We start from the raw sequence: 57,111 nt of genomic DNA on the forward strand, positions 1-57,111 counted from the left end.
ACTTTTTAAATACTTTTCAAGAAGTTTCATTAAAAATTCTACTTCTAAACGGGGACGTTTCCAATTCTCGGTTGAGAAGGCATATAGAGTTAAGCGTTCGATATCTTTATGAACTGCACAAAATTCCGTGATTTCACGTACGACTTCTGCACCTGCTTCATGACCTTTAACTCTTTTTTTGCCTTTGAGCTCAGCCCATCTGCCGTTCCCGTCCATAATAATAGCTATATGTTTTGCTTGATTCATTTTTGTATTATATCTTTTTTATATATCTTTTGCGTGTTCAAGAATTTCGTAAGCTACACTTAGTTTGTCTGCATCTGCTATGGACTCAATCTTATCGGCTTTTATAAATTCGACTTTGTTTGTATCGCTTCCGAAACTGCTGCTGTCTTTTAAGATATTTAAACATACTGCATCAAGTTCTTTCTTGTCAAGCATATTTGTTGCATTTTTATGTGCATTTTGTGCATCCATCTCGGCTTTAAAACCGATTGTAGTTATATCTGTTTTATCTATTAAATCAAGCACGTCAACGTTTTGTGTTAATTTCAGATCCCACTCTTCGCCAAGTGTAGCTTTTTTGAGTTTTCCTTCTTGCGCAAACTTAGGTATATAGTCACTAATTGCAGCTGCCATAAAAAGATAGGGTTTTTTTTGTATTAGTTGAATCTGCTCTGAATTCATAAGTGAAGGTTTAGATAGTTTTCCTTTTTTGGCAATTCTTATAGAATCGGTTAGATATTCCAACATTTCATGCGTGTCATCAACGTCTATTGTATGTATATCTAAAGGTAAGTCATTTTCTCTTCTAGTAGATATAAGGTTTACGTCCGCACCTTTACAGTAAAGTGCAATCGCAAGTGCCGAAGCCATCTTGCCGCTTGAGAAATTTGAAATATATCTAACATCGTCAATTTTCTCAACTGTACCGCCACCGGTAACTATGACACGTCTGTCACTCCAAAATTCATCACTCATAAGCGCTTTTGCTATTTGCCAAAATATCTCTAAAGGCTCAGCCATAGCGCCATTTCCTTCAGTTTTACAAGCTAACTCTTTTGTTTGTGTATCTATCAGTTCATAATTTGCCAGTGCTAACATTTTTAGATTAGCTTGTGTTATAGGGTTATATAACATATTTGTATTTGCAGAAGGAGCTAAAAGTTTTTTATCTTCATAGGCAAGGGCACATTGAAGTAGCATATTATCCGCTATTGCATTCGCAAGTTTTGCAATCGTATTTGCGGATGCAGGAGCTATAACAAATAAGTCTGCCCATTCTCCGATTTTTATATGGTTGAAGTCATTGCTCCAATCTTCATTAGTATCGTCCAGAACTTTATTTGATGTTAATGTTTCAAAAGTTAGCGGCGTTATGAATTTTTTCGCACTCTGAGTCATAACAACTCTAACTTCGGCACCTGCTTTTGTTAGTAGTCTTATAAGCTCAAGTGATTTGTAGATTGCGATAGAGCCTGTTACACCTAAAAGTATTTTTTTGTCTTTAAGTAAATTTGTTGGTATTAGCATTTTAAAACCTTATTTTTTGCCGAAAAATGTATAGTAAAAATCTTTTACAATTCTCAGTTTTGTTCTACTTATTGCTAGAACACCTTTTTCTATTTTCTGGCTTGTAACAGTTGTCCCCGCCGCTATCATTACGTCATCTTCTATTGTTACAGGTGCTACAAGTTGGCTGTCACTCCCTATAAATACATTTTTACCAATTATAGTTTTGTATTTGTTTATACCGTCGTAGTTACATGTAATTGTCCCTGCACCTATGTTTGTACCTTCATCTATCTCTGCATCTCCAAGATAACTCAAATGTCCGGCTTTTACACCTCTTAGTGTACTTTTTTTAACTTCTACAAAGTTACCTATATGTGTATCCTCTATATTCGAAGCAGGACGAAGGTGTGCAAGTGGTCCTACATCTGAATTTTTAACAATAGAATCTTCTATGACTGAGCCTGATTTTATATGCGAATTTTGTATAAGTGTGTCACCTGTGATACGACATCCGTTTTCAATTATACATTCACCAATAAATTTGACACTTTCTTCTATATAAGTTGTTGATGGAAGTTGCATAATTACACCTTCTCTCATCCAGTGTAATTTTATTCTATCTTGCATAATAACTTCTGAATCACTTAAGTCTTTTTTTGAATTGACACCTTTAAAGTATTCTTCATCAACAAGTAAAGGTTTAATGTCAAGATTGTCATCTTTAGCCATTGATATAACATCAGTCAGGTAGTATTCTTTTTGTGCATTGTCGTTACTCAAAAGTGGAATGTATTTTTCAATAACAGCTTTAGAAAAAGCATAAACACCTGCATTTACGGTTGAGATTTTTAATTCATCTTCGGATGCGTCTTTTTGTTCGACTATATATTGAACTTGGTTGTTTTGAATTTTAACACGTCCGTAACCATCAGGATTTTGCAGATCAAAAATAGACATGATGATATCTGCATCCGTATCTATAAAACCTTGTAATGAAGAGGCATCTATTAGTGGCATATCACCGTTTAATACTAAAACTCTTTCATACTTTGGTTTTATGTTTTTCATTGCACCGCCGGTTCCCGGAAAGTTATCTGCATCTTGAATAACAAAATTTATGTCATCAAAGTAGTTCTGCATCTCTTCTTGAACCTTTTCTTTTTGATGTGCTATAACAACAGATATATCATCGCTTAGTTCTTTTGAAGCCTTTATAATATGATAAAGCATTGGCTTACCGCAAATACTGTGTAAAACCTTTGCTTTATTAGACTTCATGCGACTACCTTGACCTGCTGCAAGGATTACTATACTTATGTTGTTTTTATTCATTTAAAACTTCTTTATATCTTTTTTGTTGATAGAATTTTATCATTTAAGAGATAATTTTAAAGTAAAGTGGTATTATAAGACAATTATTTTTCATAGAGGCTATTATATGGATTTAGGTACGGTCATTGGTTTAGTGTTAATTCTCGCACTTCTTGCAGGTGCGATGGCGATGGGTGTCGGTATCGGTGCATATATCGATATTCCGTCTGTATTAATCGTTATTGGTGGTTCAATGGGTGCCTTGATGATTGCTTTTAAACCTATACAAATGAAGAAGTTTATCAAAGTATTTATGATTGCTATAAAGCCACCTGAAGAGGATGTTTCTGAACTTATAAAAAAACTTGTAGCATATTCTTCAAAGGCAAGAAAAGACGGTCTCTTGGCATTAGAGGGTGATGCAAACAATGAAGAAAACGAATTCCTTAGAAAGGGTCTCTCAATGGCAATTGACGGGAGTGAGCCTGATACTATCCGCAATCTTTTAGAGATAGATATGGAACAAACAAGTACCCGTCATAAATCTCATTCTTCAATTTTTTCGACTTGGGCAGGTATTGCAGGAGCTTTTGGTATGATAGGTACACTTATCGGTCTGGTTGCCATGCTTTTAAATATGGCTGACCCATCGGCAATCGGGCCTTCTATGGCAGTTGCCTTACTTACAACTATGTACGGTGCTATAATCGGGAACGTTCTTGGAGCACCCGTGGCAAATATTTTAAATATTAGAAATGATGATGAAATGCTAATAAAAGAGATAGTACTGACGGGAATTATGTCTATACAAGACGGAGATGCACCAAGAGATCTTGAAGCAAAACTACTTGCATATCTTCCGCCTGAACACAGAGAGAGCAGTATCTAATAATGGCTAGAAAAAAATGTCCGGAATGTGAAACATGTTTACCGGCTTGGTTAGCCGCATTTGGAGATTTAATGTCTCTGTTATTATGTTTCTTTGTACTTCTCTTGTCTATGTCTAGTATGGATGCGAAGAAAATATCAGAAGCCATAGGTTCACTCTCGGGAGCGATGAGTGTTTTAGAAGGTGGAATTAAAACAGAAATTTCAAGAGAACGTATCCAAGAATCTACACCTATTGAAACTCAAGAAGAGACTACTCAACAAGTAAATAAAGTTACACAAGCAGTCATTGATGCAAACGAAATGATGGAAAAAGGGCACGGTCCTACCATATCTATGGAAGAAGCTCAAGAAGGCTTTAAAATTGAACTGCCTTCATCACTGCTTTTTAAACCGGGAACTGCTACGATTTATAATGAAGATGCCCTGTTGTTTTTAAAACGTATAGCATTGATAATAGGAGAGATGCCAAATAGTATTAAGGTTAGTGTGCAAGGGCATACAGACAATGTACCACCAAGTAAAAACTCTCCTTTTAAAGATAACTGGGAACTCTCATCTGCAAGAGGAATATCCGTACTTCAAGAGTTGATATTAGACGGTGTGGATCCAAAACGTATAAGTGCAGCAGGTTTCGCGGAGTTTACCCCAAAAGCTACAAATGCAACAAAGAACGGTAGGGCAAAAAACCGCCGTGTAGAGATACATTTCTTTGGTTCAAACGCTGAGAACGAAGGAAAAATTAAAAAATCAGTTCTTGATAAGGCTGCAGCTCAGTAATGATTAGAATATTATTATTTTTAGTGGCTTTGGCTTCATTTTTAGGAGCTGAGGCTATAACCGTTCCTACGATGAATTTTAACCTATCTTCTCCGGATACACCGCAGCAGTTGGTTAGCTCGTTAAATGTACTTGTAGTACTGACTTTATTATTTTTAGCACCGTCAATGGTGCTTGTAATGACAACCTTTACAAGGTTTGTTATAGTATTTGGTTTTTTACGTCAAGCTCTCGGTACTCAACAAGTCCCACCTACGCAGCTTTTAGTTATGCTTGCAATGATACTTACTTTTTTTGTAATGGAGCCAATAGGTACAAAAGCGTATGAAGATGGAATAAAGCCTTATGTAGAAGAAAAGATAGGTTATGAAGAAGCATTTGATAAAACAGCATTACCATTTAAAAACTTTATGATTAGAAATACAAGAGAAAAAGATTTAGCTCTTTTTTTTAGAATTAGAGAGATGGAAAACCCAAAAAGCGTTGCAGATGTGCCACTCTCGGTTGTAATTCCTGCATTTGTTATAAGTGAGCTTAAAACTGCGTTTGAAATAGGTTTTTTACTTTTTTTACCGTTTTTGGTTATTGATATGGTTGTAGCATCTATACTTATGTCTATGGGTATGATGATGCTCCCACCGGTAATGATATCCCTACCTTTTAAAATACTCGTATTTGTTCTTATTGACGGATGGAACCTGCTTATCGGTAATCTTATAGCATCTATAAAGTAGGAGAAAAATATTGGAATGTAAACACTTCGGTGAATGTGGTGCGTGTAAGGTATATGAAAATGGATATGAAGCACAACTAAATCAAAAATTAAAAATAAATTATGATAGATTTAAAAACTTTTATAACGGAGATATTAAGGTATTTAAATCTCCAATTCAAAACTACCGCTCACGTGCCGAATTTAAAGTATGGCATGTTGAAGATGATATTTTTTATGCCATGAATCATATAGAACATAAAGGCGTAGTGCTTATAGATGAATGTCCACAAGTAAATATACATATTGAAATACTTATGCCAAAGCTTTTAAAAAAAATACAAGAAAAAAATATCGGTTTTAAACTCTTTGGAGCAGATTTTTTAAGTTCGCAAAGCGGTGAAATAGTAGTATCTCTTCTTTATCATAGAAAACTTGATGATGAGTGGCAAAGTTTAGTTAAAGAGATAGCTGATGAGCTTGGCATCTATATTATAGGAAGAAGCAGAAAACAAAAGTTGATTGTTGGTCAAGACTACATAACAGAGAGTTTAAATATAAACAATGAGACATATAAGTTTAACTATATAGAAAACAGTTTCACACAACCAAATGCAAAAGTGAATGAGCAGATGATTGAGTGGGCAATATCGTCCTTAGAAGATACCGATAAAGATCTGCTGGAACTATATTGCGGTGCAGGAAACTTTACAATACCTTTTGCAAAAAAATTTAATAAAGTTTTAGCTACCGAAATTTCAAAGTCTTCAATAAATGCAGCTAAGAGCAATATGAAACTTAATGATATAGAAAATATTGAATTTGTCCGTATGAGTGTAGAAGAGTTTGTCGGGGCACTTGATGGTGTAAGAGAATTTAGAAGGATGCAACATATAGATATAAATACCTATGATATTGATACTATATTTGTAGATCCACCTAGAAGTGGAATGGATTTGGCTTCTTGTAATTTTAGTACAAGGATGGATAATATTATTTATATATCGTGTAATCCTGAAACGCTGGTACGAGATTTAGAGATTTTGTCTAAGACGCACAAAGTTGTTGATATGGCACTCTTTGATCAGTTTCCATATACAAACCATGTAGAGATGGGTGTTAAGTTAAAAAGGTATTAGCATGAAATATATATTTTTATTTATCATATTTACGATGTTTTTGTATTCCGATGAAATAAAAAGAATGGAATTGATTGTTGATGACATTACTAAACTGAGAACGGAACTTGAGAACTGTAGAAAAAATTCTTTACAAATTAAAAACCTTGAAAAACAATTAGAAAAATATAAAAAACTTTTAATATCCAAAGATAAAGAAATAAAAAGTAAAAAATATATTGTACGCTATAAAGAAAAAATAAAAGTTAAGGAATGTAAAGTAAATACTATGGATAAACCAAATAAATTTCCAAAATTAATATTAAAAGACAAATATAAAAACTAAAATAATCTATTTATTTGTATAGTTATTTTAATGTGTTTATATTAAATGAAATAAAGATGATATAATACATCAAAAAATAAGTGCCTAAGTGAAAAAAATATTAATTATAAGTGACGGTAGCACCGGAAAACATTTTGTTGACAGGGTTATCCAAACATATACGTCGGAAAATATATATTATGTTGTAGAAACTAAAGCTGTTGAACACGAAGAATATAATCCTGCACGTTTTAAATTTTACGAATTTGATCCGACAAGCCTTCACAAATTGGCAAATCTGCTAAAGATGGATTTTGTTCAAGTAATTATTTTGATGAATGATGAAAATGAAGCAAAATATACGCTTAAAAATATACGCTCTTTAAAAAATAAAGTAAGAATAATACTACTTGATAATTGGGGTATAGAAAATACCGATCCAGATACGGTATTGGTCAATTCTAACGAGATTGTTGCTTCAAGATTAATTGATTATCTTCCAAATGTTCCTGTAATTGCACAAAATGTCGGTATAGGTGAGGGTGAAATAATGGAAGTATTAGTTCCGTTTGGAAGCTCTTTTGTATATAGACACATCGGTGTTATTGAGCAAAAAGATTGGCGAATAGTAGCTATATACAGAAATAGAAAGCTTATTATGCCTTCTCGCAGACGTATGATACAGCCAAATGATTTACTTTTACTTGTTGGGCAACCATCGGTTTTAAAATCAGTATATCGTGCTATTAAACGTGAGCTTGGGCAATTTCCGGAGCCTTTTGGTTCAAATATATATTTATACATAGATATGGATATTATATGCAAAGATACAATAAAAGAATTGGTTCGCCGTTCTATATTTATACATCAAAAATTTAATCATAATCTTATCATAAGGGTTATAAATCCAAATGATATAGATACTTTGCAATATATAAAAGAACAAGCCGACTTAAATGTAATAGTAGATATAAAATATGACAATATACCTTTTGATATAAGTTTTTTCGATGATATTCAAAACTATCATGTAGGTCTCGTTATTGTCTCAAAAGAGACATTTAAACATACCAAAACTAGAAATATGCTTTATGAATCGCATGTACCGGTTTTAAAAATGGCGAACAAATCTTTTTCATCCGTAAAGGATGCCGCATTAATATTAAGCGATAATAGAGATTTAGAAAAAATATCGACTACGATATATGATATTTCCGAACAAATGGGATTTAATATAGATCTGTATGATTATCAAAATGAACATGAAGCTTACAAAGAACAGGTTATAGAGCATTATTATAATCTTTCAACTATATTTTCAAAAAATATAAAAGTATTAAAAGAGAATGAGAATCCTATAAAAATATTAAGTCAAAAAGATGATTTTATACATATTTTACCTTTTACGTTTAAACTGACAAAAAAGCGTTTATATTCTCTTTTTTCTACAGATAGTGAAAAACTTTATTTTAAACTGGATGATTATCATCAGATTTTCATACCCGTGCAGTTGTGATTTAGCAAAATATTAGTAAAAATTAAGTATTATCTACCAAATATTAAATTTTACGTTTGGACAGATGATGCAGGTAAACATTCCCCTTAAAAAAACAATAGACAATTCATATGATATAACAATAGACTCTTTGCCTAAGTTACACTTTGATAAAAAAGTAGCAATTATAACCAATACTACCGTATCCGACTTGCATTTAGATTATTTAAAAGAAAGAATAACCGCAAAAGAATTAATAGTCGTAACATTACCAGATGGAGAACAGTATAAAAATCAAGAAAGTATAAATAAGATTTTAAATGCATTATTTGAGAACAGATTTAACAGAAAGTCTTTACTTATAGCTTTTGGCGGCGGTGTAATAGGCGATATGACAGGCTTTGCAGCAAGTATCTATCAGAGAGGAATTGATTTTATACAAATTCCTACTACTCTTTTATCCCAGGTAGATGCAAGTGTCGGCGGTAAAACAGGTATGAACAATGAATACGGAAAAAATTTAGTTGGTGCATTTCATCAGCCAAAAGCAGTATATATTGATCCATACTTTTTAAAAACACTGCCTTTGCGTGAATTTGGTGCTGGCTTTGCAGAGATTGTAAAAATGGCAGTTACTTTTAATAAAGATTTTTTTGAATTTTTACAAGATGCGGATATGCGAGATGAACAAACTTTAATTGAAGCTATTACAAGAGCGGTAAAAACCAAAGCCGAAGTAGTTGCAAAAGATGAAAAAGAACACGGTATTCGAGCGGCACTAAATTATGGACATACTTTTGGTCATGTCATAGAAAATGAGACAAAGTATGAGAAGTACTTACACGGTGAAGCTGTAGCTATTGGTATGGTTATGGCAAATGAACTCGCTTGCAGTATGGGGTTGATAAGCAATGATGAGGCTGTAGCCGTCAAGTTTTTGTTAGAAAAATATAGTTTACCGGTGGACTATGAGATTAAAGATATTCAGAAATTTTATGATGCTTTCTTTTTAGATAAAAAAAGTTCTGACAGCAAAATAACCTTTATTATTCCAAAAGGCATCGGAGATGTAGTCATAAGTGATGAGTGTTCAAAAGAATTGCTTATTTCAGTCTTGGAAAAATTTGGAGTAGATAATGGTTAAAAAACTTTTTATTATCTTCTTTGTTTTTTTGATTAGTTTTTCCAATCTTAGTGCAGAAAATAAAAAAGTAAACTCAACAGAACAACGTTCTAAGAGTGCAGATTTGGAAGATAAAAAAAAGACTGAAGAGTCCAACAATATAAAAATCGGACAGTATTTTACCCTCTTGAATGAACTCGAATCAGAGATATCCAAAGAAAAGGTATGGACAAAAAGTTATGAAACATACTTAACTGCACTTGAAGTACGTTCGAGTTTAAATGAAATTAGAGAAAGAATAAAATATTTAAAGAAAAGACAGCGTAAACAGTCGGTAAAAGAAGAATTAAGAGCACTAGAGGCTAAAGAAAAGATTATTGCCACACAAGTTGCACAACTTAAAGATAACTATTCGGCTCCGTTTTCAGAACTAATAACTCCTCCCAAAATTGATGAAGCTCCAAAAATATCTAATCCGTTTGATATTTTTGCAGGTATATCTTTTATCAAAAAAGTAAATACCGATTTTGAAGCATATATGAAAAACAAAGAAGAACTTACCAAGCTAATAGCACTGTTAGAGCGTGAAAACAAGATATACAATTCCATTAGAGAGATAGACTCAAAAAACAACTACCTAGAACAAGCTGCGACAAAGCAAAAACAGCTTGACAGATTTAAAAATGCATTAGGTACAATTTCCGCAGCGGCAGAGGTGTACGAGAGACGTTTAGAGGTCTTAGATGTAAATATAAACAAAGAGATACAAGATCAAGTTTATAAACTTGCTAAGATAGGTATTTTAGTAGTTGTTGTGTTTTTTATCTTTTTCTTATTAAAACTTGCGGTTAAAAAATATTTTACCGATAATGAACGTTTTTATATGGCGAACAAGGCTATTAACTTTAGTAACTTTACCCTTATAATTTTAATAGTCTTTTTTAACTATATAGAAAATGCAAGTTATCTTGTTACAATACTCGGTTTTGCATCTGCAGGTATAGCGATTGCCATGAAAGACTGGTTTATGTCTATACTTGGTTGGTTAGTCATAGTCTTTGGAGGAAGCATCCATGTCGGAGATAGAATCAGGGTAGATATGGACGGGATGAAATATGTCGGTGACGTAATGGATATATCGCCTATGCGTATGACTATTTTAGAAGATATAACACTAACATCAATTAGAGCAAATAGACGTGCAGGTAGGATTATATTTGTACCGAACAACTATATATTTACCAGAATGGTAGCAAACTATACGCACTCATCACTAAAAACCGTTTGGGACGGAATAAAGATAACCATTACTTTTGAATCAAATCATAAAAAAGCAATGAGCATAGCTAAAGAGATTACCAAAAAGTATTCCAAGGGCTATACAGATATAACTAGAAAACAGTTAAACAAATTAAGACATCATTATAGTCTTAAAAATACGAGTGTTGAACCTAGAATTTTTTCTTTTATTGAGAGTAACGGTGTTGATATTGAAGCTTGGTATCTAACAAATGCTTATGCTACATTGACACTTAGAAGTGTTATCAGTACGGAGATTGTGGATGCTTTTAAAGATGAACCTGATATAACCATAGCATATCCTACTCAAATGATTCATATGGAAGCTTCTGCAAAAAATAAACCTACAACACCAATAGAACAAGACGATGCGACGGTGACTTTATAGATGAAAAAAGTTTATTTTAAAACATTTGGCTGTCGTACAAATCTTTATGACTCACAAGTTATGATTGGTGCACTTAAAGACTATGAAGTAACACAAAATGAAAATGAAGCTGATGCAATAGTGATAAATTCTTGTACGGTTACAAACGGAGCTGATTCGCACGTTCGCACATATATCTCCCATATAGAAAAGACATCAAAAGCAAAGATATTTTTAACAGGTTGTGGAGCTCATACCAAAGGTGAGAGTTTACTCTCTGCAGGTAGAGTACATGGAGTATTCGGTCAGAGTGAAAAATTAAAGATAGATTCACTTTTAAGTGAAGAAAAGCCGTATTATAATCCAGGTGATTTAAACCATATAGATAATGCTATAGTAGATGATTTTGTAGGTAAGAGCAGGGCGTTTATCAAAGTCCAAGAGGGCTGTGATTTCCGTTGTTCCTACTGTATTATCCCGTATGTTCGCGGAGATGCAAGAAGTATGAATGAAGAAAAAATACTCGAACAAATTTCACGCCTCGCATTAAACGGTTTTGGAGAATTTATTTTAACAGGTACAAATGTCGGAAGTTACGGAAAAGGTAATAACTCGTCTATGGCAAATCTGATGAAAAAAATATCTCAAATAAGAGGTGTTAGACGTATTCGTTTAGGAAGTATTGAACCTATCCAAATTACGGATGAGTTTAAGGAGGTACTAGACGAGCCTTGGCTTGAAAAGCATCTGCATATTGCTCTTCAGCATACATCTCCTAAAATGCTAAAACTTATGAATAGAAGAAATGTATATAAGCAAGACAGAGAACTTTTTGAATTTTTATCAAACAAAGGTTTTGCAATTGGGACTGATTTTATTACCGGACATCCGGGTGAAAGTGAAGAGATATGGAAAGAAGCCATAAAAAATTTAAATGAACTTCCACTTACGCATCTACACGCTTTTACATACTCAAAACGTGATGGAACACCATCTGCAAATATGAAACCTGAAGTAAACGGTAAACTAGCAAAAGAGAGACTTCATCAAGTTGAATCAATTATAAAAGAAAAAAACTATAGCTTTAGAAAAAATAACAATTTGCCACTTGATGTTTTGATAGAAAGTCAAAGAGAGGATGGTCTTTATCAGGGCTTTGATCAGTTTTTTAATAAACTTCTTTTAAAATCAGATGAAGATATGCTTGGAAACTGGATAAGTGTTGATAAGTATGAAATCAAGAGGGAGAATAACTATGCTGAACTTTAAAACTAATAGACTTTTAATTTACATATCGTCATTTTTTATTATTATCTTGGTTCTTTTTGCAGTGTTTAGAGATAACTCTGAATCTATAACACTTCTTGAGGCAAAAAAAATCTTAAATGAAAAAAGTGTAGAAAACGTAGTCGTAACAAAAGAGTATGTATTTTTAAAAACTCAAAATGGCTTATACAAAATAGCTTCTTCACAAGTAAATCCAAGTATGTTTGAAGGTTATAAAGTTGAAGTGGGAAATGAAAGTAATATAATCCTTTATCTTTTTCTTCTTGTTTTTATATTGGGTCTTGGTTCTTTAGGAATTAAACTACTTTTAAATCATTTAAATAAAGATCTTCCAAGCCTAAGGCAGTCTTCTAGACCGATTATGGGAGAGAGTGTTAGAATAGAATCTATAAAGAGTGATGTGGGTTTTGATGATATAGGCGGAATAAGTGATGTTAAGGTTGAACTTGAAGAGATAATTGACTTTATGAAAAATCCAAAGCGTTATAAAAGTTTTGGAGCTCGTCTTCCTCGTGGCGTATTATTAGTAGGTCCTCCGGGTGTGGGTAAGACTATGATAGCAAAAGCTGTTGCAAGTGAGGCGGATGCTCCGTTTTTTTACCAAAGCGGTGCTTCTTTTGTTCAAATATATGTAGGTATGGGTGCAAAAAGGGTTCATGAGCTTTTTAATGCTGCAAAGAAAAATGCGCCGTCAATTATATTTATCGATGAGATAGATGCAGTAGGTAAAAAAAGAGACGGTCAAAGAAATGATGAACGTGAAGCTACTCTAAATCAACTTCTTACTGAGATGGACGGTTTTGAAGCATCCAGCGGTGTTATAGTAGTGGCTGCTACAAATAAAATAGATGTTTTAGATGATGCATTGCTTCGTGCAGGGCGTTTTGATAGACGTATATTTGTTGAATTACCTACAAAAATAGAGCGTGCATCTATACTTGCAAAATATTTGGATAAAGTTCCACATTCGCTTGATGTATCTGTTGTAGCGAATATGACTGTAGGATTTAACGGTGCATCTTTAGCTGCACTTGTAAATGAAGCTGCTCTTTTATCACTTCGTCAAAATGATATGCAAGTAACACTTGAACACTTTGAACAGGTAAAAGACAAAGTGATGTTTGGTAAGAAAAAACTTCAAATATTATCTGATAAGCAAAAACAGTATCGTATAACATATCAAGCTGCTAAAGTTATAATAGCAACATATTTTGATATACCTTTTGAGAAGTTGATTTTAAGTAATGAAAGGTTGACTCCTGCTACGGATGAGCCGTTTATAAAACATGAACTTGAAAATAGGGTTAAAATGCTTCTAGCGGGTACTGTAGCTTGTTCTATGAGATATAGCGAACATTCAAGCAGTGCAAAACAAGACTTGGATGAAGCCAAAGAGTTGGTTGAAAAGATGATTAACGAGTATTGCATGGGTGAAAATATTTATGCTTCTGATAATGAAAAAGAAACTACTATGAATAAACTTTATGAAAATGTATCAAAGTTGTTATCATCATTGTCTTCTGTAATGCAAAGAGTTGAAGGTGATTTAAACGAGTTTGAAAGTATTTCAAAAAGAAAAGTAAAAGAGTATCTTGATGAAATTCTTTAGTGGTTTTTCTCTGCAAAATGAATCGTATCTGTTTAATGAATATATAAAAGATAGCGAGTACACCGTATGCGGTTTTTCATATGGTGCAATTAAAGCATATGAGTATGCATTAAAAGAAATTCAAAACGGAAGAAGGATAGATACGCTTCAACTTCTCTCACCCGCTTTTTTTCAGAGTAAAGATACAAAATTTAAGCGTTTACAGCTTATGGCTTATAGAAAAAATGAAGAAGTTTATTTAAACCAGTTTCTGAATTCTTGTTTTTATCCGTATGAAAAAAAGATAGTTGAACGCTCAACTACTGTAATAAGCGAACTAGAAGAGTTGTTAAATTATGAATGGGATATGGAAGTACTAGATGATTTGAATTCAAAAGGTATAAATATAGAGGTATATTTAGGTGGAGTAGATGCCATAGTAGATGCAGAAGCTGCAAAAGATTTTTTTAAAAATGTAGCTACGGTTACATATATAAAAGAAGCAAACCATTTTTTACAATTATCGTAATAACTATTAAAATATAAAGGAAAAAATATGAGCGAAATTAAAATTGGCGTAATAACTGCAAGTGATAGGGCTAGTAAAGGTATATACGATGATATAAGCGGTGTAGCTATACAAGATACTATGAAAGATTACTTAAAAAGCGAGTTTGAGATAGTATATAGATGCATTCCCGATGAACAAGACCAAATTGAAAGCACTATGAAAGAGTTGTGCGATGATGAAAAATGTTGTCTTGTAGTAACTACAGGCGGAACAGGACCTGCACTTCGCGACGTAACACCTGAAGCTACCCAAAATGTATGTCAAAAGATGATGCCGGGCTTTGGTGAGCTTATGCGCCAAGTAAGCCTTCAATACGTACCTACAGCTATTTTATCTCGTCAAACTGCAGGGATTAGAGGAAACTCTTTGATTATAAATTTACCGGGAAAACCAAAATCTATTCGTGAGTGTTTAGATGCAGTTTTTCCTGCAGTTCCGTATTGTATTGATTTAATTGAAGGACCTTTTATTGAAACAGATGAGGATGTAATAAAAGCTTTTAGACCAAAGCAGAAGTAAATTTTTTTAATTAAAGCTCTTATAATGTCAAAATTAAGTTCAAAGCTGGAAGTTTTAAAGTTAACATATCAAAAACCATTAGAGTGGTTTAGAAGGTTTAGATGTTTTGTAGGTAGTATAGTAGTATCTATACTTTTTATAATAGGTATAGTTTTTAGTATATTTATATATAATTTACCGGATATAGAAAATACATCATTTGAAAAGTTAAAAGAACTGACAGAAAAAAAAGTTAAATCTAAACTTGTAAATAAAAATAACTATTTTCGATGGACACCTTTACGAAAAGTAAACAGGGATTATCTTTATGCCATAGTTATGGCAGAAGATGCTAAATTCTTTACGCATAAGGGTATTAACTATGATGCCTTAGTAGATGCTATGGCAAAAAACTATAAATCCGATACTTACAGTTACGGTGCGAGTACTATAACACAGCAGGTTGCAAAAAATATCTATCTATCAAACAATAAGACAATATATAGAAAACTCCAAGAGTTTTTTATCACTAAAAGACTAGAAAAAAAGTTTACTAAAAATCAAATTTTAGAAATATATTTTAACTTGGCTGAATTTGGTCCGGATATATATGGGATAAGAGCTGCTTCATATAGAATTTTTAAGAAAAGCCCTATGAAAATCAATGCTGCCGAAGGTGCTTTTTTGTCATTGTTATTACCTAGTCCAAGAAGATATTACTACTCAATAGTACAAAATCACAATATAACAAATAAACAAAAGAAAAAAATAAAAAGAGTTTTAAACGATATGCGTTTTATGGAATTTATCAGTTATAAACAGTACGAAAAATACCTTAACTACAATTATTTTTAAAATGCTATATAAATGCTATTTTTTAAGTGTACAATATAGTGAAGCAGTATTAAAGGATTTAAATGACACTTGTTGAATTATTTACAGACTATATAGTAAACAGAAAAGATTTAAGAGATTATGTACAAGAGAGAAAAACTCGAAATGAAAGAGGGGAGTTTAACGATACAAAACTTATAACGGCTCAGGAAAACCTTGATAAACTAAAAAAGGAAGACTTAAAGACTTATGAGCAGATGTATATGATTTTAGATAAGATTATGAAAGCAGATAGAGGTCATTATGTTGAATACTCTATAAATTTTACTAAAGCTATCTTAAAAATGTACAGGGGTCATTCTACACCCGAGGATGTTTGTAAAGAATATGCAAAAGAGTTGACACACCGTTATAATGACGCATAAGTTTAAATTACGATTTAAATGATAAAATACTTCAATTTGAAATTTAGGAAATTAAAATGAATAATAAATTGAATATTGAAGTTTATAAATTTAACCATGAACAAGATTATCTTCCATATTACAAATATTACAGTATAGACTATAGTTTGAATGATACGCTTGATGATATATTAACCAATATAAATTCAGTAGAAAAGCTAAGCTATGAAAAAGGATGTAACGTAGTTATTAATAATTTGTTCGTAAATACATCTGAAACTATCGAAAATATTATTAAAAAAACAGGGAACAATCTAACTATAGAGCCTATTAGTAAGTATCGTTGTAAAAATGATTTAATAATCAATAAAGATGATTATTTAAACAAATTAAATAGATTTAATCAGTTTTTGAATGATGAAGAATTGAATAAATACAAAAAATCCCTTGAATTAATGTATTACTCTTCAAATACTATTAATTATAATAGAGATTATATCGGCGATCACTCATTAGTAATAGCTTATGATATTATTAATACAAAGCCGGAATTTAAAGAATCTATTTTAAATATATTGTCCGAAGCTAATACAGGTATTTATCACTACACTTCATCAAAAAATCGTTTATTTTCTTATGATGCTAATATAGAAGAAAAAGTTGAATTTTTATTTGAACTAGTTACTGAATATACAAAACCATCTTTAACTCAAAATAAATATATATCAAAATTATATGAAAAGTTTAAAAAACAAGAGATAGAAACAAAAACTGTAATTTCTCAAAATAATGTAGAGATTAAGCAAAGTTTTGAAGGTTTTAATATAGCGTATTATAGTGTTGATAGAGATTTAGATATAGAAAGCTTTATAGAAAAATCAAAAGCTTCTTTAGTTAAGACAAATATGCAACACGCAAATCTTCCAAAAAGAGTTTATAAACAAAATACTAGGCTTATTTATATGATTGCTGCAGATATACTTTTAGAAGCTAAAGATAACAATGCCGATTTTATTATTATTAAAGACGAAACTTTAGTCGATGTTTTTGATAAAGAACAAGATAAACTAGCTTCACTTAGCGGTAGAGAGATTGATCTAAGTATCATAACTTACAATCAGTTTTTAATGCTATTAAACGGTGAAAAAGATAAAGCCGTTTTAGGGCTTGATAAAAATAAAGTTAAAATTGAATTTTTGGCTTCGGCTTAGAATTAAATAGAAATTCTAATACCTACAGGGCAGTGATCTGAACCGGCTATATCATCTAAGATAAATGCGTCTTCAAGATTCTCTGCCAAATCTTCAGATATAAAAAAGTAATCAATTCTCCAGCCAACGTTTTTTACCCTTGCATTTGCACGATATGACCACCATGAGTATCTATCTAACTCATCACCGTTTACATATCTAAATGTATCTATATAGCCGTATTCAAGAAGTTTATCTATCCATTCTCTTTCAATCGGTAAAAAACCTGATGTTTTAGAATTGGCTTTTGGATTTTTTAAATCAATCTCTTTATGTGCTGTATTTACGTCACCACAAATTATTATAGATTTTCCCTCTTCTTTTAGTTTTTCACAATGAATTAAAAAATCATCATAAAATTTCATTTTATAATTTAGTCTTTCTTCATCTTTTTGCCCATTTGGAAAATATACGTTAAAAAGTACTGTATCTCCAAAGTGATTCTCAATGATTCTTCCCTCGTTTAATATATCTATATGATTTGCATTAGAAGTATTGTTTGATTTTATTGATGAAAACGTTGCCGTACCGCTATAACCTTTTTTTTCTGCCGAGTTTACATCCAATTCTAAGAATTCTTTGTCAAAAAGATTATCAGGAATTTGTTCTTTAAGAGCTTTTATCTCTTGTAGGCATAATATGTCCGGTTGACGTTCATCTATCCATTTAAGCGCTTCTTTGTTAGCTACGGCACGTATTCCATTTACATTCCAAGATATTATCTCTATTGAATCAGACATTTATTGTTCCATATGTATTAAATTTATTTGGGAAATTATATCAAAAGAAAAAAAGAAGATTCTTGGAGAAACCAAGAATCTAAAAAAGTTAAAGTTTTTTAAACAAAGTTAACTTTAGCAACGTGATGTTTAAGACCAAGCTCTTCTGCAGAACAACCTAGTGCTAAACCGACCATTTGTTGCATGTGTAAAACAGGAAGTTCAACTTCACGCCCTATAGCTTCAGATGCATGGTGAGTTTGAGTATCTAGTTTTAGATGACAAAGTGGACACGGAGTTACCATCCAGTCCGCATTGTTATCCATAGCTCCGGCAATTGCATTACCTGTTAAAGTTGCAGCTGTTTTTGGAGCTTGAAGCTCAACATGAAAACCACAACATTTGTTTTTTTCGTTATAGTCAACATTTTGACCGCCACAAGCTATAATCAAGTCATCTAACGAAGTAGGGTTGTATGCACTCTCTGCAGTTTTATGAGTTTGATTTTGAAGTTCGGACGGACGTATATTATGACATCCGTAAAACGGTGCAATATTAAATTGACTAAGTGGAGTTTTTACCATTTGTGCAATTTTATCAAGACCGATATCATCGATAATAGCATATAAGAAGTGAGTAACTTCAGATGTGCCTTTATATTCTAGTCCTACTTCTGCAAGTTTTTCGTTAACTTCTGCTTTTAGTTTAGGATTTGAATCTAAACGGTGTTTAGTCATAGCAGTATTTAGTTGACATGTATTACATATAGTTACCATAGTAAGACCATGTTTCTCTGCATATGCGATATTTCTAGCATTTAGTACTAATGATAAAAAATCATCATAATCCTGAAGGTGTGAAGCTCCACAACATGAAGCTTCAGTTAGTTCTATAAGCTCAATTCCAAGCTTATCGGCAACTGCCATAGTTGACATCATTTGTTCAGGAGTACTTTGCTTAGCTGTACAGCCGGTAAAAAGTGCGTATTTTAATTTTCCCATTGTTATCTCCTAAAACTTAACTGTTGATGATGATTTAACAAGTTTTTTAATCTCATCAAGGTTCTCTGATTTTGTAATTGCCCATGGTGGAACAATTTTACCTTTTCTGAACATTTTAAGTGCAACAGGTATATGTTTAACAATAGCCGGTCCTTCAGAATATAAAACAAGTCCACCCTCATCAAGGATACCGTTTTTAGCAATAGAATGTTTAAATCCTACAGCGTGACGAGTAGCTACATTACTTGTTGCAACACCCTCTTTAAATAGCATCTGGTGAAGTTTCGTAATCTTATCGATAGGATTAACTTCTTTTGGACATACTTCTGCACATTCAAAACATTTAACACAGTCCCAAACACCTTGGCTTTCAGAATGAAGCTCAGTAAGTCTTTCTTTATGAGCTTGGTCACGTACATCAGCTTCAAAACGATAAGCTTTTGCAAATGCCGCAGGACCCATAAAATTCTCGTTTATTTCAACGACAGGACATGCATAGTGACAAGCTCCACATTGGATACAAATGTCAGCATCTAAAAGTGCTTCGGCTTCATCCTGAGTTACAATATGCTCATGTTCTGGGTTTTCATCAACATCTGAGATTAGGAATGGGTGAATTGCATCGTGTTTTTGCCAGAAATCACCTTTATCTATAATCATATCTTTGACTGATCGTTTAATACTTAACGGCTCAATTGTAAGTTCGTTACCAAATAACTCAATCATTGAAGTCATACTTTCTTTACACGCCAGTGTACTTCTACCGTTTACTTTTATAGCACATGCTCCACATATGCCGTGACGACAGCTTCTTCTATAAGAAAAACTTCCGTCGTGATCCCATTTAATTCTGTTTAGTATATCTAATACAACTTCTTCAGAAGTTACATCCATTTCATAATCTTCATAGTATGGAAGATAATCATCATCAGCGTTAAAACGAAATACTTTAAAGTTTACTTTTTGTGTTGTAATACCATCTGTACTCATAACTCTACCTCCCTTACCTAGTATGTTCTTGCTTTAAGTTCATGTTTGCCAAGAACGACATCCATGTAATCGAGTGAAATATCACCGTTTTCATCCATATAAGCCATCGTGTGCTTTAAAAAGTTCTCATCATCTCTTTGCTCAAAGTCTTCTCTATAGTGTGCACCACGACTCTCATTACGAGCTATTGCACTCTCTACGATAAATGCAGAGTAATCAATCATATGACCAAGCTCGATAGCTTCTTGAAGTTCTGTGTTAAATACTTTAGATTTGTCTTTAATACGGATGTTTTTAAATCTAGCTCTTATCTCTTTTACTTTTGCGACAGCTTTTTCAAGAGTCTCTTTTGTTCTGAATGCACCTGCATTTTCAGTCATAGTATCTTGAAGTTCAACACGAAGACCAGGTACAGTTTCGTCACCATTGTTATTTAGTATAAAATCGATTTCTGCCAATGCAGTAGAAGCATCTGATTCGGTTGCCTCACGCAACTCGATATCATCAACTTCTGCAACCATCGTTTTACCGACATAACGACCGAATAAAAGCGCTTCAAGAACTGAGTTTGCACCAAGACGGTTTGCTCCGTGAACAGATACACATGAACACTCACCTGCTGCATAAAAACCTTCTACAAACTCATTATTATTTTTGCGTACATTACCTGCGATATTTACAGGTATTCCACCCATAGAATAGTGTGCCGTAGCTGAGATTAGGATTGGTTCTTTAATCATATCAAGACCTAAGAAAGTGATAGCTAAATCACGAAGTTCAGGAAGTCTTTCCATGATTAAGTCTTTTCCTAAGTGAGTAACATCAATATAAACAGCATCTTTTCTTGGACCGACACCGCGACCTTCGCGAATCTCATTTAAAATTGCACGAGACACAACATCACGAGAAGCCAATTCCATAGCGTTTGGAGCATATTTTTCCATAAAACGCTCACCTTCTGAGTTAAAAAGACGCCCACCTTCACCACGGGCAGCTTCAGAGATTAAAACACCGTTTCCTGAGAGACCTGACGGGTGGAATTGAACAAATTCCATATCTTCAAGCGGTAAACCGTGACGAGCAACAATAGAAAGACCGTCACCGGTATTTGCGTGAGCGTTAGAATTGATTTTATATGAGCGAGCATATCCACCTGTTGCAAACATAACTTGTTTACAGTTGAAAATAGCCATTTGCATATCACGAATGTTAAAAGCTATAACACCTGATACTTTCCCGTCTTTATAGATGATATCAGCAGCATACCACTCATCCCAAAATTTTACACCTACACGATGGGCTTGCTCATAAATTGTTTGTAATAATGTAAGTCCTGTTCTGTCTTTTGCATAACAAGCACGAGGTGAGCTTTGTCCACCAAAAGGGCGTTGTGCGATTTTTCCATCTTTGTTACGGCTGAATGCCGCACCCATTCTCTCTGCCCAGCGAATAGTTTCCGGTGCATTTTTACACATAAACTCAACCGCATCTTGATCGGCTAGATAATCAGCCCCTTTAACAGTGTCAAATTCATGAAGTTCAACAGAATCTTCATCACTAAAAGCTGCGTTTACGCCACCTTGAGCTGCACCTGAGTGACTTCTTAAAGGGTGGAGTTTTGTAATAACCGCGACTTTTTTTCCTGCATTTTGCAACTCTCTTGCTGCTGCACATCCCGCAAGACCTGCACCAACAATAATTGCATCGTAAGTATAAATAGGAATACTCATTAGCTTTCCTTAAAAATTAGAATATAATATAAAGTGATTTTACCGAAATTAGTCTTGTTGTAGATTAAAATAAGACAAACCGAATATGAACTACAACAGTGTTACAAAATAACACATTTGAGGTCAAAATATGGTGTGTTAAATATTCACACCTTCCATATCTCTTTTTTGTGAAATTCTATTTTTACCACCTGATTTTGCGAATGCTAAAATTTGTTTAGCTTCTGCTATGGCATTATTTAATACTACATTGTTTGGTTTTATGTAGAAACCTCCGGATACGGTTATTTGAACAGGTACTTTTGTCTGAGTTACAAATTTTAATTCCGAGATAGCTTCACGAACAGCTTCCATATCTTTGTAAGCTTTTTCTTTTGAGTCTCTGGATAATATTACGGTAAATTGATTATAGTCCGTTCTTGCTATAACATCTGTAGGTTGTTCAAATAAAGATATTGTATATGCTATTTTTTTAAGAGCGGCTTGAGAAAATTCTTGATTAAAAGCTCTATTTGTTTTTGAAAAATTATCTACTTCTAAAATAGTAACAGATGTAAAATTATTCTCTTTAAAATTTTTCTTTAGAGCATATTCGGAAACCAAACCTTTATTATTGTTGATTTTAGTTATTGGGTCTATGTTGTTTGGATTGTCTTTTACATCAGGTTTTTTTCTCATTCTAATAGAGATAGAATCTGCTTCTAAAGTACTTATTTGATAGTCTTTTTTACTTTTAGAAGGTGCTTGTAGGTATGCAATGTCATTATATATTTTTTTAAGTCTGGAGTAATACCATAGGAAACTAAAAGTTACCAGAACAAAAGCAACTATAGCTATTTTCATCATAAATTGAAGTTTTTGTTTGTTATAGCCTACATTTTTAAATATTATTGAGTTTATTTGTTTTTCTAAAGTTATATAAGCTTTGTCAAAATCAGATTTAACGTCATGTGATTGATTCGGGGATTTATAGTATGTATAAGCTTTTTCATTAAAAATCTCAATTAGATTAGACAACTTTTCTAAATCATTGTTATACTCATTTGAATTATTTAAAAAGTATTTTCCCGTAATATCGTATTCGTAGAGTTCTCTTAATTTATTGATTTGGTATTGTAACTCTGTGCTTTTACCGTTATACTGAATTAGAGCAAGTTCTAAATCTTTTTTATCTATTTGTTTTAATGTTTTAATTATTTGTTTTTGTTGATTTAATATGTCAGTCTTAACAAAAGAGTTATTTTGTTCAAACGTAAATAATACGGCTGAAGCAGAAATTAATGTAAATATACTAAAAAATACCAATATGTTTTTAAATACATTTTTTATAGATATTTTCATAAATGTTTCTCCAATTAATGCTATAATTTTGATATTATAACATATATTAATTATATCTGGTTATATCGGTATAATTTCAGTAATTATTTAAAAGAAAAATATTTGAATTTAGAAGACTATTTTATTTCACGTTTTAATAATGTTAGTATTGGAGATGATGGGGCATGTATAGAGAACTTTGTATATTCTAAGGATGCTTTTTTTGAAAATGTTCATTTTAAAACAGAATGGATGAGTTATTATCAAATAGCTAAAAAAGCCATGTTTGTAAATATTTCCGATGCAATAGCTATGAATGCAAAGCCGATGTACGCACTTTTAGCTGTTGCAATGCCAAAAACAATAACAAAGCATCAGATGTCTGAACTTGTACGTGGGTTTGAAGATATTGCAAAAAAATATTCCGTAGAGATTATCGGCGGCGATACCATTGCTAACACTAAACTTGATATTACCGTTACGATTATTTCAAAAACTAACAAACCGCTTTACAGAAAAGGTGTTAGGAAAAATGATGTTTTTGCTTACACGGGCGAACTTGGAAAAAGTAAAAAAGATTTAACCAAACTTCTAAGAGGCGGAAAGATAAATGAAAAGTCAAAATTTATAGATATAAAGCTAAGAGATAAGTTTATATCCCAAAATATGAGATTTTTGAATGCCGGAATGGATATTTCAGATGGACTTTTTACTGATTTGGATAAAATGATGCATGTAAATAACATAGGTATAAAATTTTATAAAAATATAGATAAGAAAATCGGCTGCAGCGGTGAAGAGTATGAGATGTTGATCTCCTTTGATAAACGGCACAAAAAAGCTATGATTAGGCGTTCTAAATTATCTAGAACAAAACTGACTATTTTTGCAAAAGTAAAAAGAGTTAAAAATATTTTTAAATGTAAGGCAAATCATTTTTAGGAAAGTAATGGACAGATTTTATTCTTTAAACCACGCAAGTATAGATTTTCATTTTAAACAAAGTGCTCGTGATTTTGTTGTTGATGAAATTCCGCTTTATGAGTTTAGCGGTGAAGGTGAGCATCTTATTTTGCATGTAAGAAAGAAAAACCTCTCTACGATGGAACTTGTTGGCATCCTAGCAAAATATCTTGGAATTAAAAACAAAGAGATAGGATATGCGGGCTTAAAAGATAAACATGCAATGACAAAGCAATATATCTCCCTTCATAAGAAATATGAAGAGAAACTAGATAAATTTGAGCATGAAGGTATTAAAATACTTTCAAAAACATATCATAACAATAAAATCAGAATAGGGCATCTTAGTTCAAATAGGTTTTACATAAGACTTAAAAAAGTAAATCCTACGGATGCAAAAAAAATTGATGAAGCATTAAACATTATATCTAAGCAGGGAATGCCCAACTTTTTTGGTTATCAACGATTCGGTAATGATGGAAACAATCATATAGACGGTGAAAAAATTGCAAAAGGTGAAAAAAAAGAGCGTAACGTAAAGGTAAGAAAACTTTTAATCAGCGCGTACCAAAGTCATCTTTTTAATCTTTGGTTAAGCAGAAGATTGGAGATAAACTCTTTAGTATCAAGTTTTAATATTAAAGAGTTAGAAAATTTATTGAATATGCCAAAAACGGAAATCAAAAAGCTAAAAATACAGGAACATCCATTTAAACTTATAGAGGGTGATATAATGGAACATTATCCTTATGGAAGACTTTTTGAATTTGATCAAAGTGAAGATGATTTTAAAAGATTTTACAAAAGAGATATAAGCGTTACCGGTCTGTTGTGCGGAAAGAAAACCAGAATTGCCACAGGGTTGGCCAGAGATATAGAAAAAGATTTTGATGACGATATAAACGCAGACGGTGCAAGAAGATACGCTTGGGTTTATCCAACGGATATAGAAGGTAGGTTTAATAACCAAGAAGCCCAATATGAACTAAATTTTACACTTCCAAAAGGCTCTTACGCAACGGTTCTTATAGAAGAAATAGCTAAACGTAGGCTTATTTAAAAAGATAATTAAGGGAAATATTATATGAAAAGACACATAACATCGATTATTTCACAAACTTTTGGAAAGTTTGCCAAAAAAGAATTTTTACCATCTATTCAAACAATGATAAACAAAACATATATCTCTATGATGGGTTTAGATATGACAGAGTTTAATCCTGCAAGCTCATACTCATCTTTAAATAAGCTTTTTACAAGAAAGTTAGAAAAACCTAGAGAATTTTCTTTAGACGCAGATGATTTTATATCTCCGTGTGATTCGTGGATATCCGCTTGTGGGGAGATTAAAGAAGACACAGCCTTACAAATTAAAGGGATGCAATACAATTGTAGCGATTTTTTAGGTAAAGAGTTTTTTGCAGAGGAGAAAGAGATAATAAAAAACGGAGTATTTATAAACTTTTATCTATCTCCAAAAGATTATCATAGATATCATATGCCAATAAACACTAAGGTTTTAAAGGTTGTACACATACCGGGGAAATTTTATCCGGTTAACTTGCCTTCACTAAAAAAAAGGTTTAATCTTTTTATTGAAAATGAACGTGTAGTTTTAAAATGTCAAGCACAAAATAATAAGATTTTTTATATGGTTTTAGTTAGCGCACTTAATGTAGGTGTGATGAATATTAGTTTTGAACCAAAAATTAAAACAAATGCAGATATAATTAATAGTCGTGTATATGAATATAAAAGTCAAAACTTGGATAAAGGTCAAGATTTTGGATGTTTTGAAATGGGTTCGACTATAGTCATCCTGGCTGAAAAAGATATGTTGGATTTAAGTATAAAAACTAATGACAATGTAAAATACGGACAAACAATAGCAAAGGTAATATAAAAGAATTATGTTTGATACAAAAGAGCAATTAGAAGAGTATATTGAAAAAATTTTTAATAATTTAGAATTGTTCGAATGGGATGTATTGCATGTATCTACAAATACGGATAGAGCCGAAGTGATAGAAATTTTAGCTAAAAAATTTGTACATGAGAGTTTAAAAAACGATATTAACTTTTTATACATAACAGATATAGAAAATATAAAATACAATAAAATTAAGCAGGCTATGTTTAAAGAGATAGTCGGTGAATGGGTATTTTTCTGTGATGATGTTTTATCTTACTCAAAAGATGATGCTTTAAATGCAGTGAAAAAAGAAGGTAGAGTTAATTTTATAAATAAAATCGTAAGTAGTTATTTTCAAAAGTTTCATAGTATAATTTTTACTGAAATGTTTGACTCGTTTTTAGAGTTATTTAACAATATGCCTATTACAAAAAATAAACAGATATTTATAGATAAAATATTGCAAAGTAGTTTAAATAGAGATGCAAAATCGATTACTATTCGTAAATTTAGTCAATTATACGGCAGAGTAAGAATAGCACAAGACTTAAAAAATAAAGAAATAACTAAATTAAATTTAAGAATAAAAGAATTAATGAGTAAATTGCATAGTACTCAAGATATCAATTATGATGAAGATAATGAACTTTTATATGATATAGAAGATTTACAAGAAGATTTGGAAGACCTGGAAGAAAAAGGCTTATACGAGTTTGATGAATTAATAGCAAAACTCAGAGAAAATATGTTGGAATCTATGCGTATAGCCAGCTTAGGTGTTTAAGCTTCTATACATTAAATCTAAAGTGCATTACATCACCGTCTTGCACAATATATTCTTTACCTTCAAGTCTCATTTTACCCGCTTCTTTTGACTTTTGTTCACCGCCACAAGATATAAAATCATCATAAGATATAACTTCTGCACGGATAAAACCTTTTTCAAAATCGTTATGAATAGCAGCTGCAGCACGCGGTGCAGTTGAGTTTTGTCTTATTGTCCATGCACGTACCTCTTTTACACCTGCGGTAAAATAACTCATAAGACCAAGTTTATCAAAACCTTTATGGATAATCTGTTCAAGTCCGGATTCTTCAACGCCAAGCTCGTCTAAAAACTCTTTAGCTTCTTCATCATCCAAACCTACTAGTTCTTCTTCAACTTTGGCACAAAGTTTTATAAGCTCACAGTTATTCTTATGGGCATGTTCTTTTAGAACTTTTACGTATTCATTATCTTCTAAAAGACCGTCTTCATCAGTATTTGCACCATACATTATCTCTTTGTTTGTTAAAAACCTAACTTCTTGGTTTAGTTGTTTGTACTCATCAGTATCGGCTTTAGAGAAATTCCTTGCAAGGTTTCCTTCACCTAAGAACTCCAACAGCTCTTCTGCTACATCTAAGATGGCTTTCGCGCTTTTATCGGCTTTAGCTTGTCTTTTAAGTCTATCGATACGATTTGATAACACCTCTATATCTGCTAAGATAAGTTCACCTTCGATTATCTCAACATCACGAAGTGGGTCTATACTTCCTTCGTTATGAACAATGTTTTCATCATCAAAACATCTGACTATTTGTAAGATAACTTCTGTTTCGCGTATGTTTGACAAGAATTTATTTCCAAGCCCTTCACCTTTACTGGCACCCTTTACAAGTCCTGCAATATCTACAAAGTCAAGTGTGGAGTATTGGATGCGTTCAGGATTTACTATTTTTGCAAGTTCTGCAAGTCTTGAATCAGGTACCGGAACGATTGCTTTATTTGGCTCTATAGTACAAAAAGGGTAGTTTGCAGCTTCTGCATTTTGTGCTTTTGTCAGTGCGTTGAAAGTTGTTGATTTACCTACGTTTGGAAGTCCTACTAGACCTATGCTTAATCCCATTAGTTACCTTTTAATAAGTATATTATATAGCTTAAATTATTTTTGAAATTATATCAAGTTTTTTCTTTTAGTGCCTTGAGTCGAGATAGATATACATCAAAGCTCAAAAATATATAGAAGAAGCTAAGCAAGTCGCAGTTGTAACAATGCAATTATTTGAGAATATAATGCCCCTATTTGAGCTTGAATAGCTGATTTACTCTCATTATTCGCATGCACTAACTTGCTTTCTAGAGCGCTTATCTTTGCTCGTAATTTTGATATTTTATCATCGGAACTATCTTCGCTTTTATTTGTTGTTTTTGCATAAACGCTATCGAGTTTTAATATAGATAGATTTTTTTGTAATGTATCTACAGTTTTTAGTTCATTTTTTATCTCAGGACTAACTGCTAAGTCCACTTGTGAAATAACACCGATTTTATCATTATTAAAAAGTACAAAACCGCTTTTTTTTATTTCTCCTAGAAGTTCGTTTGAATTTGATTTTAGACTAAACGGAGTTGAAGTGTTTCCTAGAAATATAGCACCGATGCCAACTTCGCCTAGAGCTATTAGTTTATCTTTGCCTTCACTTTTTTGCCAGACTCTTAATTTATCAAATATAGCATCGTTTTCATCTATCCAACCATTTTTATCTTCGTCGTATTTACTTAAGTCTTTAAATCCATCACCGCTTTTAGTACCAAATAGTTCATTTCCGTCATCAATGATACCGTTTGAGTTTTTATCAAGTGCTAAAAAGCCGTTGCCTGAACTAAGTTGAGATATTTGATCGCTTTTACCGTCACTGTCGATGTCAAAAGAAAATGTCTTAGAGCTAAGTGATGGCATAGAGCCGTTTAATGATATAACAAGAGGATCTTTTAAAACTTTATTTATTTCTATCGTTCTTGTTGTTTTTTGCACAAAACTTCGAGATAGAGAAATATCAAGAGAGAGTTCTATTTCTCTTCCGTCAGCTTGTACGAAAGCTTTTACTTGGAAGTTCAAAGCTTCTGCTTCTGTATATACACTGTTAATCTCTACTTTATCTCTTATAAATTTTCTAGATTCAGAGTTTATATTTTTTAAGATAGCTTCTGAGAGTTCTTTAGATAGTTGATTGTTGGCATCATCTATTTTTGATTGATTGATTTGTATTTTTTCGATTTGAGATGATTTGTCACTGTTGAAATCTTGAGTCGATGTTGATACGCTTGTTTGCGTTGATTGCATTTGAAGGTTGAAGAACTGGGCATTCATAGCAACTTTGTAGCCTTGTACTCTCATAGTATCCTCCTTGATACAATAATGAGTGAAAATCGGCTAAAAGTTGTTAATTGTTTAATGTGTTAATTTTACTGATATTTTTAATTATTTTATATTTTTCAAAAAGCTGCTTATTAATCTAACACCGGCACCGGTACCGCCGTAAACGTTACAATCCCATGGAGATTCTGTATAAGCACTTCCTGCTATATCAAAATGCAGCCACTTATCTTTGTTTTCGTCTTTTATAAAATTATCTAAGAATAATCCTGCCGTTATAGCTCCTCCATAAGGCTTTGAAGATACATTTGAAATATCTGCTATATCACTTTTTAAAAGTTTTTTAAGATGTCTGTTAAAAGGAAGGTGTCCTGTTAGTTCTCCGGAATCTGCCGATGCTCTCATCATAATATCATGTTTGATTTTTGTTGAGTGTCCCATTACCCCTGTTGTGTATTGACCAAGGGCAATCATACATGCACCCGTTAATGTCGCAAAATCAAATATATAATCAGCTTTAACTTTCTCTTGTGCATAATCAAGAACGTCACAAAGAACCAAACGACCTTCGGCATCGGTGTTTCTAACCTCTACTGTTTTACCGCTTCTTGTAACTAGTATATCATCAGGCTTATAAGCATCACCGCCGATCATATTTTCCACTGCACCTATAAATGCATGAACTTCTATATCCAGTTTTAATTCACTTACGGCTTTTATCATACCAAGTACGGCACAGGCTCCGGCTTTGTCCATCTTCATAGTAACCATACTGGTTGATGGCTTTAGGCTTAGTCCACCACTGTCATATGTCAAACCTTTCCCGACTAAAGTTATAACTTTTTTAGCTTTTTTCTTTGGTTTGTATGTTAGGTGTATTAACTGGCTTTCATGTCTTGAAGCACGTCCTACTGCAAGCATAGCCGCACATTTTTCTTTTTTAAGTGCTTTTTCATCTAAAATATTACATTCCAAGTCATTTTCTTTAGCTAGTTTAAGTGAGAGTTTTGCAAGAGTTTCCGGATGCATATCTTCAGGGATTGTGTTTACAATATCACGAGTAAAACATGTAGCTTCTGCAATTATAACAGCTTCTTCAAAATCGCTTTGGAGTTCTTTTATATCATCACAAACTAAATAGATGTTTTTTAATGTATCTTTTTTTGGTTTAGATTTGTATTTAGTATATTCATAACCGCCAAGAATAATTCCTTCAACAACGGCCTTAATATTTTTCTTGGTTACCTGAAAACTTGCAGATTTATATTTTGCAGATTTTAAAGTTTTTATAGCAATACTACAAACACTTCTTGTATCATCGCTAGATTCACTATCAATTCCACAAGCCAAAAGCGATTTTTCATGTAAAAAGCATATTGTGTCTTGTTCGCCACAAAATCCTGCCAAGTCAAGAAGCTTATTTTCTTTTTGTTTTTTAAGTTTATCTTTTGTGATAAACTCAACCGTTACATCTGTAGTGTTTTTATTGTTTCTCGAAGAGTGTGAAGTAAGTTTGATATCCATAATAATCCATTTAATTTTTTTGTATCATAGCAAAAAAACTTAAAATTAATATATTATTATAATTTTAGATATAATTTCTTTATGGTAAAAAAAAGGGTTTTAATATTAGAAGTAAATGAAAAAAATTTTACTTCTTTGGCAACGGTTTTAAAGCGAAAAGGCTATGAATCTGTATCTTACAACGAGATAAATAATCTAGATAAAGAAATAGAAAATATTGATATCGTACTGGTTAATACGCATATCACATATATAGACATAAGTAAAATATATGAGCTTGTAAATACAGAATTTATAGTTAAGATTCCAATAATTTTTTTGGATAACTCAAAAGAATCAAATAAAGAACTAATTGAGAAGTGTTTTTCAAACGGGGCAAGTGATTTTATCAAAAGACCGTTTAGCTCCAGTGAAATTTTAGCACGTGTTGATTATCATTACGATCAGTTTTATAAATTACGTGAGTATAAATTAAGGGTTGATAAACTTGCAAACTTAGCAACGGTCGATCAACTCTCAAAGCTAACTTCAAAAATGCATATGCAAGCTATATTAAAGCATCAGTTAAATAATTATAACAGATATAAAACACCCACTTCAGTGTTATATATCGGATTAATAAATGTAGATAAAATAGTAAGTATATGTGGTTTTGAATATGGTGAAAAGTTAATACAATCTTTTTCTAAAAAACTTAAAGCGCTTATAAGAGAATCAGATGTCGTCTCACGCTGGAAAGGTTCAAACTTTATGGTACTGCTTAGCAATACGGATGCAAAAAATGCCGAAAATTTAGCAAAAAAACTAAATAAAACTCTCTCAGGGATTGAAGTTATGAAAGATACAAAGCCTGTTCTTGCATTTGGTATTACTGAGTTTATTGAAGAGGACTGGATAGAGGAGATTGAACAAAGAGCAGTATATGCTCTTAAACAAGCTAAAAAGCAAGAATACGGAAGGATTTATACCTGTTAGTCAAAATGTAGTATATCCTTAGCTTGAATCATATCTTTATCTCCACGACCCGATAGATTTACAATGATTAGCTTGTCTTTTATATCTTTTATTTTTTTTAAGTATGCTACTGCATGAGAGCTTTCAAATGCAGGAATAATTCCTTCTTTGCGACTAAGCCATACAAATGCATCAAGTGCTTCTTGATCGGTTGCAAAATCATACGATACTGAATTATTATCTTTATGAAAAGCGTGTTCAGGTCCTATTCCCGGATAATCAAGTCCCGCACTGATTGAGTGAGCTTCTAAAATTTGCCCGTCTTCATCTTGAAGTAGATAACTCATCTGACCGTGTAAAACGCCTGGGCGTCCTTTGTTTAAAGAGCATCCGTGTTTATTGGTATCTATTCCAAGCCCTCCTGCTTCAATACCTATGCATTCAACTTCCTCATCTTCTAAAAAGTGTTGAAACATACCTATAGCGTTACTACCACCGCCTATACATGCTATAACATGGTCGGGTAATCTGTTTTCTTTTTCAAGTATCTGTTTTCTTGCTTCATAGCCGATTATAGCTTGGAAATCACGTACCATTAAAGGATATGGATGCGGACCTGCAACAGTACCGATTATATAAAAAGTATCCCTAGCGTTTGTAACCCAATGACGGATTGCATCGTTCATAGCATCTTTTAATGTGCGGCTACCGCTTATAACTGAATTAACCTTTGCTCCAAGTAGTTTCATGCGAAATACATTTAATTCCTGACGATGGACATCTTTTTCACCCATAAATATTTCACATTCGAGTCCAAGCAGGGCACATATCGTTGCAGTTGCAACACCGTGTTGTCCTGCACCTGTTTCGGCGATTATTTTTTTATAGCCAAGTCTTTTTGCCATAATACCTTGAGCTATTACATTGTTTACTTTGTGTGCACCTGTATGGTTTAAATCTTCACGTTTGAAGTAAACTTTAGCACCGAGTTCATCTGAAATGTTTTTAGCAAAGTAAAGTGGGCTGGGGCGACCTACATAGTCTTTTAGATAGTAGTGAACTTCCTCCCAAAATTCTTTATCAAATCGTATAGAATTGTATTCTTTTTCTAGGTTTAATAAAGCAGGCATCAATGTCTCAGGGACATATCTCCCGCCATGAATATCAAAATGCCCGTTTAAATCAGGATCATATTTTGAAGCTTTTGGAATATACATTAATCTACCTCTAACACTGTATATACATCAGTTTTTTCTTTTAAAGTTTTTATTCCGTCTAAAAAAGTAAGACCTAGTATAAAACAAGCCTCAATACATTTAGCACCCGTTTGGTTTATAAGTGTAGCTGCTGCGTTTGCTGTACCGCCTGTAGCTATCAAATCATCTATTAAAAGTACGCGTGCATTATTGACTCCGCTAAATGCATCCAAGTGCACCTCTATTTCATCTATACCGTATTCAAGTGCATATTTTTCACCTATTGTCGTATAAGGCAATTTTCCTTTTTTTCTAATAGGTACAAAACCTATTCCCAGCATCTGAGCCAGTGCTGCTCCAAATATAAAACCGCGTGCATCTATACCTGCAATATAGTCAAGGTTATAGTCTTTATATCTGCTATGTAGGTGATTCATTAAAGTAGCATATGCTTCTTTATTATTTAAAAGAGTTGTTATGTCTTTAAAAACTATTCCCTCTTTAGGGAAATCTTTTATATCTCTTATCGAATTTTCTATTATTTGTTTTTCGTTAGTTGTTAGTTCCATTTTTATCCCTTAAAGTAGTGCATCTATTCTATTTTCAAGTGCTTTAATTTTGCCATTTAATCTGTCAGTTTCTTGTCTATGTTTTGAGTTTCTTGATTTTAAAACTTTTAACTCGTTTCTTAGTTTAGTAAGCTCTTCACTTAAAATATCAACATTTCCAAGTGCACGTTGAAGTTGAATTTGATATTTACGGATTAAGATTTCAGCTTCTTGAAGAGTCAGCTTCATCAAATCGTTACTTCTTTTTTCCTTACTGGTAATGCTTTTAAAATAAAACATTTTCACAAAAAGATATATTGATAGTACTGATAGTACTGATAATAATGACCATTCCCAAAACATTTTAGACCTTTAGTTGATTTCTATTTTTTCTACACGCCCGCAGTGTCTTCCACCTTCAAAACTGCCTGCAATCCACGCATCAAGTATTGACTCTGCTACACCTTTTCCGACAATACGCTCTCCAAAACAAAGAACATTTGCATCGTTGTGTCCACGTGCAACCGTAGCTGTATATGCATCATGACAAAGTGCCGCACGAATACCCTCGTGACGGTTGGCAGCCATACTCATACCGATGCCGCTTCCACAGATCAAGATACCTTGTGCATCCGAGTCTTCAAGGATACTAAGGCATAGTTTATGTGCATAATCCGGATAATCGACTCTGTCTTTGTTAAACGGACCTAAGTCAATTACTTCATGTCCTTTTTCTTTTAATAATTCTACCGTATAGTCTTTTAGTTCAATTCCGGCATGATCCGTTGCTATATAAAATTTCATAATATCCCTTCTCTAACTTAATAGCATTTCTAGTATAGTTTGTACCGGCAAAAGCAGTACATAGTCTTTAATAGGCGTCATAAGTACAATCAGTACTATTATGATACCATAACGCTCATTTTTGTAAAAAAACTCCGCTACGCTTCTAATTTTGTGTTTTAACGATAAATGCATTAAAAAGTGTGCACCGTCAAACTGAGGTATAGGCAGTAGATTAAATACTGCTAAAACAATATTTATCAATAGTAAATTCCAAATAAACAAATATGTAAATATATATATTAAACCATCTGCAGTAGTAGGTTTAGACATAGCTAAAAGGGCTACAGAAGCAATAACCCCCAGTGTGAAGTTGTACACTATTCCAGCCAAGTCAACTTGCATTGCACCGTTGTATCCTGCATTTCTAATTACGGTAGCCGTGTTTATCGGGACAGGTTTTGCCCATCCAAACAAAAAGCCTCCTTCACCACCTAAGAGTATAGGTAAAAAGTACATTGTCGCAGGTACCAAAATAGTACCCACCAAATCTACGTGGACAATAGGGTTTATACTAAGTCTGCCTGCATTTTTTGCGGTCAAGTCGCCATATTTGTATGCCACCCAGCCATGCATTATCTCATGTCCTATTATGGCAATAGCAAGTGCGAGTACCGCCGATATGATTTTTAGTAAATCAATAGATTCCATAATCGTCTTTATCGTGAATTTTACGCTCAGTTATAGCTTTGTCAAGATAAAACGGCTGTTCAAGATCAGTTGGAGTTTTACCGATTCTATCCCATCTGATTTCCCAATTTTTATCTATTGAAAAATATATAAACCAAGGTGTGCCTTCTATATTCTCATATGGTACTGTGCCCCAGAAACGGCTATCGTTAGAGTGGTCACGGTTATCACCCATCATAAAGTATTCACCTTCTGGAACTCTTATGGGACTTAGGTTAAAAATTGGTTCAAGTCTAGGATTTCCGTTGTTTATTACTTTTTCGTCATGATGGATACCGGGATGTTTTTTCATATATGGATTTTTAACCCATAATTTACCGGCTAATTGTGCTATTTCATAACCATTATAGTTATTTTTAATCCATTCATCACCTTCATTAAAGTGTATAAAAAGGTTTTTTTCTAAAACAAAAAGTTCATCTCCGGGAAGTGCTACACATCTTTTTACAAAGTGTGTTTTTGTATTGTGCGGGTATCTAAAGATTACCACATCCCCACGTTTTGGTTTATCTCCATCTACAAGTTTTAAGTCATCACTCCAAGGCATTATAGACATCTCTATAAATGGGATATGAGGCATAGGGATACCGTATGCAAATTTTTTACCAAAGAGATGATCGCCGATTAAAAGAGAATCTTTCATACTTCCGCTTGGGATACGAAAAGCTTGAGCAATAAAAAATATTATAAAAAGAACAATTATAATCGTTCCGGTCCAAGAGTTTGAAAATCTGTAAGCTTTACCTAAAACCTCTTTCATTAACACTCTTTTTGTTCAGATAATTTTGCGGCATTTATTTTAGCAGCTTTAAGCGTGTTGCTAAGTAGCATCGCTATTGTCATAGGTCCTACACCGCCCGGGCTTGGAGTGATGTATGAGCTTTTTTTACTTACGTTTTCAAAATCAACGTCACCAACAAGTTTTCCTTCATTTGTTCTGCTGACACCGATATCAATAATAATTACATCATCTTTAACCATATCTTCTGTAATTAGATTTATAACACCTACTCCGCATAAAACAATGTCTGCATTTAAAGTGTGTTTTTTTAAATCATCCGTAAATATATGACATATCTCTACCGTAGCATCTGCATTTAAAAGTAGGGCTGCCATAGGTTTTCCAACTATGTTTGAAGCACCTACTACTACACAGTTTTTACCTTTAACATCTATGTCGTACTCTTTTAATAGTTCCATTACGCCAAGCGGAGTACAAGGAACAAAACCATCAAGATTCGTTACTAAACGACCGACATTGTAAGGATGGAAACCATCCACGTCTTTGGAAGGATCAACTAGTTCTAGTAGCTTTGTCGTATCTATATGTGAAGGCAAAGGAAGTTGAATTAAGATTCCGTCAACATTTGTATCGTTATTAAGTTGTACTATGGTTTTTTCAATAGCTTCTTGTGAGATGCTTTCTGGCATCTCGTGTGTGATTGAGTAAAAACCTACTCTGTCACACGCTTTTTTCTTCATGTTTACATATGCAGCACTGGCTGGGTCTTGACCGACAAGTACAACTGCTAAACCAGGTGTACATCCGCAGGTAGATTTTAATTCTTTTACTTCATCACCAACATTTTGTTCTATTTTCTTTGAGAGCTTTCTACCATCAAGGATTTTGCCGTCTAATAGTTGCATTTAAACCTCATAAATAATTTTTTAGATATTATATCGTTTTAAAATTAATTGGAGTTTTTATGAGGTCTGTAGTTGTTTTGTTCTTACCTTTTGTTTTATTTGCAAAAAGCTCATTCATAACGCCTTTGGAGTATTCTTCTTCTCTATATAAAAACCCTAGAGGAATAGGATGCTATCATTGTCACGGTGAAAAAGGCGAGGGTAAACTTGTAGCTAAATATATGCATAAAAAAGAGAAAAAAAGTTTTATTGGACCTGCTATAAACTCTTTGTCGTACGATAAATTTAAAAAAGCCCTAAATACTCCAAAACAAGGTATGCCTCGTTATTATTTAACTAAAGATGAGATAAAAGCTTTATATTTTTATTTACAGCAGATGAAGATTGATGATGAAAAATGATTTTTTTGATGCTTTAATGCTCTCGACACATAATGAAAAACACCTGCAGAAAATACCTGATTTAGATGCAGAATGTATTATGCTCAATCTTGAAGATGGCGTAAGCATTGAACAAAAACCGGAAGCTCTAAGGTTGTGCGGGGCATATTTAGAAAAATATAAAAACTTAAATAAGATGTTTGTAGTACGTGTAAATGCATTAGATGACGGTGGTATAGAAGAGATTAAATATATTAATTCTCTCAAGCCTGATGCTATAAGAGTCCCAAAGATCAAAACATCTGATGATGTAAATAAAGCACTTGGCTTAATAGATGAAGATATTGAACTGCATCTATCCATAGAAACTGCACAAGCTTGGAAAAATCTATCTGATTTACGTATAGATGAGCGTGTTAGTACATTTTATCTTGGCGTATTGGATTTATTTGCAGACTTAGGTTTAAGTCATTCAATCATAGATAGAAGCAACCCTACTATGACATATCTATTAAGTCATTTTTTAATTACGTGTAAAAGTATTGGTGTTAAACCTGTTTCTTTTGTATATCAAGATTATAAAAATACGGATGAGTTTTCAAAATGGCTTGAACTTGAAAAAAGTATGGGCTTTAAGGCAAAAGGTTGCATCTCCCCTAAACAATCACAAATGGTTCAAAGTATTTTTGGATATGACGAATTAGAAGTAAAAAAAGCAAAAAGAATAATAAAACTGTTTGAAGCAAATGAAGCAAATGGTATAACAGGTTTTTCAGATGAAGAGTTTGGTTTCATTGACGAACCGATATACAAAGGTGCTAAAGTTATCCTTGAAAAACATCAGAAAAGGTAGGTTGTAATAAATCTAAGATAATGTGCATCTTTGTCGTTATCTTTAAAATCTTGATATTCATAACGCAGGTAAAAAGTCGTAAAGTTATTTGTGTTATGTCTGAAATGTGTATAGTATGATTTATATTCACTCGATTTTGAGTCTATGTCTGCAAGCCAAAAAGAAAGTTCGGAACTTTGTTTTTTTATGAGTTCTAGTTCTATATTTGCTTTTAACATGACAGCTTCTGCTTTATTTTCGCCTCTGCCGTTTGAAATCATAGAAGCTGTATAGATTTTTGATAAACCGCCGTATCCGTCGGCTTTATCAATTCCGTCGTTTTTTGTATAGTTAAGTGTTATGTCCAGATTGTCGGTAAATATACCTGTTCTTAAACCGATTAAATCTACATCCATCTCATCATATGTTTTTATATTTTGAAAACCGACACAAAAAAGAAGTTTGTCGTTTATAAAGTTGTCTTTATAGTCAATTTGAAAAAAAGAACTGTCATAAAGTGACGGAGCTCTGTAATAGTACAAATGTACATCCAAAGGCTCGATAGGATGATGCTTAAATCCTATCATAGCTATACCGTCATTAATCCCTCCTGTAAGACTTTGTTTTGTATATTTGTCTGATGCGAAATTACGTATTTTATTTACGAAGCTTAACTGAATTGATGATTTAAATATGTTTTTTATAACTAAACTAGCACCTTGATAGCTCCAAGGGACTATTCTAGCTGAGCTTTTATTCATAAGCGGAGTATTTAATAAAAAATTTCCCACTTTTAAAATTGTATTTTTAGTTTTGTATGCTAAAAAAGATTCAGATATAACAGTTAGTGCATCTGCATCTTTTTCCTTATTAAAAAGAGATGTTAAGTTTTTGTTTTTATTTTCAAGTATCGGTGTAGAATTGTGAAAAGCAACAGATGCAAAAAGATTGTTAAAGCTGTCGGTTGTATATTTTAGCGAACCTCCTAGTGCAGTGGAGTAAGCATCTTTAGAGGAATCTTTTTTATTTATATCGTAATGAAAAAAGCTAATAGAACCTGTAGCATCTGCATAGAGTATATTTGATAGAAATATTAAAAATAAATACTTGATTTTAATTCCCATAATTTAAAGTATTAGTAGCATCCATACTGTACCGACTGTTAAAAAAACAAAAGTATTTATAAAGGTTATTATACCGCCTATTTTATATATCTCCGCAGCTTCAATATATCCGCTTCCCAAGTAAATTACATTTGCGGATGAGCCTTGAGGTGTAATGATAGCATTAAAGTTTGTTGCAAAAAGCAGCATCAGTGCCATCATCTCTGCAGGAACTCCGGCATTTACTCCTACCCCTAAAAAAACTGAAAATAGTGCTAACATTTGAGCTGTTTGAGATACAAAGAAATAATGTATAAGTACATAACCTATAGTTAATCCTGTATATACAACAGGCCATGAAAAACCATCTACAATCGAAGATATATTCTCACCGACCCAGCCCATAAAACCAAACTTGTCCAAATGTACACTCATTGCAAAAAGGATAGCAAACCATATAAGCGTACCGAGGGCATTTCCTTCGTTACGTAAATCATCTAAAGTAAAAATATTACTAAGCATAAGTATAGCCAGACCGAAAAAAGCCACGGCTGTTTTATCTAGTTCCAAAGAACCGGACATAATCCATAAAGAAACCATACCTATAAATGTAGCAGCCATAATCCATTCGTTTTTGCTGACTTTTCCCATAGTGTCTAATGCATCTTGGGCTATTTTTGGTGCATCTGGTGTTTTTTTAATCTCAGGCGGGTATATTTTAAACAAAACCCAAGGTACAAGAAAAAAAAGAACTATAACAGGCACAGATGCAGCTAAAGCCCACAAGCCGTAAGAGATTTCCACACCGTACTCTCCTGCCATTTTTGCACCCGCAGGATTTGCTGCCATTGCTGTTAGCCATAATGTCGAAGAGAGCGTGAGTCCGGCCATTGAAGACATCATCAAAAAAGCACCTAATTTTTTTCTCGTACCGTCTGCTACTTTTGAGCCGCTATCAGCTGAGAGAGCATTTACTATAGGAAATAATACGCCTGAACGGGCAGTATTACTTGGAAAAGCAGGAGATATAAACATATCTGCGGCAATAACCGAATAGGCAAGCCCCAAAGAACTTTTTCCAAATTTTCTAATTATTAAAAAAGCAATCCTTTTACCAAGACCGGACTTGATTACCCCTCTGGCTATTAAAAAAGCGACTATTATCAGTAAGATAAAACCTTCGCCAAAGCCGCTATATGCTTGTTTTGAGCTCATCGTCCCTGTTAATACTGCTATTGAGACGGCTAAAATAGAAGATGTCAGTATAGCCATTGCATTTAATATAACTGCAAAAATCGCACTTATAAATATGGCAAAAAGATGCCAAGCTTGAGTTTCTAACCCTTGTGGAGTAGGTGAAAACCAAATAGCAAAACCTATAAAAAAGACTAAAACCTGCATAAAATGTTGCTGCTTAGTCTCTTGAGGATGATGTGACATCTAGTTTCCTTTTTTAGTATCTCGCCAGATTATAAAAGACATTATATCTTATTAATGTTTTTTCACTCGGTCTTGGATATCTGCTGTATGCATACTCTATAGTCTCTTTTGTCGTATCGTCCAAAATATAGTAACCGCTTTTTTTCAAAAATTTGAAATCACTTATATCACCGTTTGGATGCAAGTAAAACTCTATTACGTTTGTTCTATTGACGTTAAGATCGTTTGGTAAGTTTACTCTTGCCACACGGTTTAAGACTTGTTGTGTAATACGCCTCATAATCTCCTGGTTATCAAGTATATACTTTTGTTGACCTGGACTTAACTTTCCAAATTCTTCACCGTAAAGCTCTTTAATATTATTTGCAATACTACTGCTGTTTTTGATTTTTTTCTTTTTATCTTCTTTTTCGTTGGCAGAATTGTCTTGTGATAACATATCGTAAAGTGATTTTGTTTCTTTTTTCTTTTTATCTTCTTTTTTTAAAATCTTAGTCGTATTTGTTTCACTAAGCAGAGGGATATAGGGTTTTTCAGGCGGAAGAGGTTCTATTTTTTTTACTATAGGTTTAGGTTTTTTTTCCTGTGGTTTTTTAATAGTCGGCTTATTTAGTTTTGGCTTTTTAGGTTTTTGTTTTGGTTTAAACTTTACAGGAGGTTCTTTAAGTAGTTTTTTTAATTGTGAACCCTTTGGCATCGGCGGTGCTATTTTTGGTTCGGGGATTTTTTCTTTTGTAAGTCCTGACTTTTTATATTTTTTAGGTAATTCTTTAAGTGAGATTTTTATTTTTTTCTCTTGTTCTTTTTGAGGTTTTTTTTCAAACTCTATCGTTCCAAGCAGCCAAAATAATAGTAAAAAAATAAAATGAATTAGCAAGGCTACAAAAAGTGCAAAGTTTGAACGGCTCAATAGGTTTCCAATTTTTTAGAGTTTAGCGGATTATATCAAATGAAAATTAATACTACTTCGCTATAATCATAAAAAATTTTCCAAGGTTAAAATATGAGTAAAGATAAATCATTAGAGGCTTTTAAAGAGGCACAAGAATTAATTCCGGGAGGTGTTAATTCACCTGTTCGTGCATTTGCGAGTGTCGGTGGAAGTCCTGTGTTTGTTTCAGAAGGTGAGGGTGGATACCTTAAAGATATAGACGGTAATAAATATGTAGATTTTGTTCAAAGTTGGGGACCTTTAATTTTTGGTCATCGTGATGAAAGTATAGAGAGTGCCGTAATAGAAGCTGTAAAACATGGTTTAAGTTTCGGTGCACCTACTTTAGCGGAAACTGAGCTTGCTAAACTTGTTATATCAATGTTTGATAGCATCGATAAGGTAAGATTTGTAAGTAGCGGTACTGAAGCTGTTATGAGTGCTATCCGTTTGGCTCGCGGTTTTACAGGACGTGATGATATTGTAAAGTTTACAGGATGTTACCATGGTCACAGTGATTCATTGTTAGTTCAAGCAGGAAGCGGTGCTGCGACTTTTGGAAATCCATCAAGCCCTGGTGTTCCGGCTGATTTTACAAAACACACACTTTTAGCTCAGTACAACAATATTGAGAGTGTAAAAAAATGTTTTGCAGACTCTAGTGATATAGCTTGTGTTATTATTGAACCTATTGCCGGAAATATGGGTCTTGTACCAGCTGATAAAGTATTTTTAAAAGAACTTCGTGATTTATGTGATGCAAACGGTGCATTGCTTATTTTTGATGAAGTTATGAGCGGCTTCCGTGCAAGTATAAACGGTGCAGAATCTATAACAGGAACTAAACCTGATATTGTAACTCTTGGAAAAGTTATAGGCGGCGGTATGCCTGTAGGTGCATTTGGTGCAAGGCGTGAGATTATGGCAAAACTTTCACCTGAGGGTCCTGTTTATCAAGCGGGTACGCTAAGCGGAAACCCTGTAGCCATGGCAGCGGGATTCGCGGCACTTAGCAAACTAAAGAAAAATGCCCCTGTTTTAGACGTGTTAAATAAACGTGCAGTACGTTTGGTTGAAGGCATGAAAACAGAAGCCGCTAAGTTTGGTATAACAATGCAGATAGATACTCGCGGAAGTATGTTTGGCTTTTTCTTTAATGAAAATGAAATTAAAAACTTTGAAGATGCATGTACTTGTGATGCTTCGTTTTTTGCAAAATTTCACCAAGGTATGTTAAATGAAGGTTTTTATTTTGCATGTTCACTGTTTGAAGCTGGTTTTATTTCAACTGCGACTACCGATGAAATGGTAGAAGAGTGTATAAAAGCAAGTGCAAAAGTATTTAAAGAGATTGCATAATGGAAGAGAAAGAACCTGCTGTAGAAGAAAAAACAAATGAAAAACCAAAGGTAAGACAAGTCGTAGAGGCTGTAGATAGTCTCTCTCTTGGAATATCAATGGTAGTAGCCGTAGCCATGGGTGTTGGTATAGGTTTGGTTTTAAAAAGTTTTACAGGTGTTTTTTGGACACTTTGGATAGGTGTTTTTATAGGTATTGCGGCTGCTATACTAAATGTATATAAAGCTTACGAGAAACAAAAAGAGGGTTATGAAGAGTTAGCAAAAGAACCTCGTTATGCTATTAAAAAACAACTTGAAGATGAAGATGATGAGGACTATGGTGATAAAAGCTATTAAATTAATTGCCATAACTCAGCTACTTGTATTTTTAACATATTTTATATCTGTAGGTTTTTATGCAAACCTGCAAGTAGCATTTTTAAGTAGCTTTATTATAATGCTTGGGTCTTTTTATGCCCATAAAAAGATGGTTGATTCTAAAGTAAAAACTGAGTCTTTCGAGAGTGAAAGAGACGCACTAGATGTGATTGATGATCCACATGAACTATATGATGAAACACCTTTAAACGATTCGGAAGAATTAGATTTAAAACAGATAGTCAAAGAAGAAAAGAAAAAAATAAAAACTTTTAATCTTAAAAGTATAAAAGAGGGCGGAAGTGCTTCTTTTTCGTTATTTAGACTTGGCGGTTATCTGTTTTTGGTTTTAGGCTTTATAGCACTTAAGAACAATGAAATTTTAGATATAAGCGTATATTTACCGTCTTTACTTGTAGGAATTATTGTCGGTTATATAGCTTCAAAAGAGATATTTGCTTAAATATCTTCTTTTTAAAATTTAAATCTACTCGGTAATCATTGGTAGATTTATAGTTATCTTTTTTTGAATATCTACGTGTATATTGCTTGCATCCACAAGGTTTTGAAGTTCTGAGATTTTATTTTTATCTTGATTTTGAGACGATATCTCTATACTAAAAAGTGAGTATTTTTTACTGTCAAAAATAATATGCTCACCGATTCTGTAGTATATCTTTGTGTTAATACTTTCATTTTCAATAAAACATGAATATATTTTATTTAGTATCTTTATAAAAGAATTTGAGTCTATTATGATTTCAGGAATAGTCGGGTCAAATTCTTTTGAAAATGTAGCATCAGAGTTAATAGAGTTTGTTGAAATACATAAGTCAACAAGAGTATATATATTTGTTAATTCACCTGTCGGTTTTTTATTATTTAATTTAAATGAAGGTTTTTGGTATAGTTTTATCCCAATCTCATCCTCATTTTCATAACCTACTGTTAGACCGAAGAATTTCTGTTGAGAAAACTCTACATCAACAAAAGTAGTTTTAAATCCGAATGTAACATTTGCATATGTCGTTGCTAATTCAAATAGCTCTTTTGAGTTAAAAGGATTGACGATAAACTGTGCTTGTTCGTTAAGAGATAATATTTTACCGTCTGAACTAAAAAGCACGAATGGATTAAAGTCGTGTTCTAGTAATCTTTGCTCAAAACTCATAAAATTTATTATTCTTCTATGTAATTTTTAAGCTTACGACCCACTTTAGGGTGTTTAAGCTTTTTAATAGCACTAGATTCTATTTGACGAACACGTTCACGTGTAACGGTTAACTCTTTCCCTATCTCTTCTAAAGTTCTGTCACTCTCATCATCCATAATTCCAAAACGAAGTTTAATAACTGCTTTTTCACGCTCGTTTAATTGTTCAAGAACTTGTTCTATTTGAACTTTTAAATCATCTTTTAATATTGCATCTGAAGGACTAAGAGATGTTTTGTCTTCGATAAAGTCACCAAAGCGACCATCTTCTTCACTACCGATAGGTGCTTCAAGAGAGATTGGCTCTTTAGTGATTTTAATAACGTTTTTAACTTTCTCTACTGAAAGCCCTACATCCTCTGCAATTGTTTCAACATCCGGCTCTTTACCGTGTTCTTGAAGATGTTTACGCATAATTTTATTTATACGATTGATAGTCTCGATCATATGTATAGGGATACGGATAGTTCTTGCCTGATCAGCAATGGCACGGCTAATCGCCTGACGAATCCACCATGTGGCATATGTAGAGAACTTGTAACCTTTTTGATATTCGAACTTATCAACTGCTTTCATTAGACCAATATTTCCTTCTTGAATTAAATCAAGAAAAGGAAGGCCGCGATTTGTATAACGTTTAGCAATCGATACAACAAGTCTTAGGTTAGATTTTGCCATTTTGGTTTTAGATATCTCAGATATATTTTTACCACGCTTAATCTGCTCTAATATGTCGGCTAACTTTTCAGGTTCCATGTCAAAAGAGTTTTTAGAAGCTTCTTTGGTTTGAACAAGCTTTTTAATCTCCATATATGTAGAAACCATTGTAGCTTCCGGAACCATATTTAATATATCTTCTTTTGAAAGCGAACATATTTTATCTACAAGAATTTTATGGTTTGCTCTTAGAGTGGCATTAAAAAGAGGCAGTTTGTATTCAAGACGTTTAAGCTCTTTATCATAACCTTCATCACTTTTAAGTGCCGTCTCCATCGAACGTACAAGTTCATTAATAAGTTTAGAAGTTGGACCTAGTTCAAGTAGGTTTTCTTTTAAGATTTGCTTTTTAAAAGTTGAACCTAAAAAGTATGTAACTATCTCTTCGTCCATCTCTCTTGAATCTAAATCTTCGGGAGCTTTTGAGTTAAACTTAACCCAGTCTTTTTTAGCTTTTTCAAGTGCTTTAAAGCTTGTTGTAACTTTTTCTACACGTGATTTATCTTTAGCACTTAAAGTTTTTTCTCCATCTTCATTTGATTCATCGTCGTTTGAATCCGAATCATCATCATCGTTGTTGTTATCATCCTCAAAACTTCTAAAAAGCTCTTTGACGCGTCTCTCACGATTTATTAAAGGCTCTTTATAGTCAAGTATAAAATCTATCAAATACGGTACGGAACATATTGCATCTATTATAATGCTCTCACCGTTTTCTATTTTTTTAGATATTTCTATCTCTTCTTCTTTTGTTAGAAGAGGGATTTGTCCCATTTCTCTAAGATACATACGAACGGGAGAATCTGAACGAGACCATTCAAGAAGTTCATGCTCTTTTAAAATATCAAACTTATCCGTTTCGTTGTTTTCAAGCATTTTTCTTTGTGCATCGCGTCTAGCTTCAGCTTCTTTGTCGTTTAGCTGTTTTGCATGTTCGCTTGCAGTATAAAGACATACTTTATGTTTTGTTGCTAATTTAAATATATTTTTTGCTTGTGCAGCTGTGGGCTGTTTTTCAAAAAGTTCAATTAGGGACTCATAAGTTGCACAATCTTTTGATTTATGTTCACTAAAGAATGTGTCTATCGCTTTGTTGAGTTCTTTTGCTGTCATTAAAGGTAACCCTTGTAGATGTTTAAGTTTTTTTAAAGAGTGGATTATACCGAAATTTTATTAAAATTATCTTCAAATCGATAAAATTTATAAATTTATTTTTGGAACGGCTATTGCTATAGTTATCAAACAACGTATTATAAAGGGATGTGATGCAAACAGGTTACTATGGTGCTGCAGCAGGAATGGTTGTCCAGTTTAATCGTTTGGATAATATTGCCAATAATTTGGCAAATGTTAATACAAACGGTTTTAAAGAGGATAATGTAGTTGTCGGTGATTTTATGCGTTTATATAAAGAAGCTAGGGATGAGCTTCCAAACGAAAATCAAACAAAAGAAGCTGCACAGTTTATAAACAGAACAATGGCAAAAACACCGCATATTGTAGATGAATACACAAATCACAATGTCGGCAGTATGCAAAAAACTCAAAATGATTTGGACATGGCATTATCACGTGAAGGTTTGTTTTTTTTAGTAAAGACTCCTGAAGGAATCAGATTGACGCGTGACGGTTCATTTATAAAAGATGATGAAGGAAAACTTACTACCAAGCAAGGATATGAAGTTTTGCCGAATGATTATTTTAATTCAAAAACGGGTATATCGTTTGATGAAAGCGATGCTATGGTTGAGATAGATAAAAACGGTCAAATGTACACAAATGTTCCCGGAGGTTTTACTCAAGTTCAAAAACAAAAGCTTTTTGTTGCCAACCCAGATAACTTAGATATGTTAAAAAAAGTCGGAGATAATCTTTATGAGTATAAAGGTACGGAACAACTTAAGCCTTTGGAAGAAAGTGGGGCAGTTTTTCAGGGTTTTGTTGAAAAAAGCAATGTAAATCCCGTGAAGATGATGACACAGATGATTGAAGCGAATCGTTTGGTGGGAATGTATCAAAAGGTAATGGATTCACAGATGAATGATATGAACCGCGATGCAATTGAAAAAATAGCTAAAAAAGCTTAATTAAGGGATAAATTATGATGCAATCACTTTATACTGCTTCTACGGGGATGCTCGGGATGCAGACACAAATCGATACTACGGCAAATAATATTGCCAACGTAAACACTATAGGATTTAAAAAATCTCGTGCCGAGTTTGCAGACTTGATGTACAGTGTTATGGAGTATGCAGGAACCGCTACAAGTGATACTACCAAAAGTCCTACGGGTATAGAAGTGGGACTTGGGGTTAGACCTACTGCCGTAAATAAGATATTTTCAGAAGGTTCATTAAAACAAACCGACAATCAATTGGATATGGCTATTACCGGTCGAGGATTTTTCAAACTTGAACTGCCGGACGGAACTGAAGTATATTCCAGAAACGGTGCGTTTAAAATGGATGATAACGGAGCTATCGTAAATAGTGACGGTTATAAGTTAACACCTGAAATAGTTGTCCCTGAAGATTCTACGAATATAAGTGTCGGTACTGACGGTATTGTTACTGTTGTTTTACCTGGTACAACGGAAGCTACGCAGATTGGTCAAGTAACTCTTACAAACTTTATAAATCCTGCAGGTTTACACTCTATGGGCGATAATCTTTTTGTTCAAACAGACAGTTCAGGTCAACCTGTTGAAGGTGTTCCGGGAATTGATGGTTTAGGGACTATTAGACAAGGTTTTGTAGAATTAAGTAATGTAGAGTTAGTTGTTGAGTTGACGGATTTGATTACCGGTCAGCGTGCATATGACTCAAACTCTAAAGTTATTACGACAAGTGATGAGATGCTTCAAACCACAAACAATCTAAAAAGGTAACTTTTAGTAGTTTATGATAAAATAATCTCATTTATCTTTTTGCAGCAAAGGTTTGTAATGGAGTATATAAGTTTAGAATATATATTTTTCGTAACGTTCACTCTTTTTATTATTAGTTTTTTATTTAATTTAAAACAAAGAAATATAATAAAAGATTATCAAAATAACGAATCGAGTATTGTTCAAAATATTTTCTTTGACTCTATTACGGATTTGCCTAATAAAAATAACATAGAGATTATTATTACCGAGCATATAAATTCAGCTACAAGACATAATAAGTCTTTTTACGTACTTGCAATAAAAGCTTTAGATTACTACAACTTAAAAAAAGACTCAAATGAAAAATCCGACAAATTATCGGTTGGTATTGCAGATGCAATACTTTCATCAATAAGAGATGAAGATACCACCGCACGAGTTTCCGAAGATGAATATATAGTAGTATTTAATGAATACTTAGAAGAAAAAAACCATAGTATTCCTATAGATAGAATTAAAGAGTCGTTAAAAAATATAAATGTAAGCTATGCTACTTGTTCTTATCCAAAAGATGCCGACTCTACGGACTCTCTAATTAAGAGTGCACTCACCAAGCTTTAACAATTAAACTATTTAAAAAGATATCTTTATGAAAACTAAAACACATTTTTGATATAATCCCGAAATTATTTTTATATATATAGGGATTTTTATATGCAAAAAGCAAATATAAACGGAAAAGTTTGGAGATTTGGTAAAGATATAGATACAGATTTAATTATAGCTGCTCGTTACCTAAATACTTCGGAACCTGCGGAATTGGCAAAACATGTTATGGAAGATGCCGACCCTGAATTTGTTAATAAAATGAATAAGGGAGATGTTATTGTTGCAGGAGAAAACTTTGGATGCGGAAGCAGCCGTGAGCATGCACCAATAGCACTTAAAGCTGCGGGTGTTGCTGCTGTTATAGCTCCGACATTTGCAAGAATTTTTTATAGAAACTCTTTTAATATGGGATTACCTATTTTTGAATTAAACGAGAGTGCTGAAATAAATGAAGGTGATGAAGTTAGTGTTGATATGGATGCCGGAACCGTAACAAACAAGACTACAAATAAAACTTATAACTTTACGCCGATTCCGGAATTTATGCAAGAATTGATTGACGCAGGCGGATTAATGAATTTTGCTAAAAATGAAATAGAGGATAAAAAGTAATGAAGACATATAAAATTGCACTTATAAAGGGTGACGGGATAGGGCCTGAGATTATTGATGAGGCTACTAAAGTTTTAGATGCTGTTGCATCTTGTTTTGATTTTGATTTTAAGTATGAAGAAGTCTTAATGGGTGGTTGTGCATATGATGAAACAGGAGATCCTCTTCCTCAGGAAACTATTACTGCTGCACTCAACTCCGATGCAGTTTTATTCGGTGCAATCGGTGGCGAAAAATGGGATAATCTTCCACGTGAAAAAAGACCTGAAAGCGGACTTCTAAGATTTCGTAAAGAGCTTGGTGTATATGCGAATTTACGTCCGGCAGTTGTGTATGACGAATTGGTAAATGCTTCATCATTAAAACCTGAAGTTGTATCCGGAGTTGACTTGATGGTTGTTCGTGAGTTAATAGGCGGCATCTACTTCGGTGAGCCTAAAGGACGTGATGAAAACAAAGGCTGGAATACTATGGTCTATACAAAAGACGAAATAGTCCGTATAGCACATAATGCTTTTAATATTGCAATGGAGAGAAGTAAAAGAGTTTGTTCTATAGATAAAGCAAATGTTCTTGACGTGTCTCAACTTTGGCGTGAAACTGTCGAAGAAGTGGCAAAAGAATACCCTGATGTAGAACTTACTCATATGTATGTTGACAATGCTGCTATGCAGCTTATTCGTGATCCAAAACAGTTCGATGTTATGCTTACGGGAAACATTTTTGGAGATATTTTAAGTGATGAGGCTTCTATGCTCTCAGGTTCAATCGGTCTTCTGCCATCAGCTTCGGTCGGTGCTAAGATAGGTGTATATGAGCCGATTCACGGTTCAGCTCCCGATATTGCAGGGCAGGGAATTGCAAACCCTATTGCAACAATATCTTCTGCATCTATGATGTTAAGATACGCACTTGGCGAAAATGAGGCTGCAGATAGAATAGATGCTGCAGTTAAAAGGGCTTTAAAAGAGGGATACCGTACACAAGACTTGGCACAATACGATGCTAAAGAGGTATGTTCAACCAGTGAGATGGGTTCAATCATTGCTAACTATACGGCTAAATAAACAATGCAGACACTCACTTTAGCAAATATATATGAACTTCAAGGACTTAAAGAAGAAGCCTTAGAGATATATAAAGAGGTTTTAAAAAAAGACCCCGCTAATAGTGAAGCTAAAATTGCTATTAGAAGACTCTCAGGAATCAGAAAAAAATTTTTGAACGTTAATTCTGAAATGAAGGAGTTTTTTATAAAAATGGATAGTGAGATAGAGATAAATGAATTTGAAAGGTGGTTACTCAAATCATGGAACTAGAAGATGCAATATTATCTACTTTAAAAGAGATTGAGGATAAGGGAAAATCTAAATTACTTCAACCTAAAAAAAAACCTTTTGAGGTAAAAGAAAAAAAAGAGATATCAACAGAAGAAGACATTTGTAATCATAAAGATAATTCAGAAGATTCATCTATGGATGAAAAAGCTTATTTAATGTCTATGAGAGAGCGTTTGCTAGTTTTATTTGAGGGCTTTCAGGCACCAAACAACACAAATATAGAAGCAAAAATAGATTTAACACTAAACTATTTGGAATATGTTTTAGCATCTATAGATACAAGATTAGAAAAATTAAGATAGGGTTGTAAATAAATGGCACAATACAGAATTTTAATAGATGCAAACGATGAGAAAGGTCTAGTCTATAAAGTATCTTCTATATTTTTTGAAAAAAATTTAAATATATTAACAAATAATGAATTTGTAGATAAAGTAAACGGTAAATTTTTTATGCGCAGTGTCGTAGAAGGTGATGTGGAGGCTTCCGAGCTAAAAGAGCTTATTCAAAAAGCCTTGCCTAAAGCTTCAAACGTAAATGTAATTGAGCCTGCTAAGAAAAATATAGTTATAATGGCTACAAAAGAGATTCACGCACTAGGTGATATACTTGTTCGCCATGAAGAGGGTGAGTTGGATGCAAATATTCTTGGTGTTATATCTAACTATGATAACTTAGAGTCTTTTGTTAGTAAGTTTAATATACCTTATTTTACTATATCTCATGAGGGTTTAGGCAGAGCTGAACATGAGGAAAAAATACTGCAAAAACTATCTGAATTTGAAGATATCGACTATATAGTGCTTGCAAAATATATGCGTATATTAACACCTAGGTTTGTAGAGGCATATGAAAATAAAATAATAAATATACACCATTCATTTTTACCTGCATTTATCGGTGCAAATCCTTATAAACAAGCTTATGACAGGGGTGTGAAAATTATCGGAGCTACAGCACACTTTGTAAATAACAATCTTGATGAAGGTCCAATCATATCTCAAGAGATTATACATGTAAACCATGCATACTCATGGAAAGATATGCAAAGAAGCGGTAGAAACGTAGAAAAAATAGTTTTATCCCATGCATTAAAACTTGCACTTGAAGATAGAATCTTTGTATATGCGAACAAGTCAGTTATATTTTAAGCGAGAAGTGATTTGTTTAATTTAGTGTTGGTAAATCCTCAAATTCCAAATAATACAGGCGCTATAGGCAGGCTTTGCGTAAATGCAGGGGCTTCTTTGCATCTGATAAAACCCATAGCTTTTGATATAGATGAAAAAGCCGTACGTCGTGCAGGACTTGATTATTGGAATAAGTTGGATTTGCATGTTTGGGAAAGCATAGATGAGTTTTTTGAAAAAAATAAGATAACAGACAATGCATACTTTGCAACAACAAAGACTGACAGGCCATATTTTGAAGCAGAGTTTAAAGCGGGTGATTTTATCTTTTTTGGAAGTGAAACAGCCGGCATTCCTGAAGATATACTAAATAAGTATAAGTCTCAAAACATAACTATACCTATGACAAAAGAGGGTCGTAGTCTAAACTTGGCAATCAGTACCGGTATAGTCTTGTATGATGCTATACGCCAAAACTTTACACATTTTGAAGGATAATTATGGGCACAATTGTAGATATTTTAATGATTACACTTTTTGTACTATTTATGGTTTTTATACAAAGAGGTTACCACCAAAAGAAATCTGAAGAACGTGAAGAACTGAGAAAAAAAGAAGAAGAACAAAGTTCTTAAAAAATTCTTTCTGCTAAATCTTCAACTATATTTTCAAATCTTTGAAATAAACTCTCTGCATTTTTTATAAAAAGTGACATTTTCTATCCTTTTTTTCTTTACTATATTAAAAAATGCAATAAAAAATAAAAAATATTGCAAATTGACATATTTTTCTTTACTTTATTTCAAATTTACATTATAATTTGTGCATATAACAAAAAAACTACATCGTATTAGGAGAGATAGCATGAATAGTTTTAGCAATATTGTTGAAGAGATTAAAAGTATTATTTCCACCAGTTTTGATGGGAAAAAAGTTTTTGATAAAGATGTTGCAGATGCATTGGGTATTGCACAGATGAATTTTGCGACTATGAAAAAGAGAAATAAAATACCTTATGCTGAATTATTGGATTTTTGTGCCAGAAGGTCTATCTCTATAAACTGGATGCTTTATGGTCAATCGCCGGAGAGTTTGGTGGAAGCTACAAATAGACTCTATATGGTAAAATTTTTAGGTGATGTCAATGTTAGTGCCGGTGGCGGTAGTGAATCAGAAGAGGGTGAAGTAAGTGAAATTCAAATACCCGAAGAGTTTGTAATGATGCTAGGCGGTCAAAGCGAACTTAAAAATATAGAAGCTGTAAATGTTTCAGGTGATTCAATGGAACCAACATTTAGCTATAACGATATTGTTTTTGTTAACAGAACAAAAACAAATGTAGATCGCGGAGGTGTATTTACAATTAGAACAGAAGGCGGTTTATTTATAAAAAGAATTCAAAAGAGACTTGATGGAAAATTTGATATAATATCTGATAACGATGTATATACAACACAAGTCATGGAACCCCATGAATTAGAAGTAATCGGCAGGGTTGTAAGTAGATTTGGTGAAGTTGATTAGAAGGGTCTGAATGAGGTATCTTGCTTTAATTTTTATATTTTTATTTTTTACTGCATGTAGTTTAAAAAAACCAATTTCAGCAAAAGAGGGTATTTCGGATTTATTGACTTTATCTCAAAACTCTTCGACATATTTAAAAGAGAAAAGTATAAACGGTATAGATGCAAACGAAGACTCTTATGAAGAAAAGTATTTTAGAGTTTGGAACGAAATACCGGATGATACAAAAGATGAGTCAATGTGGCCTTTTGTATCATACACTAACTCTGAAATGTACGGAGAAAATCTTCAACCAATAAAAGAAGATGCTTTTAAAAAACTTGAAGATAATGCAAACTTTGGGGAATACAAAAGCATCAATAAAACAGCAATTACATTAAATCATCTTGATATAAGAGCATTTCCTACTTCAAAACCTATGTTTAAAGATCCAAATATAGCAGGGGAGGGTTTTCCGTTTGATTATGTACAAAACTCTACAGTGAGTGCAAACAAGCCTGTATTAATATCTCATTATTCAAAAGACGAAGAATGGGCTTTTATCTTCAGTAGTTTTACAAGCGGTTGGGTAAAATCAAAAGATATAATAACTATAGATAAAAAATACACTGATGCTTGGCAAAAAGCTAAACAGGTATTTTTATTAAAAGATAATATTCCCATGTATGATGAAAAAGGCAACTTTTTGTTTCGATCTAGAGTAGGTATGATGCTGGCTCTAATCGAAGAAGATAAAGATAATTACACTGTGCTAAGTGTTTCATCTTATAAAAATAATCAACCAAACTATCATAAAACAAAAATATCTAAAGATATATCCTCAAAAGGTGTTTTAGAGTTTAATAATAAAAACATACAAAGCATATTTGATGAAGTGGCTAAGAGTAAGTATGGATGGGGTGGAATGTTCGGTGAAAGGGATTGCTCATCTACAGTTCGTGATATTTATGCACCATTTGGGTTATGGTTACCTAGAAACTCTTTTCAACAGTCACAAGTAGGGAAAGTTATTTCACTTGAAAATCTTGATGATATGAAAAAAATAGAGCTTATTAAAAAAGAGGCTAAGCCTTTTAAAACACTACTTTATAAACAGGGACACATTTTGATATATGTCGGAGTTTATAATGGTGAAATAATTGCTTTACATAATGTATGGGGGATTAAGACTAAACAAAATTCTCAAGCAGGAAGACTTGTTATTGGAAAAAGTGTTTACAGTTCACTTAAACTTGGTAAGGAACAAGCTGATTACGACGAAGAGTCGGAAATACTGCGAAATTTAAAAAGTATAAATATCATAGCTAATTAAGCTTTGATATCTAAAAGTGAGCCAAACATCTCATCTTGTGTTTTTATTGCCGTGACATTCACACCTGTCGCTTTTTCTGCAACTATTTGATCTGGAAACTCTTTTGTTAAATCAGTTTGACTCTTGGAATATCCATTGTCATCTGCTTTTCTTACATTTGTATCAACGGAAGTGTCATTTCCCTTATTTACGATTTTAGTATCATTAGGAACATATTTATCAGTATTTACATTAGCAACATTATGAGCACTACTATTCAAAAGTGTCTGATGAGCTGAAATGGATGATACATTATTGGAAATATTCATAATATTCTCCTTATTTTTTTAATTATATAACCAGCTTTATAAAAAGCAGATTATATAAATAAGTTAGTTATTAGTGTAGATCAGCGTTTAGCTTTATTTCTCTAGTTGAACGAGAAGCTGTTATTTCACCTGTAAGAGAGTTCTGTCTATAGTGAATTCCATAAAGACCTGCTAGTTGTTTACCTTTGAAAATTTCACCTTCCATTCTCATATTTGTGTTAACATCCATGATTTTTTTCAATTCTTCAGGATGAATGGCAATTTTTGTACCCTCTAAAATAGCGATACCTGCGTCAATGATACACCCGTCACCTAAAGGTATTCCACAAACAGAGTTTGCACCTAATAAACAGTTTTTGCCGATTGAGATAGGGTTCCCGTCAGTTCCGCTTAGTACACCAAGTATTGAAGCTCCACCACCTACATCGCTACCGTCACCAACGATAGCAGAAGAACTGATACGACCCTCAACCATACTCACACCCGTAGTTCCGGCATTAAAATTAATGTATGAAGCACCAGGCATAACTGTAGTACCTGCTGCAAGTTGAGCACCAAAACGCACTTTTGAAGTATCAAGTATGCGAGTATTATCCGCAGGAATAATGTGTTGTAAGAATCTAGGGAATTTATCTACAAAGTCAATATGTGGAAATTCATTTGCTAGTTTTAATTCAATCTCAAACTCTCTTAGATAATCAAGTTCTATCGGTTGCCCATTGCTCCATGCAACGTTTGGTAGAGCTCCAAAAGCACCATCAAGACAGATTTCGCGTAATCCTACTTTAGCTTGAGAGATAGCATATAGCTTTAAATAAGTTGCTTCAACACTTTTTAGAGCTGCGTCGTCATAAATAAAAGTAACTTTATATTCCCCTTCTATCATACCGTTTTCTATCAGTTGTGTATATAGAGCAGAAACAACTTGGATATTTTTGTGTGCATCACCATAAGCTTCATCTGCAAAAGGAGTAAAGGCATTTAAACAAGATTTTAAAAATTCTAAGTTTATGTTACAAACAACTTCAGTTTGTGAAAAATCTACATTAATCCCTTGTTCTGAAAGGGCTTTAACAAATACTGCTGCACTTCCAAAGTTTTCATCCCAGTTAATTATTGGGTAAGTAGCTTGTAAGCTTTTATCTACGTTTAACTGACCTAAATCAACTCTTGCAATACCAAATGCTAGAGGATCCCTATATCCATCTATCTTTTTTATGTCTTCAATAAGTGCTTTAAAAGCATCTGCTGTTTGAATTGTTTCCATAACTCATCATCACCTTAATTAAATATTTTCGCAATTATATTCAAACTTTACTAATAAGTTTTAATATATACTTTTGGTAATAAACTTTATAAACAAAAATTAAATAAAAGAAGAAATATTATGAATAAGTGGATTGAATTATTAAAAAATAATGATTATATAGGTGTAAAACAATATATAAAAAACGGAGCTGATATAAATGATGAAAATGAGATAGGAGAATCTGTACTTGCAGTTGCACTAAGAAATCATTGTGATGATGATTTAATTAAGATACTTATACAAAGTGGTGCGGATGTATATGATTTTGATAATGAAGGAGTTAGTATTTTTGATATGGCAATTACTTACAATAATATCGATTTGGTTAAGTATATAATTGAAAAAGGTATTGATGTAAATAAAGCAACAAGAAAAAGTGGTTTTACTCCTTTAATGTGTGCAGCATGTTATGGAAGAGTTGAAATAGTTTCAATTCTATTAGAACACGGTGCAGATAAAAATGCGATGGATACGAAAGGTTTTTCCGCTCTTGATTTTGCCAGAAAAATGAATAAAAAATCTGTTTTAGATATTCTGGGATTTGATAAAGAATTGCCGCAAAATAGGAATTATACTAGATAATATCAATCGAAAAATTTTCCTTGTTTTTCATTGTCTAGTGGTTTTCTTTTTTCCTTAACAAGCCACTCTTGGAGTAACGATTCTACAACTTTGCTTAGACTCATTTTATATCTGTTTCTTGAATAAAGCATAGCATCATCCCATGTCTTTCTATCTATAAGTAAACTTCTTGTTATTTCATCTTTTGGTTTCATTAAATTTCCTAACTATATAATAAACTATATAGTAATAAAAACAAGCTTATAAGTCAATTCAAAGAAGTATTATGTATAATAAAAAGAAAAAAAGACAGTGATAAATATGGGAAATAATACTTATATAGCAAAACAGCCAATATTAAATACAAACGGCGAAATATTTGCGTATGAACTTTTATACAGGGATACTGAAGTCTCATCCAATATTAAAAACCGTAAACAAGCCACAGTTTCAGTACTTAGCTCGGTCATAAATAAATTTGGTGTAAATAAACTCTTGGGTGATTATAAAGCTTTTGTCAAAGCTGATAAAGAGTTTATTATGCATAGTGTAATAAATACGATTCCTAAGGAATATTTTATCTTTTCTTTACAATTTGAAGAAAAAGTAAAAGAGAAAGTAAAAAACAAGATAGCCCAACTCAGTAAAGAGGGCTACAA

Annotated in this window: 65 protein-coding genes (2 of these 65 only partly in view); 39 read left to right on the plus strand and 26 right to left on the minus strand. The window is 32.9% G+C overall.

Going from position 1 to position 57,111, the window contains the following annotated elements:
* The 3 genes in view from FJR48_RS05465 to glmU are tightly spaced (at most 18 nt apart) and all read right to left on the minus strand, a layout consistent with a single transcriptional unit that may run on beyond the window.
* On the minus strand, positions 1–246 hold the beginning of the coding sequence (locus tag FJR48_RS05465) for a di-trans,poly-cis-decaprenylcistransferase (RefSeq protein ID WP_152307146.1). The gene continues 432 nt to the left of window position 1, outside the view; the window shows 246 of its 678 coding nt (coding positions 1–246); the start codon lies at positions 244–246; its stop codon lies beyond the left edge, outside the window.
* Between the two features lie 18 nt (positions 247–264).
* Positions 265–1,533 (minus strand): bifunctional phosphopantothenoylcysteine decarboxylase/phosphopantothenate--cysteine ligase CoaBC, encoded by a 1,269-nt coding sequence (coaBC, locus tag FJR48_RS05470; RefSeq protein WP_152307147.1) that lies wholly within the window; start codon positions 1,531–1,533, stop codon positions 265–267.
* A 9-nt stretch (positions 1,534–1,542) separates the two neighbouring features.
* Positions 1,543–2,847 carry a bifunctional UDP-N-acetylglucosamine diphosphorylase/glucosamine-1-phosphate N-acetyltransferase GlmU gene (glmU, locus tag FJR48_RS05475; protein ID WP_152307148.1) on the minus strand — a complete coding sequence of 435 codons (1,305 nt, stop codon included), beginning with the start codon at positions 2,845–2,847 and terminating at the stop codon, positions 1,543–1,545.
* A 106-nt stretch (positions 2,848–2,953) separates the two neighbouring features.
* On the opposite strand from glmU, the gene FJR48_RS05480 reads away from it, so the two are divergent.
* The 15 genes from FJR48_RS05480 (at position 2,954) to FJR48_RS05550 (ending at position 17,326) form a co-directional block, all read left to right on the plus strand.
* Complete coding sequence (locus FJR48_RS05480) at positions 2,954–3,715, plus strand: motility protein A (protein WP_152307149.1); 762 nt, start codon at positions 2,954–2,956, stop codon at positions 3,713–3,715.
* Positions 3,716–3,717: 2 nt separating this feature from the next.
* Positions 3,718–4,494 (plus strand): OmpA/MotB family protein, encoded by a 777-nt coding sequence (locus tag FJR48_RS05485; protein ID WP_152307150.1) that lies wholly within the window; start codon positions 3,718–3,720, stop codon positions 4,492–4,494.
* Positions 4,494–5,228, plus strand: coding sequence for a flagellar type III secretion system pore protein FliP (gene fliP, locus FJR48_RS05490; protein ID WP_152307151.1), 735 nt, complete (start codon positions 4,494–4,496; stop codon positions 5,226–5,228). The genes FJR48_RS05485 and fliP overlap by 1 nt, the downstream gene beginning before the upstream one ends.
* Positions 5,229–5,238: 10 nt before the next feature.
* Positions 5,239–6,345, plus strand: a complete 1,107-nt coding sequence (gene trmA / locus FJR48_RS05495; protein WP_152307152.1) for a tRNA (uridine(54)-C5)-methyltransferase TrmA — start codon at positions 5,239–5,241, stop codon at positions 6,343–6,345.
* Position 6,346: 1 nt separating this feature from the next.
* Positions 6,347–6,670: a hypothetical protein gene (locus FJR48_RS05500; protein WP_152307153.1), complete on the plus strand. Its 324-nt coding sequence runs from the start codon at positions 6,347–6,349 to the stop codon at positions 6,668–6,670.
* A gap of 88 nt (positions 6,671–6,758) precedes the next feature.
* Positions 6,759–8,165 (plus strand): COG3400 family protein, encoded by a 1,407-nt coding sequence (locus FJR48_RS05505; protein WP_152307154.1) that lies wholly within the window; start codon positions 6,759–6,761, stop codon positions 8,163–8,165.
* Between the two features lie 67 nt (positions 8,166–8,232).
* Positions 8,233–9,288, plus strand: coding sequence for a 3-dehydroquinate synthase (aroB, locus tag FJR48_RS05510; RefSeq protein ID WP_152307155.1), 1,056 nt, complete (start codon positions 8,233–8,235; stop codon positions 9,286–9,288).
* A complete protein-coding gene (locus tag FJR48_RS05515; protein ID WP_152307156.1) occupies positions 9,281–10,954 on the plus strand; it encodes a mechanosensitive ion channel domain-containing protein in 1,674 nt (557 codons plus the stop codon). Before aroB ends, FJR48_RS05515 begins: the two co-directional genes overlap by 8 nt.
* Positions 10,955–12,202, plus strand: a complete 1,248-nt coding sequence (mtaB, locus tag FJR48_RS05520; RefSeq protein ID WP_152307157.1) for a tRNA (N(6)-L-threonylcarbamoyladenosine(37)-C(2))-methylthiotransferase MtaB — start codon at positions 10,955–10,957, stop codon at positions 12,200–12,202.
* Positions 12,189–13,829: an AAA family ATPase gene (locus tag FJR48_RS05525; protein ID WP_152307158.1), complete on the plus strand. Its 1,641-nt coding sequence runs from the start codon at positions 12,189–12,191 to the stop codon at positions 13,827–13,829. The genes mtaB and FJR48_RS05525 overlap by 14 nt, the downstream gene beginning before the upstream one ends.
* A complete protein-coding gene (gene bioV / locus FJR48_RS05530; RefSeq protein WP_152307159.1) occupies positions 13,816–14,337 on the plus strand; it encodes a pimelyl-ACP methyl ester esterase BioV in 522 nt (173 codons plus the stop codon). Before FJR48_RS05525 ends, bioV begins: the two co-directional genes overlap by 14 nt.
* A gap of 27 nt (positions 14,338–14,364) precedes the next feature.
* Positions 14,365–14,898, plus strand: coding sequence for a molybdopterin adenylyltransferase (mog, locus tag FJR48_RS05535; RefSeq protein WP_152307160.1), 534 nt, complete (start codon positions 14,365–14,367; stop codon positions 14,896–14,898).
* 24 nt (positions 14,899–14,922) lie between these two features.
* Positions 14,923–15,732 (plus strand): biosynthetic peptidoglycan transglycosylase, encoded by an 810-nt coding sequence (locus FJR48_RS05540; RefSeq protein ID WP_152307161.1) that lies wholly within the window; start codon positions 14,923–14,925, stop codon positions 15,730–15,732.
* A gap of 62 nt (positions 15,733–15,794) precedes the next feature.
* Entirely contained in the window at positions 15,795–16,136 is a 342-nt protein-coding gene (locus FJR48_RS05545; protein WP_152307162.1) for a hypothetical protein, read from the plus strand.
* A gap of 56 nt (positions 16,137–16,192) precedes the next feature.
* Entirely contained in the window at positions 16,193–17,326 is a 1,134-nt protein-coding gene (locus FJR48_RS05550; RefSeq protein ID WP_152307163.1) for a DUF5644 domain-containing protein, read from the plus strand.
* A 2-nt stretch (positions 17,327–17,328) separates the two neighbouring features.
* Here FJR48_RS05550 and FJR48_RS05555 read toward each other — a convergent pair whose 3' ends face one another.
* The 5 genes from FJR48_RS05555 to FJR48_RS05575 all read right to left on the minus strand — a co-directional run bounded on the left by FJR48_RS05555 (position 17,329) and on the right by FJR48_RS05575 (position 23,146).
* Complete coding sequence (locus FJR48_RS05555) at positions 17,329–18,105, minus strand: exodeoxyribonuclease III (protein ID WP_152307164.1); 777 nt, start codon at positions 18,103–18,105, stop codon at positions 17,329–17,331.
* Positions 18,106–18,203: 98 nt separating this feature from the next.
* A complete protein-coding gene (locus FJR48_RS05560; protein WP_152307165.1) occupies positions 18,204–19,085 on the minus strand; it encodes a CoB--CoM heterodisulfide reductase iron-sulfur subunit B family protein in 882 nt (293 codons plus the stop codon).
* 9 nt (positions 19,086–19,094) lie between these two features.
* Complete coding sequence (locus FJR48_RS05565; RefSeq protein WP_152307166.1) at positions 19,095–20,075, minus strand: succinate dehydrogenase/fumarate reductase iron-sulfur subunit; 981 nt, start codon at positions 20,073–20,075, stop codon at positions 19,095–19,097.
* Positions 20,076–20,092: 17 nt separating this feature from the next.
* Positions 20,093–21,805 carry a succinate dehydrogenase flavoprotein subunit gene (gene sdhA / locus FJR48_RS05570; protein ID WP_152307167.1) on the minus strand — a complete coding sequence of 571 codons (1,713 nt, stop codon included), beginning with the start codon at positions 21,803–21,805 and terminating at the stop codon, positions 20,093–20,095.
* 138 nt (positions 21,806–21,943) lie between these two features.
* Positions 21,944–23,146: a GGDEF domain-containing protein gene (locus tag FJR48_RS05575; RefSeq protein WP_152307168.1), complete on the minus strand. Its 1,203-nt coding sequence runs from the start codon at positions 23,144–23,146 to the stop codon at positions 21,944–21,946.
* 102 nt (positions 23,147–23,248) lie between these two features.
* Here FJR48_RS05575 and FJR48_RS05580 point away from each other — a divergent pair, with 102 nt between their 5' ends.
* The 4 genes from FJR48_RS05580 to FJR48_RS05595 are packed head-to-tail and all read left to right on the plus strand — an operon-like array spanning position 23,249 to position 26,784.
* On the plus strand, positions 23,249–24,067 hold the full coding sequence (locus FJR48_RS05580) for a thiamine-phosphate kinase (protein ID WP_152307169.1): 819 nt from the start codon (positions 23,249–23,251) through the stop codon (positions 24,065–24,067).
* 7 nt (positions 24,068–24,074) lie between these two features.
* On the plus strand, positions 24,075–25,148 hold the full coding sequence (truD, locus tag FJR48_RS05585) for a tRNA pseudouridine(13) synthase TruD (RefSeq protein ID WP_152307170.1): 1,074 nt from the start codon (positions 24,075–24,077) through the stop codon (positions 25,146–25,148).
* 24 nt (positions 25,149–25,172) lie between these two features.
* Positions 25,173–25,991 carry a phosphatidylserine decarboxylase gene (locus tag FJR48_RS05590; protein WP_152307171.1) on the plus strand — a complete coding sequence of 273 codons (819 nt, stop codon included), beginning with the start codon at positions 25,173–25,175 and terminating at the stop codon, positions 25,989–25,991.
* A gap of 7 nt (positions 25,992–25,998) precedes the next feature.
* On the plus strand, positions 25,999–26,784 hold the full coding sequence (locus FJR48_RS05595) for a hypothetical protein (RefSeq protein WP_152307172.1): 786 nt from the start codon (positions 25,999–26,001) through the stop codon (positions 26,782–26,784).
* Between the two features lie 4 nt (positions 26,785–26,788).
* Here FJR48_RS05595 and ychF read toward each other — a convergent pair whose 3' ends face one another.
* The 3 genes from ychF to FJR48_RS05610 all read right to left on the minus strand — a co-directional run bounded on the left by ychF (position 26,789) and on the right by FJR48_RS05610 (position 30,664).
* Positions 26,789–27,889, minus strand: coding sequence for a redox-regulated ATPase YchF (ychF, locus tag FJR48_RS05600; protein WP_152307173.1), 1,101 nt, complete (start codon positions 27,887–27,889; stop codon positions 26,789–26,791).
* A gap of 123 nt (positions 27,890–28,012) precedes the next feature.
* A complete protein-coding gene (locus FJR48_RS05605) occupies positions 28,013–29,161 on the minus strand; it encodes a hypothetical protein (RefSeq protein ID WP_152307174.1) in 1,149 nt (382 codons plus the stop codon).
* Positions 29,162–29,245: 84 nt separating this feature from the next.
* Positions 29,246–30,664, minus strand: a complete 1,419-nt coding sequence (locus FJR48_RS05610; RefSeq protein WP_152307175.1) for a leucyl aminopeptidase — start codon at positions 30,662–30,664, stop codon at positions 29,246–29,248.
* A gap of 81 nt (positions 30,665–30,745) precedes the next feature.
* Between FJR48_RS05610 and FJR48_RS05615 the strand changes: the two genes are divergently transcribed.
* Positions 30,746–31,639 (plus strand): GGDEF domain-containing response regulator, encoded by an 894-nt coding sequence (locus tag FJR48_RS05615; protein ID WP_152307176.1) that lies wholly within the window; start codon positions 30,746–30,748, stop codon positions 31,637–31,639.
* On the opposite strand, the gene trpB is transcribed toward FJR48_RS05615, so the two are convergent.
* The 7 genes from trpB to folD are packed head-to-tail and all read right to left on the minus strand — an operon-like array spanning position 31,636 to position 36,542.
* Positions 31,636–32,835 carry a tryptophan synthase subunit beta gene (trpB, locus tag FJR48_RS05620; RefSeq protein WP_152307177.1) on the minus strand — a complete coding sequence of 400 codons (1,200 nt, stop codon included), beginning with the start codon at positions 32,833–32,835 and terminating at the stop codon, positions 31,636–31,638. The two genes, FJR48_RS05615 and trpB, sit on opposite strands and share 4 nt — an antisense overlap.
* Positions 32,835–33,383, minus strand: coding sequence for an adenine phosphoribosyltransferase (locus FJR48_RS05625; RefSeq protein WP_152307178.1), 549 nt, complete (start codon positions 33,381–33,383; stop codon positions 32,835–32,837). Before FJR48_RS05625 ends, trpB begins: the two co-directional genes overlap by 1 nt.
* Positions 33,384–33,392: 9 nt before the next feature.
* Complete coding sequence (locus FJR48_RS05630; protein ID WP_152307179.1) at positions 33,393–33,725, minus strand: hypothetical protein; 333 nt, start codon at positions 33,723–33,725, stop codon at positions 33,393–33,395.
* Positions 33,726–33,734: 9 nt separating this feature from the next.
* On the minus strand, positions 33,735–34,166 hold the full coding sequence (rpiB, locus tag FJR48_RS05635) for a ribose 5-phosphate isomerase B (protein ID WP_152307180.1): 432 nt from the start codon (positions 34,164–34,166) through the stop codon (positions 33,735–33,737).
* Between the two features lie 12 nt (positions 34,167–34,178).
* The gene (locus tag FJR48_RS05640) at positions 34,179–34,856 is read right to left on the minus strand and encodes a site-2 protease family protein (RefSeq protein ID WP_152307181.1); all 678 of its coding nucleotides are present in this window, start codon (positions 34,854–34,856) and stop codon (positions 34,179–34,181) included.
* A complete protein-coding gene (lepB, locus tag FJR48_RS05645; RefSeq protein WP_152307182.1) occupies positions 34,843–35,655 on the minus strand; it encodes a signal peptidase I in 813 nt (270 codons plus the stop codon). The genes FJR48_RS05640 and lepB overlap by 14 nt, the downstream gene beginning before the upstream one ends.
* Positions 35,655–36,542: a bifunctional methylenetetrahydrofolate dehydrogenase/methenyltetrahydrofolate cyclohydrolase FolD gene (gene folD / locus FJR48_RS05650; RefSeq protein WP_152307183.1), complete on the minus strand. Its 888-nt coding sequence runs from the start codon at positions 36,540–36,542 to the stop codon at positions 35,655–35,657. The genes lepB and folD overlap by 1 nt, the downstream gene beginning before the upstream one ends.
* A 59-nt stretch (positions 36,543–36,601) precedes the next feature.
* Between folD and FJR48_RS05655 the strand changes: the two genes are divergently transcribed.
* On the plus strand, positions 36,602–36,943 hold the full coding sequence (locus tag FJR48_RS05655) for a c-type cytochrome (RefSeq protein WP_152307184.1): 342 nt from the start codon (positions 36,602–36,604) through the stop codon (positions 36,941–36,943).
* Positions 36,933–37,775: an HpcH/HpaI aldolase/citrate lyase family protein gene (locus FJR48_RS05660; RefSeq protein WP_188108634.1), complete on the plus strand. Its 843-nt coding sequence runs from the start codon at positions 36,933–36,935 to the stop codon at positions 37,773–37,775. Before FJR48_RS05655 ends, FJR48_RS05660 begins: the two co-directional genes overlap by 11 nt.
* On the opposite strand, the gene FJR48_RS05665 is transcribed toward FJR48_RS05660, so the two are convergent.
* From FJR48_RS05665 to FJR48_RS05675, 3 genes are read right to left on the minus strand one after another with little or no spacing between them, the layout of a single operon-like run.
* The gene (locus FJR48_RS05665; protein WP_152307186.1) at positions 37,763–38,878 is read right to left on the minus strand and encodes an OprD family outer membrane porin; all 1,116 of its coding nucleotides are present in this window, start codon (positions 38,876–38,878) and stop codon (positions 37,763–37,765) included. The genes FJR48_RS05660 and FJR48_RS05665 overlap by 13 nt on opposite strands.
* Positions 38,879–38,881: 3 nt before the next feature.
* Positions 38,882–40,297, minus strand: a complete 1,416-nt coding sequence (locus FJR48_RS05670) for a DASS family sodium-coupled anion symporter (protein WP_152307187.1) — start codon at positions 40,295–40,297, stop codon at positions 38,882–38,884.
* 13 nt (positions 40,298–40,310) lie between these two features.
* Entirely contained in the window at positions 40,311–41,207 is an 897-nt protein-coding gene (locus FJR48_RS05675) for an energy transducer TonB family protein (RefSeq protein ID WP_152307188.1), read from the minus strand.
* Positions 41,208–41,300: 93 nt separating this feature from the next.
* On the opposite strand from FJR48_RS05675, the gene hemL reads away from it, so the two are divergent.
* From hemL to FJR48_RS05690, 3 genes are read left to right on the plus strand one after another with little or no spacing between them, the layout of a single operon-like run.
* Positions 41,301–42,587: a glutamate-1-semialdehyde 2,1-aminomutase gene (hemL, locus tag FJR48_RS05680; RefSeq protein ID WP_152307189.1), complete on the plus strand. Its 1,287-nt coding sequence runs from the start codon at positions 41,301–41,303 to the stop codon at positions 42,585–42,587.
* Positions 42,587–42,925, plus strand: a complete 339-nt coding sequence (locus FJR48_RS05685) for an AtpZ/AtpI family protein (protein ID WP_152307190.1) — start codon at positions 42,587–42,589, stop codon at positions 42,923–42,925. The genes hemL and FJR48_RS05685 overlap by 1 nt, the downstream gene beginning before the upstream one ends.
* Positions 42,906–43,409, plus strand: a complete 504-nt coding sequence (locus tag FJR48_RS05690; protein ID WP_430739322.1) for a hypothetical protein — start codon at positions 42,906–42,908, stop codon at positions 43,407–43,409. The genes FJR48_RS05685 and FJR48_RS05690 overlap by 20 nt, the downstream gene beginning before the upstream one ends.
* Before the next feature lie 24 nt (positions 43,410–43,433).
* On the opposite strand, the gene FJR48_RS05695 is transcribed toward FJR48_RS05690, so the two are convergent.
* On the minus strand, positions 43,434–44,117 hold the full coding sequence (locus FJR48_RS05695) for a hypothetical protein (RefSeq protein ID WP_152307191.1): 684 nt from the start codon (positions 44,115–44,117) through the stop codon (positions 43,434–43,436).
* An 8-nt stretch (positions 44,118–44,125) separates the two neighbouring features.
* Entirely contained in the window at positions 44,126–45,988 is a 1,863-nt protein-coding gene (gene rpoD, locus FJR48_RS05700; RefSeq protein WP_152307192.1) for an RNA polymerase sigma factor RpoD, read from the minus strand.
* A 152-nt stretch (positions 45,989–46,140) separates the two neighbouring features.
* On the opposite strand from rpoD, the gene FJR48_RS05705 reads away from it, so the two are divergent.
* The 12 genes from FJR48_RS05705 (at position 46,141) to FJR48_RS05755 (ending at position 54,274) form a co-directional block, all read left to right on the plus strand.
* Positions 46,141–46,962, plus strand: a complete 822-nt coding sequence (locus tag FJR48_RS05705) for a flagellar hook-basal body protein (RefSeq protein WP_152307193.1) — start codon at positions 46,141–46,143, stop codon at positions 46,960–46,962.
* A 14-nt stretch (positions 46,963–46,976) separates the two neighbouring features.
* Complete coding sequence (flgG, locus tag FJR48_RS05710) at positions 46,977–47,765, plus strand: flagellar basal-body rod protein FlgG (protein ID WP_152307194.1); 789 nt, start codon at positions 46,977–46,979, stop codon at positions 47,763–47,765.
* Between the two features lie 57 nt (positions 47,766–47,822).
* Positions 47,823–48,368, plus strand: a complete 546-nt coding sequence (locus FJR48_RS05715; protein ID WP_152307195.1) for a diguanylate cyclase domain-containing protein — start codon at positions 47,823–47,825, stop codon at positions 48,366–48,368.
* Between the two features lie 93 nt (positions 48,369–48,461).
* Positions 48,462–48,968 carry a 3-isopropylmalate dehydratase small subunit gene (locus tag FJR48_RS05720; protein ID WP_152307196.1) on the plus strand — a complete coding sequence of 169 codons (507 nt, stop codon included), beginning with the start codon at positions 48,462–48,464 and terminating at the stop codon, positions 48,966–48,968.
* The gene (leuB, locus tag FJR48_RS05725) at positions 48,968–50,035 is read left to right on the plus strand and encodes a 3-isopropylmalate dehydrogenase (RefSeq protein ID WP_152307197.1); all 1,068 of its coding nucleotides are present in this window, start codon (positions 48,968–48,970) and stop codon (positions 50,033–50,035) included. The genes FJR48_RS05720 and leuB overlap by 1 nt, the downstream gene beginning before the upstream one ends.
* A gap of 3 nt (positions 50,036–50,038) precedes the next feature.
* Positions 50,039–50,287: a tetratricopeptide repeat protein gene (locus FJR48_RS05730; protein WP_152307198.1), complete on the plus strand. Its 249-nt coding sequence runs from the start codon at positions 50,039–50,041 to the stop codon at positions 50,285–50,287.
* Entirely contained in the window at positions 50,278–50,610 is a 333-nt protein-coding gene (locus tag FJR48_RS05735; protein WP_152307199.1) for a CiaD-like domain-containing protein, read from the plus strand. The genes FJR48_RS05730 and FJR48_RS05735 overlap by 10 nt, the downstream gene beginning before the upstream one ends.
* 12 nt (positions 50,611–50,622) lie before the next feature.
* A complete protein-coding gene (purU, locus tag FJR48_RS05740) occupies positions 50,623–51,459 on the plus strand; it encodes a formyltetrahydrofolate deformylase (RefSeq protein ID WP_152307200.1) in 837 nt (278 codons plus the stop codon).
* A 12-nt stretch (positions 51,460–51,471) separates the two neighbouring features.
* Positions 51,472–51,936 (plus strand): tRNA (cytidine(34)-2'-O)-methyltransferase, encoded by a 465-nt coding sequence (locus FJR48_RS05745; RefSeq protein ID WP_152307201.1) that lies wholly within the window; start codon positions 51,472–51,474, stop codon positions 51,934–51,936.
* A 2-nt stretch (positions 51,937–51,938) separates the two neighbouring features.
* Complete coding sequence (locus tag FJR48_RS12460) at positions 51,939–52,073, plus strand: hypothetical protein (RefSeq protein ID WP_277872383.1); 135 nt, start codon at positions 51,939–51,941, stop codon at positions 52,071–52,073.
* A gap of 229 nt (positions 52,074–52,302) precedes the next feature.
* A complete protein-coding gene (locus FJR48_RS05750; RefSeq protein ID WP_152307202.1) occupies positions 52,303–52,962 on the plus strand; it encodes a LexA family transcriptional regulator in 660 nt (219 codons plus the stop codon).
* Between the two features lie 10 nt (positions 52,963–52,972).
* Entirely contained in the window at positions 52,973–54,274 is a 1,302-nt protein-coding gene (locus tag FJR48_RS05755) for an SH3 domain-containing C40 family peptidase (RefSeq protein WP_152307203.1), read from the plus strand.
* Here the strand turns inward: FJR48_RS05755 and FJR48_RS12170 are convergent.
* The gene (locus tag FJR48_RS12170; protein WP_188108635.1) at positions 54,271–54,582 is read right to left on the minus strand and encodes a flagellar basal body rod C-terminal domain-containing protein; all 312 of its coding nucleotides are present in this window, start codon (positions 54,580–54,582) and stop codon (positions 54,271–54,273) included. The genes FJR48_RS05755 and FJR48_RS12170 overlap by 4 nt on opposite strands.
* A 70-nt stretch (positions 54,583–54,652) precedes the next feature.
* Positions 54,653–55,849, minus strand: a complete 1,197-nt coding sequence (locus FJR48_RS05765; protein ID WP_152307204.1) for a tetrahydrodipicolinate N-succinyltransferase N-terminal domain-containing protein — start codon at positions 55,847–55,849, stop codon at positions 54,653–54,655.
* A 120-nt stretch (positions 55,850–55,969) separates the two neighbouring features.
* On the opposite strand from FJR48_RS05765, the gene FJR48_RS05770 reads away from it, so the two are divergent.
* Positions 55,970–56,473, plus strand: a complete 504-nt coding sequence (locus FJR48_RS05770; protein WP_152307205.1) for an ankyrin repeat domain-containing protein — start codon at positions 55,970–55,972, stop codon at positions 56,471–56,473.
* A gap of 2 nt (positions 56,474–56,475) precedes the next feature.
* On the opposite strand, the gene FJR48_RS05775 is transcribed toward FJR48_RS05770, so the two are convergent.
* Positions 56,476–56,667 carry a hypothetical protein gene (locus tag FJR48_RS05775; RefSeq protein ID WP_152307206.1) on the minus strand — a complete coding sequence of 64 codons (192 nt, stop codon included), beginning with the start codon at positions 56,665–56,667 and terminating at the stop codon, positions 56,476–56,478.
* Positions 56,668–56,773: 106 nt separating this feature from the next.
* Between FJR48_RS05775 and FJR48_RS05780 the strand changes: the two genes are divergently transcribed.
* Positions 56,774–57,111, plus strand: the 5' portion of a protein-coding gene (locus FJR48_RS05780) for an EAL and HDOD domain-containing protein (RefSeq protein WP_152307207.1). Its footprint extends 865 nt past the window's final position; only the first 338 of its 1,203 coding nucleotides appear in the window; it begins with the start codon at positions 56,774–56,776; its stop codon lies off the right edge, out of view.

This window comes from Sulfurimonas lithotrophica, assembly GCF_009258225.1.
GTDB lineage: Bacteria > Campylobacterota > Campylobacteria > Campylobacterales > Sulfurimonadaceae > Sulfurimonas > Sulfurimonas lithotrophica.

Bases quoted from the DNA above. Each gene is read 5' to 3' on its own strand.
- FJR48_RS05615 (WP_152307176.1), top strand. From the start codon at position 30,746: ATGGTAAAAAAAAGGGTTTTAATATTAGAAGTAAATGAAAAAAATTTT.
- FJR48_RS12460 (WP_277872383.1), top strand. From the start codon at position 51,939: ATGGGCACAATTGTAGATATTTTAATGATTACACTTTTTGTACTATTT.
- FJR48_RS05590 (WP_152307171.1), top strand. From the start codon at position 25,173: ATGAAAAGACACATAACATCGATTATTTCACAAACTTTTGGAAAGTTT.
- folD (WP_152307183.1), bottom strand. From the start codon at position 36,542: ATGCAACTATTAGACGGCAAAATCCTTGATGGTAGAAAGCTCTCAAAG.
- FJR48_RS05765 (WP_152307204.1), bottom strand. From the start codon at position 55,849: ATGGAAACAATTCAAACAGCAGATGCTTTTAAAGCACTTATTGAAGAC.
- FJR48_RS05720 (WP_152307196.1), top strand. From the start codon at position 48,462: ATGCAAAAAGCAAATATAAACGGAAAAGTTTGGAGATTTGGTAAAGAT.
- FJR48_RS05625 (WP_152307178.1), bottom strand. From the start codon at position 33,383: ATGGAACTAACAACTAACGAAAAACAAATAATAGAAAATTCGATAAGA.
- FJR48_RS05610 (WP_152307175.1), bottom strand. From the start codon at position 30,664: ATGGATATCAAACTTACTTCACACTCTTCGAGAAACAATAAAAACACT.
- flgG (WP_152307194.1), top strand. From the start codon at position 46,977: ATGATGCAATCACTTTATACTGCTTCTACGGGGATGCTCGGGATGCAG.
- FJR48_RS05595 (WP_152307172.1), top strand. From the start codon at position 25,999: ATGTTTGATACAAAAGAGCAATTAGAAGAGTATATTGAAAAAATTTTT.
- bioV (WP_152307159.1), top strand. From the start codon at position 13,816: ATGAAATTCTTTAGTGGTTTTTCTCTGCAAAATGAATCGTATCTGTTT.
- FJR48_RS05750 (WP_152307202.1), top strand. From the start codon at position 52,303: ATGAATAGTTTTAGCAATATTGTTGAAGAGATTAAAAGTATTATTTCC.
- leuB (WP_152307197.1), top strand. From the start codon at position 48,968: ATGAAGACATATAAAATTGCACTTATAAAGGGTGACGGGATAGGGCCT.
- FJR48_RS05660 (WP_188108634.1), top strand. From the start codon at position 36,933: ATGAAAAATGATTTTTTTGATGCTTTAATGCTCTCGACACATAATGAA.
- FJR48_RS05665 (WP_152307186.1), bottom strand. From the start codon at position 38,878: ATGGGAATTAAAATCAAGTATTTATTTTTAATATTTCTATCAAATATA.
- FJR48_RS05485 (WP_152307150.1), top strand. From the start codon at position 3,718: ATGGCTAGAAAAAAATGTCCGGAATGTGAAACATGTTTACCGGCTTGG.
- FJR48_RS05690 (WP_430739322.1), top strand. From the start codon at position 42,906: ATGGTGATAAAAGCTATTAAATTAATTGCCATAACTCAGCTACTTGTA.
- trpB (WP_152307177.1), bottom strand. From the start codon at position 32,835: ATGTATATTCCAAAAGCTTCAAAATATGATCCTGATTTAAACGGGCAT.
- fliP (WP_152307151.1), top strand. From the start codon at position 4,494: ATGATTAGAATATTATTATTTTTAGTGGCTTTGGCTTCATTTTTAGGA.
- FJR48_RS05555 (WP_152307164.1), bottom strand. From the start codon at position 18,105: ATGTCTGATTCAATAGAGATAATATCTTGGAATGTAAATGGAATACGT.
- FJR48_RS12170 (WP_188108635.1), bottom strand. From the start codon at position 54,582: ATGAATATTTCCAATAATGTATCATCCATTTCAGCTCATCAGACACTT.
- truD (WP_152307170.1), top strand. From the start codon at position 24,075: ATGGACAGATTTTATTCTTTAAACCACGCAAGTATAGATTTTCATTTT.
- FJR48_RS05770 (WP_152307205.1), top strand. From the start codon at position 55,970: ATGAATAAGTGGATTGAATTATTAAAAAATAATGATTATATAGGTGTA.
- FJR48_RS05540 (WP_152307161.1), top strand. From the start codon at position 14,923: ATGTCAAAATTAAGTTCAAAGCTGGAAGTTTTAAAGTTAACATATCAA.
- FJR48_RS05515 (WP_152307156.1), top strand. From the start codon at position 9,281: ATGGTTAAAAAACTTTTTATTATCTTCTTTGTTTTTTTGATTAGTTTT.
- hemL (WP_152307189.1), top strand. From the start codon at position 41,301: ATGAGTAAAGATAAATCATTAGAGGCTTTTAAAGAGGCACAAGAATTA.
- FJR48_RS05705 (WP_152307193.1), top strand. From the start codon at position 46,141: ATGCAAACAGGTTACTATGGTGCTGCAGCAGGAATGGTTGTCCAGTTT.
- rpoD (WP_152307192.1), bottom strand. From the start codon at position 45,988: ATGACAGCAAAAGAACTCAACAAAGCGATAGACACATTCTTTAGTGAA.
- FJR48_RS05730 (WP_152307198.1), top strand. From the start codon at position 50,039: ATGCAGACACTCACTTTAGCAAATATATATGAACTTCAAGGACTTAAA.
- mtaB (WP_152307157.1), top strand. From the start codon at position 10,955: ATGAAAAAAGTTTATTTTAAAACATTTGGCTGTCGTACAAATCTTTAT.
- mog (WP_152307160.1), top strand. From the start codon at position 14,365: ATGAGCGAAATTAAAATTGGCGTAATAACTGCAAGTGATAGGGCTAGT.
- FJR48_RS05640 (WP_152307181.1), bottom strand. From the start codon at position 34,856: ATGGAATCTATTGATTTACTAAAAATCATATCGGCGGTACTCGCACTT.
- FJR48_RS05775 (WP_152307206.1), bottom strand. From the start codon at position 56,667: ATGAAACCAAAAGATGAAATAACAAGAAGTTTACTTATAGATAGAAAG.
- FJR48_RS05605 (WP_152307174.1), bottom strand. From the start codon at position 29,161: ATGAGAGTACAAGGCTACAAAGTTGCTATGAATGCCCAGTTCTTCAAC.
- FJR48_RS05550 (WP_152307163.1), top strand. From the start codon at position 16,193: ATGAATAATAAATTGAATATTGAAGTTTATAAATTTAACCATGAACAA.
- ychF (WP_152307173.1), bottom strand. From the start codon at position 27,889: ATGGGATTAAGCATAGGTCTAGTAGGACTTCCAAACGTAGGTAAATCA.
- FJR48_RS05630 (WP_152307179.1), bottom strand. From the start codon at position 33,725: ATGTTTTGGGAATGGTCATTATTATCAGTACTATCAGTACTATCAATA.
- sdhA (WP_152307167.1), bottom strand. From the start codon at position 21,805: ATGAGTATTCCTATTTATACTTACGATGCAATTATTGTTGGTGCAGGT.
- FJR48_RS05715 (WP_152307195.1), top strand. From the start codon at position 47,823: ATGGAGTATATAAGTTTAGAATATATATTTTTCGTAACGTTCACTCTT.
- FJR48_RS05500 (WP_152307153.1), top strand. From the start codon at position 6,347: ATGAAATATATATTTTTATTTATCATATTTACGATGTTTTTGTATTCC.
- FJR48_RS05755 (WP_152307203.1), top strand. From the start codon at position 52,973: ATGAGGTATCTTGCTTTAATTTTTATATTTTTATTTTTTACTGCATGT.
- FJR48_RS05655 (WP_152307184.1), top strand. From the start codon at position 36,602: ATGAGGTCTGTAGTTGTTTTGTTCTTACCTTTTGTTTTATTTGCAAAA.
- glmU (WP_152307148.1), bottom strand. From the start codon at position 2,847: ATGAATAAAAACAACATAAGTATAGTAATCCTTGCAGCAGGTCAAGGT.
- rpiB (WP_152307180.1), bottom strand. From the start codon at position 34,166: ATGAAATTTTATATAGCAACGGATCATGCCGGAATTGAACTAAAAGAC.
- FJR48_RS05565 (WP_152307166.1), bottom strand. From the start codon at position 20,075: ATGAGTACAGATGGTATTACAACACAAAAAGTAAACTTTAAAGTATTT.
- aroB (WP_152307155.1), top strand. From the start codon at position 8,233: ATGCAGGTAAACATTCCCCTTAAAAAAACAATAGACAATTCATATGAT.
- FJR48_RS05575 (WP_152307168.1), bottom strand. From the start codon at position 23,146: ATGAAAATATCTATAAAAAATGTATTTAAAAACATATTGGTATTTTTT.
- FJR48_RS05525 (WP_152307158.1), top strand. From the start codon at position 12,189: ATGCTGAACTTTAAAACTAATAGACTTTTAATTTACATATCGTCATTT.
- FJR48_RS05545 (WP_152307162.1), top strand. From the start codon at position 15,795: ATGACACTTGTTGAATTATTTACAGACTATATAGTAAACAGAAAAGAT.
- FJR48_RS05480 (WP_152307149.1), top strand. From the start codon at position 2,954: ATGGATTTAGGTACGGTCATTGGTTTAGTGTTAATTCTCGCACTTCTT.
- FJR48_RS05695 (WP_152307191.1), bottom strand. From the start codon at position 44,117: ATGAGTTTTGAGCAAAGATTACTAGAACACGACTTTAATCCATTCGTG.
- purU (WP_152307200.1), top strand. From the start codon at position 50,623: ATGGCACAATACAGAATTTTAATAGATGCAAACGATGAGAAAGGTCTA.
- coaBC (WP_152307147.1), bottom strand. From the start codon at position 1,533: ATGCTAATACCAACAAATTTACTTAAAGACAAAAAAATACTTTTAGGT.
- lepB (WP_152307182.1), bottom strand. From the start codon at position 35,655: ATGAAAGAGGTTTTAGGTAAAGCTTACAGATTTTCAAACTCTTGGACC.
- FJR48_RS05735 (WP_152307199.1), top strand. From the start codon at position 50,278: ATGGAACTAGAAGATGCAATATTATCTACTTTAAAAGAGATTGAGGAT.
- FJR48_RS05670 (WP_152307187.1), bottom strand. From the start codon at position 40,297: ATGTCACATCATCCTCAAGAGACTAAGCAGCAACATTTTATGCAGGTT.
- FJR48_RS05560 (WP_152307165.1), bottom strand. From the start codon at position 19,085: ATGGGAAAATTAAAATACGCACTTTTTACCGGCTGTACAGCTAAGCAA.
- FJR48_RS05685 (WP_152307190.1), top strand. From the start codon at position 42,587: ATGGAAGAGAAAGAACCTGCTGTAGAAGAAAAAACAAATGAAAAACCA.